Here is a 57413-nt window from a genome sequence, read left to right as displayed (position 1 = left end):
GAAAACACAGCAAGTAAAAAGAAGTTACGATCTGAGGCCTCTGTTAAAGAAAGCCTTTGGCACATTGACAATTATCCTTTTTGCCTCCACCTTGTACGCACAGGATGGTAATGCGGGCATTCAGGAGGCAACCACGCAAGTCAAAAGTTATTTTACCACCGGCACCACACTGATGTATGCCATTGGTGCTTTAGTCGGCTTAGTAGGTGCAATAAAAGTTTATAAAAAGTGGAACGACGGTGAGCATGACACCGGGAAGGTGGCATCCAGCTGGTTCGGTAGCTGCATTTTTCTGGTAGTAGTTGCTACTGTCCTCAAATCATTTTTCGGCGTTTAAAAGCATCATTATGGCACTGTATCAGATCAATAAAGGTATCAATAAGCCTATTGAATTTAAAGGACTAAAGGCGCAGTATATTGGCTACCTGGCGGCAGGCCTCGTGATTTTGCTCATTGGCTTTGCAGTAATGTACCTGGTTAGCATTCCGGTGACCATGTGCCTGATCATCATAGGTGCATTGGGAAGCTTGCTCTTTTACCAGGTCTTTAAACTCAGTCACAAATACGGACAATATGGCCTGATGAAGAGATCAGCTAAGCGATACCTGCCGCGTTATCTGCAATTCAAAACACGAAATGTATTCCTTCAATTAAAAAGAAGATCATGAAATCACACAGCAAAGCAGAACAGGTATTTCCTGTATATAAGGTGGAGCATGATTGTATGCTTTCAGCGCAGGGTGACCTGACCATTGGTTATGAAGTTTACCTGCCGGAAATTTTCACTATGTCCAATGACGAATACCACAGCTTTCATGAAGCCTGGATCAAAGCGTTAAAACTCTTGCCCAAAAATACTATCTTCCATAAGCAGGACTGGTTTTTAAGAGAGCAGTATAAGGCCATGTTTCAGGAGAATGGAGAAACGCAGGTAAAAACTTTCCTTTCGCATTCCAGTGAAAAGCACTTTCATGAGCGCCCATACTTGCATCATCATTGCCACATATTTCTGACCAAGAAGCCGGAAAAATTCAAACAGTATTCGAGCGCAGTAAGTACATTGATGCGCAAGCGAATCGTTCCTTCTCAAACCACATCTGAAGAGCTGTTTCGGGACTTTTTAGATAATGCTGGGCAGTTCGTCAAAGTTCTGGAAGACAGCGGATTGATTGCTTTGCGGCGTATCGATGACGACGGACTGGCCGGCACGCCTAAGACAGCCGGAATACTGGAACAGTATTGCTTTCTGCTCAACAAGAACAGCAACACTTTATTGAAGGATATTCACATCCAGGACGAGATCCGCATTGGTAATGATCATTGCCAGCTTTTTACATTAAGTGATGCAGAAGACCTGCCGCCACTTTGTGGCCCGAGGATTACATTCGATAAGTATAGCACAGACAAAACTAAATTCAGCACAGGATTCGCTTCGCCTGTTGGCACTTTATTAAGATGCAATCACGTGTACAACCAGTACATATTCATTGAGGACAGCCAGCAAACTTTAAAGAAGCTGGAAGCCAAAAAACTCCGCTTACAATCGTTATCTGCTTATTCTCGGGAAAATGCGATCAGCCGCGATGCTACCCACGAATTTTTGAATGAAGCAATTAGTCAGCAGCGGCTGCCGGTTAAAGCACACTTCAATGTGATGGCCTGGACAAGCGACCGCGCCGAACTCAAAGACCTGAAAAATAAAGTAAGTTCAGCTTTAGCTCAAATGGATGCGCAGCCTAAACAGGAAACTGACGGAGCGCCGCAAATATGGTGGTCAGGATTACCAGGTAATGAAGCTACATTCCCGATGAATGATACCTTTGATACCTTTGTTGAACAGGCGACTTGCTTTTTGAATCTCGAAACAAACTACCAGTCGAGCTTGAGTGCCTGCGGGCTCAGGCTGGGTGATCGTTTGTCAGGAAAACCTGTCCATGTGGACATCAGTGATGAACCGATGGAGAAGGGCATAACGACTAACCGGAATAAATTTATTTTAGGGCCTTCCGGCAGCGGTAAGTCCTTTTTCACCAATCATCTTTTACGAAGCTACTTTGAACAGGGCGCTCACATTGTATTGGTCGATGTCGGACATAGTTACCAGGGACTTTGTGAGTTCGTTGGAGGCTATTACTTTACTTATTCAGAAGACAATCCGATTAGCTTCAATCCCTTTTATATCGCTCAAGGAGACTACCTGGATACGGAAAAAAAGGAAAGCATTAAAGCCATGATCCTGGCATTGTGGAAGAAGGAAGATGAAGGGGTACAACGTTCAGAATACATTGCTATTTCCGATGCTTTGTACCACTATTATGAAAAGCTTAAGGTAAACCCTGATATTTTTCCTTGCTTCGATAGCTTCTATGATTTTCTTGCTGGAGAGTTTTATGAGACCATGAAACAATCAAAAGTCAAAGATGAGCGTTTTGATATTGATAACATGCTGTTCGTATTAAAGCCATATTACAAAGGTGGTGAGTACGCTTACCTGTTAAATGCAAGGGAAAACCTCGACTTATTGCACCGTCGTTTCATTGTTTTCGAATTAGATAATATCAAAGATCATCCCATTCTTTTTCCGGTAGTCACACTGATCATCATGGAAACCTTTGTGTCCAAAATGCGCAAACTGAGCAAGGCTACCCGGAAGATGATCCTGATCGAGGAAGCCTGGAAAGCCATTGCGCGTGAAGGCATGGCAGAGTACATCAAATACTTATTTAAAACGGTCCGTAAATATTTTGGCGAAGCCTTGGTGGTTACCCAGGATATTGAAGATATTATCAGTTCTCCGGTGGTTAAGCAGGCTATCATCAATAACAGCGACTGTAAAATTTTGCTTGATCAGCGCAAGTATCAGAATGACTTTCCGAAAATCCAGCAGCTTTTAGGCATCACGGATAAGGAAACGGCACTGATCATGAGCATGAATCGGAACAACGATGAAAAGCTGAAATACAAGGAGGTATTCATCAGCCTAAACGGACAATTATCAAAAGTCTACCGGACAGAGGTAAGCCGAGAGGAATACTGGACTTATACGACGGAATCAGCTGAAAAAGCTCGTGTCCAGGAATATGCTAAAAAGTATGGAAGTATTCAGCGAGGCATTGCGGCTATTGTTCAGGAAGAATTAGAAAAAGCAGCTTAATTAAATTATATCATTATGAAAGCATTAATTGTGTGCATCTGTATCCTCAGTTTTTACATATTGGGGTGTAACAGTAATCATCCCGAACATGATATTTCTGGTGTATATGTAAATAAATCTCAAAGTGAATACAGTATTGCGTTTGATACTCTTATTATATCAAAGAAAGCAGCCACTAACTACGAGGTTGAACGTAAAACCGGTTTCCAAAAAATAAGAAACGGCTCAACTATGTCAAAGGAATTCCAATCTGAAAAGTGGCCTGCTCAATTTGACCAGGAGAAAATGCTTTTATCAGAAACAGAGTTAGGCCGACAAATCTCTGTCGAACAGGATGGTAAGTCTATAAATCTTAAGAGAACATCATACTCGAAAATTAAGTAAAAGACAATTTTCGTGATACAGATTAAACTCTCAAAATGAGGGTAAGGGGGACTTTTTATGAAAAATTTTAAGGTAAGACCAGCGATATTGATCGCCCTGATAATGTTATTGTTCACAGCCCCAAAAGCTAATGCGCAGTTTGTGGTAGCAGAAGTGATCAAGCTTACTGTTAAAAAAGTGATCAAGGCCATTGACCTTAAAGTGCAGCGGATGCAGAACAAGACCATTTGGTTGCAGAATGCACAGAAAGTGTTAGAAAACGAGCTATCTAAAGTTAAACTTACGGAGATATCCGGCTGGACAGAAAACCAAAAGCAATTGTACAGCGGCTACTATACAGAGTTATGGAAGGTCAAATCCACCATTGCTTATTACCAGCGGATCAAAGATGTTACTTTGAAACAGGCCGCTTTGGTCGGTCAGTACAAGCGGGCTTGGGGACTGTTTCAAAAAGACAACCACTTCAGTCCGGAAGAGATCAATTACATGCAGAAGGTTTACAGCGGGATCTTAGACGCCAGCGTTCAGAACCTTGACCAGATCTTATTGGTTATCAATAGCTTCAAAACACAAATGTCCGATGCTGAACGGCTGGAACTCATTAATCATGCAAGCGACCAGTTGGATATAAATTACAACGACTTGCAGCAATTCAACAATCAAAACGTTCGGATCTGTTTACAACGAAGCCGTGACTTTGCAGATACGAAATCAATCAAGGAGTTGTATGGAATCAATTAACCAGTTAAAGCGCCGGGCTGATGATATCAGCCGGAAGAGCAAGGCATTGTTAGCCTATGCGCTGGTGACCGCCGCCGCTTCTTTATGGGTTTCACAAGCACATGCGCAGACCTTTGCTGAATGGTTTTCCCAAAAGAAAACTCAAAAGAAATACCTGCTTCAGCAAATAGCAGCTTTACAGGTTTACTCCGGCTATTTGAAGCAAGGTTACAAAATTGCTAACGGAGGTTTAGGTTATATCACCGGGTCATTAGAAGAAGAGTTCAGTTTGCACACGTCCTACTACATTAAGTTAAAATCCGTCAATGCAGTAGTAAAGAATCACCCGCAGGTAAATGATATTCTAACGTGGCAAAGAGATATTCTAAGATCAGTGAACGGTCTCGATCAGGTAACCTACCTGTCAACGAAGGAAAAGCATTACGTAGGTAGAGTCAAACAAGCGTTGCTTGCGGACTGCGATGAACAGATCACCGCGCTGCAAATTCTTCTTACAAACGGTAAACTGACCATGACTGATGATGAACGCATTAAACGATTGAACAGCATTCACCTGGCGATGCAGAGCAATTACCGGTTTATTGCCGACTTCGCAGGCAAGGTCAAGGTTTATGGACTTCAGAAGCAGCAAGAAAACACCAATCTGGAAACCAGCAAATACATATTTGGTATTCGATAACATCAAGGGTATGAAAAAGCACATTAAAGCATTCTTATTGACAGGATTTACTGTAGCAATTATCTCGCATACTCAGGTATGTAAGGCGCAGGGCCAGGAATTACAGCAGTTGTTATTGAACATAGAAAAGCTTACCCAGCTGAAGAGCATCCTTTCAGATATGAAGACGGGATATCAGATCTATCAAAAGGGCTACACCACGATATCATCGCTATCCCAAGGAAACTTCAGTCTGCATGATGTGTATCTAAACGGCTTGCTTCAGATCAGTCCGGCTGTCAAGAACTACGGCAGAGTTGCTGAGATTATCTCTCAGCAGGCCAATCTGCTTAGTGAATACAAAAAGGCATTTACACGCTTTAAACAAAGTGGATCGTTTTCCGCAGGCGAACTGGACTACATGGGTAAGGTGTATAGTGGTCTGGTAAAGCAAAGCCTTGACAATATTAATGAGCTAACTAATGTTCTGACCGCTTCTAAATTGAGGATGACCGATGACGAAAGGATCAGAGCGATAGACCGTATATATGCAAACTCGACGGATAAGCTTCAGTTTTTACGATACTTCAACCGCAACGGTGTTATGCTCAGTTTGCAGCGAACGAAGGAAACCGGCGATGCGATCTCATTAAAAAAGCTTTACGGGATAAATCACTAATTCAATTATTATGAAAAAGGCATCTTTTTTAACCGCATTCATTGCGGTAACGGGAATCTTTTTCCCTTTATTTTCCAGCGCGGCCGGACTTGCAGATAACATCCAGGGATTGCAGGGAACATTGAACGGCGTTTACAATGATATGCTGCCCATGTGCAGCGGTTTGATCGGCGTAGGCAGGGCAATCGCGGGATTCGGCGCATTGTGGTATATCGGCAGCCGCGTTTGGCGGCAAATTGCGGCGGCTGAACCTATAGATTTTTACCCGCTGATGCGCCCTTTTGCACTTGGCCTGGCAATCCTGTTGTTTCCCACGGTCATTGCGATCATCAACGGCATTATGCAGCCTACCGTAAACGCAACCGGCGGTATGGTACAGAACTCTGATGCTGCAATTGCAGCCTTGTTAAAAGCCAAGCAGGAAGCCGTTGAAAAGACAGATACCTGGCAAATGTATGTCGGTACAGATGGTGATGGAGATCGGGATAAATGGTATAAGTACACCCATCCTGATGATCCTACTGGAGCAAATGAAGGTGTATTAGCAAGCGTCGGCAATGATATGAAATTCGCTATGGCCAAGGCGTCTTACAATTTTCGCAATACAGTCAAACAGTGGATGAGTGAAGTATTACAGGTGCTTTACGAAGCCGCCGCATTATGTATCAACACCATTCGTACGTTTTACCTGATCATTCTGGCTATCCTCGGGCCAATAGTTTTCGGGCTCGCTGTTTTTGACGGTTTTCAAAGCACATTAACGGTCTGGCTGGCTAAATACATCAATGTATTCCTATGGTTACCGGTGGCAAATATATTCGGTGCCATTATCGGCAAAGTGCAGGAAAATATGCTTAAGCTGGATATTTCACAGGTACAGTCAGCCGGTGATACCTTTTTCAGTTCAACAGACACCGCATACCTGATCTTCCTGATCATCGGGATCATAGGCTACTTCACCGTTCCCAGCGTAGCCAATTACATTGTCAATACAGGTAGCGGCCATGGGTTGCTACAGAAAGTGAATGCACTGGTCATCAGCAGTTCCAATACCACTATGGCGGCTGGTTCTCAAACAGGCGAACGGATGGTCAACGGTGCAGTTAATTTGAGCAATGCACCGGGCGATTTTATGAGCGGCTGGAACAGTGCGGGCCAGGAATCAAAATCACAGCCAGCTAACCATCAGGCTGCTCGAATCAATGGTAATTAAGTAGTTCACGATAAATTTTAAAAGCTATGTTTACACACCTCAAAAATATTGAAACGGCCTTCCGGCATGTGAAGCTTTTTAGTTACTTCCTGATAGCCGCCTGTACGATCATCTCCTGTTTTGCACTTTATAAAAGTTACCAGGCAGCAGACCTGGCCGGCAGGCACATCTACGTATTAGCGAATGGTAAAGCTTTAGAAGCCTTTGCCGCAGACCGGAAAGATAATATCCCGGTAGAAGCACGGGATCACATCAAAATGTTCCACCACTACTTTTTCACACTTGACCCTGATGAAAAGGTCATCAATGCGAATATCGGAAAAGCATTGTACCTGGCCGATGAAAGCGCCAAAAATCAGTACAACGATCTCAAGGAAAAAAGCTACTATAACAACCTGATTTCTGGTAATATCAGCCAGCAGGTTGTGGTGGACAGTGTTCAACTCGACATCGATCAGTATCCTTATTACTTCAAATGCTTTGCTACGCAAAAGCTGATCCGCGCTACATCTACGATCAATCGCAGTCTCGTTACCCAGGGTTATCTCCGAAATGTGGCACGTTCAGATAATAACCCTCATGGATTCCTGATACAGCATTGGGAAACGTTAGCCAACAGGGATACCACTCTTCAACATCAATAGCCATGAAAACACGCAGTAATGATAACAGCTCATCCATCGCGATGAATGACAAAATAGCGCAAGCGTTCTCAGCCTTTATATTAAGCGCTCAAGCTAAAATAGCAACAGCAATCGCTGGGCGGTTCAATGCCTACAGCGCTCGTAAGCAAAAGCTCGTGCTATTGAGTATCATGGCCATCACAATAGCCATCCTTTTAGCCGGGCTATTTACCAACTCTTATACGATACCTGCCATTCATCAATCCTATAAACCTGCAACACATATCGGCATGGCATCCGACGTCAATTTCTCTGGAAGAAAGGATGCACAATTAAAAGATTCATTAACCAAAAAATGATTAGATCATGGAAGCAACACAGAAACCAGGCAATCCGCTTGCCCACGCTCCCGAATTTCTGAAAGAGCGTAAATTTTTAATGATGATACCGGTATTGATCTTTCCTTTTCTAACGATGGCCTTTTGGGCGTTGGGTGGCGGACGGAACAGTAGCCGTATGACCGGCGAACAAGCGGCGGTCAAAGGGCTGAATACTACTTTACCTCAAGCTCAATTTAAAAATGGTAGTGATCAGGATAAAATGGGTGTCTATCAAACATCTGCGAAGAACTTGGACAGTTCCGCTGCGGGCAGCGTAAGCCAAAACTTCGTTAGTTCGATGGGCTTTGCTGAACAGCAGGCTTCACAAGGTGAACTGCAAAACACCCCTTCTTTATCAGGCGAACTAACGTCGATTGATCCTAATGAAGCCAAAATTCAGGCCAAACTTGCACAGATCAATACGCAGCTCAATCAGTCTTCGTCACCGGTACAAACGGGCGGTTATCAGCCGCAGTCAAATTCGGGTACAGAGGTTAAGCGATTGCAAATGATGATGGCTGCTATGAACAGCGGCAACGGCGAAGATCCGGAAATGAAGCAGCTCAGCCGCATGCTTCAGCAGATCAATGATATTCAAAATCCCGGCAACTCCGATAACATCCTTCGCGCCCGCTCCCTGAAAAATCGTAACCGTGTCTATGCGGTAACTGCCGTAAGCGACGACACCGACGAATATGGTGAAGGGTCCAACGTTAGGTATGCGAGCAACAAAACTGCTCAGGGTGAAAATGCGGAAGGGAATACCATCCAGGCCGTCATTCACGAAGATCAAACGCTGGTTAGCGGTGCGGTAGTTAAACTGCGGCTGGTAGACGGGATTTATGTTAAAGGTAAAATGATTCCCAAAGGCAGCTTTGTTTATGGCACTTGTGCTTTGAATAACGAACGACTGGACATTAAGATCGCAAGCATACGCTACCTGAATAACATCTTGCCAGTCGCCTTGACCGTGTATGATCTGGATGGCCTCGAAGGCTTGTATGTACCCGGTTCCATCAGCCGTGATGCTGCTAAGAACGGGATGGGCAACGCCGTAAGTTCCATGCAGCTGATGACCATGGATCAGTCTTTAGGCGCACAAGCAGCCGGGGCAGGTATTGAAGCTGCCAAGGGGCTATTCGGCAGAAAAGTGAAACAGATCAAGGTTAAAGTTAAAGCCGGGTATGAAGTTCTGCTTAAAGACAGTAATGACCGGGATAATTAAGGAGGTGATATGAAAACACTAACAGTCATATTTTTCCTTGCGTTGATAGTGAAGATAGCGTTTGCGCAGGATACTGCTTATGTAAGCCAAGACAAAGCTACCGCATTATTTTTTCCAAGGCTGGTTAAAGTGCTCGGCAGCCAAAACAGCAAGTATGTGGTAACTGACAAAGGCAATGGGGTGCTGACGATCAAAGCGGTAACCTCAAATAGCAAATTTGGTACACTCCGTGTTCAGGATCAAAGCACCAAAAAGGTCTATAGCATTCCGGTAGCTTATTCTTATGGACGAGCAGGGCGACGGATTGATTATGGTACTACGCTTGTTCGTGCCGTTGTAAATAACGAGCCGGAAAATACCGAAGAGATTATCGCGCAGCAATTAGCATCAGGAAAACGTGCTAACGTCGCAACCCATGAGAAAACGGGCGGTATCAAGGCCTGGATCAACAAAGTTTCACTTGCGGGTAACCGGATCTATTTGCGGCTTGATCTGCGTAATCATTCAAACTTGCCTTACGGGATTGATTTTGTCCGTTTCTATATCCGTGACCGCAAAACCGTAGACCGAATGGCAACTCATGAACAAGAGATCGTGCCGCTTTACAGCACGTTACGAAATCGTACAGCCGTGACGAAAGACCATGAAGTTGCCAAGGTGTTTGCCTTTAAACGGTTTTCTCTCTCAGACGACGAGGCCTTATTCATCGAAGTTTACGAGCGTTCGGGTAACCGGCATCTTTATTTACAGATCAGGCAGGACGATCTGAACGACATCAAAGTCCTTCCTGTACCAACACGGGCTGCGCTGACGCTTGCCGCTAATTAACAATCATTTAATTAACCATTTAATTCATACAGTTATGAACACACAAAATTCAGAATTCCTGAAAAAAAGTCTTTTGAATCTCGGTTTTGGAGAAAAAGTAAATGCGGAACTTGACAAGGAAATGGAAGCTAAAACGCCGGAGTTCAGATTAGGCTTAAGCCACGAGTTCAATCAAAAGACCGTCGACTACACGCTCTATTTCAAAGCAGGCGACAACCAGGACATGTACTTTTTTAATAAGTACGATGCACACATCCGGCATGAAGACGCTGCAAAAGAGGTTAGCCAAACGTTCTTCATTAATAAAGGAAACGGCGTTACGGCTAAAGAAGCCTTTAACTTGATGGAGGGACGTTCTGTCCATAAACAGCTCACGAACCTGGAAAATCAAAAATACCAGGCCTGGCTAACCCTTGACAACCAAAACCTGACCGAAAGTGGTAATAAGAAAATCAAGCATTATCACGAAAATTATGGTTATGATATTGAAAAGGTGATCGCCGGAAAAGGTATCAAAGAGCTGGAAGACCCGAAAGCAAAAGATGATCTATATCGTTCTTTGAAAAAAGGAAATGCGCAGCAGATCACTGTTGCATCCGGCGATGGCGAGAAAAAGTATTTCATTGCAGCTAACCCGCAGTTCAAGACCGTTGATCTTTACGACCATCAGATGAAGAAGATCAAACGCGAAGAACTGTTAGGTACAAGCACCAAAGCAGCAAAAAGCTTAAAGTCTCGTGCGCAGTCCTCGGAGGAACTGCCAAAAAAAAAGCAGTCGCGTAAAAGCAAAATGAGTGTTTAATATAATAAGCAACAGGTCATTATTGGCCTGTTGCTGTTTACTTATAGATACTTTACGATGAAAACATTAGATGAAGCCCAAAAAGTATTGCTAAAGGTATCAGAGGAGCAATGGTTGAAACTGGTGGAAATGCTTACCTATGGTGTTTTAGAACTCAATGCCAGAAGTTTAAAAAAAGTGGAGATCATGTACAGCGTCGGCCATTACCCGGCAATGCATTTTCGATTAACGACCGTTTTAAATGATCCGGCTGACGGTAATCCTTCACAGCAAGTATCCGGGTTTCGGTTTGCCTTTGACCAGGATATTGATGATGACGTATATGTCGAGCCCCTTAGTTCAGACGGCTACTGGGAGGACTATTTAGAAAAAGAAGGCATCAACCATGTGTTTGTCAGTAACGAGGTCGGTATCAGAAAGCTCTATCGGTTTATTGATGATGAGCTTAAACTTTGGGATGATACGGCCGTTGATAAAACCGAAATACCCGAGCAGGACGTTTGGAGGGAACTAAAGAGCTATGTTGATTTGTAGTTAAACTGTCTTAGCTCCCGTTAAGCATGCTCTAAAAGAAAGTTGGCGTCAATATTAAGTTGGGTGTGAACTGCCTTTAAAAAAGGAACATCCGGCTTTTGCTTGCCGTTCATGATCAGAGAAAGCTTGGCATCGCTGACATCAAGCTTTTGAGCCAGGTCACGTTGCTTCAGCTTCATTTCAAACATACGCATCTCGATCATCCCTACGATAGTCGTAGGTGCCTCGATCACATACTTAGCCTGCTCGTAACTTTGTGCAGCCAGTGCCATAGAACGGATCTCTGCAAGCTCATCTTTGGAAACCTTATCGCTTCCCTTGGCCATCAGGCCATCTATCTTAGCCATTACATCTTTGTAATCGGCCTCATTTTTTATCTCTTTCATCAGTTCCGTTGATCAAAAAGATTCGTTGAATGTTCTGCCGCCTTTCTCCACAGGCGGTTTATGGTGCCCGTTCTCTCAGATCGTCGAGCAATCGATCCGGTCATATTCCTTATGTGTTCCTACAAAACGAATATAAACCGTTCTGATATCGAAGAAGATCATCGCTACAATGCGGTAACGATTTCCCCGGATATCAAAAACAAAACGGTCATTACCTACGGCGTCCACCGTATTGAACATGGACTTTACCTCGTGAAAGTTAGCCCAGTCCGCCTGGCTCACCAACCGATACCAGTTATTCAAAGCATCCTTAGCATCCGCGTGAATGTCAAAGAAGTCTCGTAAAGTACCATAGCTGATGACAACCATAATCGCGAGTTGTTTTACAAATCTAAAAAAAATTTAGAAATTCTAAAAACAGTAAATAATAGCTATGTCCCGTTACGTTGTTGCTGGTTGTAACTTGAGCCAATGATCGAACAGCAATTCTTCCGAGTCAACATAGGTCATGTCCAACGGTGCAAGTTCCGGGTAATCAATTGGGGTGGCTTCCAGGGCAGTGCGGTAGCTTCGGTCTATGGTGCAAGCTTCCAGTAAACGTGACGGTATCTGTGTTAAAGCGATCTCCGAAAGCCTGGCTTCAATTGCGGGAGTTAGTTTCCCATTAACCGGTTTGGTCATCATCCATTCCCAAGCCAGATCGTCTGTCAAGAAGGTTGGCATTCGCAGTTTGGAATTGTGTATTTGCTTCATCAATTCGTTAGCCTGGGTCACGCCAAACGCTACTGTATTGACCCACTTGCCTGTTTCAGGATCTAGCCACTCATTGTAGAGGCCGGGAAACCAAAAATATTCCTGCCCTTTTACTCCTACCTGATAAGGGTATTTGATCATTTCTTTAAGCGGCTGACCTTTCTTGCCGATCTTTGGTATATGACGGGATTCCACCAGGCCGGTAGAAAGTACCAGGCACCTGCGGGTTACGGCAGCATCAGCCCACATAGAGCGTTTGCCGTCTTCCTTGACGAACAGGTTCTCCGCTTTAAAATTCAATGTGGTGTACTTTGCACGAAATATATTAGCCTCAGCACGGGTCTTGATATAACCGGGTACATAACCCCATTCGGCTTGGACGATCTCAAAATCCCGCCCGTCTTCTGTTGGGATCAGGATAGCACATGGCGCATAATTAAATCCATTATGCACGCCTACATTTAAGAAATCGTAATTTTTAACCGGTTTTTCCAGGCCTTTTAGCTCGATGTATTCCGCTCTGGTAACGCGCTGTCCGTTATAATAACACATAGCTTAATTTTTTTTATTTCTGATAAATTCGGCAATTAACCTGCCAACCTCTTCGGCTTCTTCCTGACGGCCTTCCGGTATGGATGTCCAAAATTTTACTTCTTTATTGTCCCGTGCAACCGTTATCGTCAATGGCTTTTTACCATCCGTGAATTGAAGGCGAAATATTCGCCTGCTTCGGATCTCGACTTCAGTGACCTCAGCCGAGTTGCCTTTGTATTGAATTGCAAACGGTGGTTCTATTGCCCTCATCTTACCTAAAATTAAAAAGTTTTTTCCAATAATCTGAACAGCCGGTGGCATGCCGTATATAAAAAGTATTATACGAGATCGCTCATCGTATCGGCTTTTCAATCAAGTATTTATTATTTACTAAAAATAGCTGTGCAAAAATAATTCAAAAAAGCCTTGAATTGCTAATATTTTTAGCATTAGTTTTGTTGCATATCTGACGACGGTCATGGGGGCGTGAACTAACGCCGGATGCTGGCCGTAACAAACAAAATTTTTCAACCAACAGCAATGTAATAACTGTGAACTATCATGAGCGCCGACCGTCAAATTATCCACATGGACCAGGACGCATTTTTTGTGTCCGTCGAGGTAAGGAAAGACCCTCGTTTAGTGGGCAGACCGGTGATCATTGGCAGTTTATCTGACCGTGGAGTGGTTGCTTCATGTAGTTATGAAGCGCGAAAATTCGGTGTGCATTCTGCCATGCCTGCCCGGCTTGCCCGCAGGCTATGTCCGCAAGGCGTTTGGATACGTGGTAATATGGATGAATACTCAAAAGCATCCCACGAGATCACGGAGATCATCCAGGAACAGGTGCCACTTTTAGAAAAAGCCAGTATCGACGAACACTACATCGATATGACCGGCATGGATAAGCACTTCGGCACCCTCCGCTACGCCAAAGAATTACGGGCAAAAGTCATCAAAGAAACAGGTTTGCCGATCTCTTTCGGTTTATCGGTCAACAAAACGGTGTCCAAGATGGCGACGAACGAATGCAAGCCCAATGGAGAGCTAAGTGTCGCCCGTCCAGGTGTTCAGTCCTTTTTAAATCCGCTCTCGATTCGCAAAATTCCTGGTTTGGGTGAAAAGACGTTCATCAAACTGAGTGATATGGGTATCAAAAGTATTCATACGCTTTCCCAGGTGCACCCGGAATACATGACCAGTATTTTAGGAAAGAACGGAATATGGCTGTTACAGAAAGCGAAAGGGATCGACGAATCCCCGGTTGTACCTTATCACGAACAAAAAAGTATCGGTACACAATCCACGTTCAACAATGATAGCATCGATGTGCAGAATATTAATTACTTACTGACGTCCATGGTTATGGATCTCGCTTTTGAATTGCGGCAGACCAAAAAGCAGACCGCGTGTGTGACGGTGACTATTCGTTATTCAACATTCGAAACAGTTACCAAACAGGCCCGCATACCTTATACTGCATTGGACAGCGTGTTGATCGGCAAAACAAAAGAATTGTTTAAGCAGCTTTATCAAAAACGTTTACTGATTCGGCTGGTTGGCGTTCGCCTGTCTAACCTGGTTAGCGGCTTCGAACAGATCGACCTCTATTCGGAGTCAGAAGAGCAGTATAGCCTTTGCCAGGCGATGGATAAAATTCGGCGTCGCTTTGGCCCTGGTTCAATCAAATTGGCTTCAGTTATTGATCTAAACTTATAGGCTATGTATCTAAATGTCCATTCACAATATAGCCTCCGTTTTGGGACGATGTCGATCCCTACATTGGTAGAAGAAGCAGTAGCACGCGGTATTACGCAAATGGTTTTAACCGATATCAATAACTCTACAGGCGTAATGGAGTTCATGCGGGAATGCGATCAAAAAGGGATCAAACCCATCGGCGGCATCGAGTTCCGCAGGGACAAACAGCTGCTGTACATCGGCATTGCGCAGAACAAAGAAGGCATGCGTGAATTGAATGAGTTTTTAAGTGAGCATAATTTGGAAAAAAGGCCGCTGCCAGATAGTGCACCTATATTTCATAATGCTTTTATCATTTATCCGTATAGCTATACCGCAGCGTTAAAGGGAAATGAATACCTGGGAATTCGTTTTGACGAACTCAATAAGCTGTATGGTTGTGATCTGGCAGCGATCAAAGATAAGTTGGTTGCCTTACAGCCCGTCGTTGTACTGGATAAAGTAGGGTATCGGCTGCATGAGTACCTGCGAAGCATTGACCTAAACATGGTGCTTACCATGATTAAGCCTGAAGATAAGTGTAAACCGACTGATATGTTCCTGCCGCCAGGCCAGATGGAAGCGAAATTTTCCCGTTATGCTTTTATTCTGGACAACACCCGCAATCTGATGAACCGTTGCGTGATGGACTTTCCCAAGGGCCGGATCAATCTGAACCGGCGGACATTTACCGGCAGCAGGGAGAATGACCGCGAACTTTTGGAAAAACTCGCGATGAAGGGTTTGGAGTATCGCTACGGTAAAAGCAATAAAGTCGCCCTCAAAAAGGTCAAACATGAATTGAAGGTGATCGATGAACTGGACTTTTGCGCATATTTTCTGATTACCTGGGACATTATCCGTTATTCATCTTCACAGGGCTACTACCATGTTGGCAGGGGGTCAGGCGCAAACAGTATTGTTGCCTATTGTCTGAAGATAACAGATGTTGACCCAATTGAACTCAATTTGTATTTTGAAAGGTTTTTAAATGCGCAACGTACTTCGCCACCGGATTTTGATATCGACTATTCCTGGGATGAACGCGAAGACGTACAGGACTATCTTTTCAAACGATATGACAAGCACCATACCGCCCTGCTTGGCACTATGTCTACCTTCAAAGACCGCAGTATCATTCGGGAGATCGGTAAGGTCATGGGCCTGCCGAAAACAGAGATTGACAGCTTTACCGACCCGAGGCAGGAAGAAGCGAACCGAAAAAATCCAACATTTAAGAAAATAGCGGCTATTTATGAGTTGATGGCCGATATGCCGAATCAGCGTTCTATTCATGCCGGTGGTGTGCTCATCACAGAAGAGCCGATAACGTACTATACAGCGCTTGACCTCCCGCCAAAAGGTATGCCTACCGTGCAGTGGGATATGTATGAAGCTGAGAAGATCGGGTTTGATAAATACGATATTCTCAGTCAGCGGGGTATCGGGCATATTAAGATGGCCGTAAAACTGGTAGAAGAAAATCAGCAGCGCAAGATCGACATCCACCAGGTTAAGGTTTTTATGAAGGATGCAAAGGTCAACGCCCAGCTTAAAAGTGGAAATACCATTGGTTGCTTTTATATCGAATCACCGGCCATGCGGCAGTTGATCAGGAAACTTAATTGCGATAATTACCTGACCTTAGTTGCCGCTAGTTCCATCATTCGTCCTGGCGTTGCCAGTTCGGGTATGATGGGCGAATACATCAAATACCACCATGCACCTGATAGTGTGAAGTATTTGCATCCGGTAATGGAGGAACAACTGCGCGAAACTTATGGTGTCATGGTCTACCAGGAAGACGTGATCAAGATCTGTATTCATTTCGCTGGCATGGATGGAACCGATGCGGATATACTCAGACGTGGGATGAGCGGAAAATATCGTTCAAAAAAAGAGTTCGATCGTCTCGTCGAACGTTTTTTTGAAGAAGCAAAGAAACTGGGCCGACCTGACGATATCGTCGCTGAGGTCTGGCGGCAAGTCTCTTCATTTGCGGGGTACAGCTTTTCTAAGGCACACTCGGCCAGTTTTGCGGTAGAAAGCTATCAAAGCCTGTTTCTTAAGACTTATTATCCAAGAGAATTTATGGTCGCGGTACTCAACAATTACGGTGGCTTTTATACCCGTTCCTTATATATCCACGAGCTACGAAAAGCCGGAGCTATTGTCCATTTGCCTTGTGTCAATAATAGCGATAGTATTGTTAACATCAATGGCGTTGACGTTTACCTTGGGTTTGTAGGTGTTCATGGTTTGAATGACATCTTTATTAACCTTATACCGGAAGAGCGCAGGGAAAACGGCTTGTATCGAAGCCTGGAAGACTTGATCAAACGCACAGGCATTGGCCTGGAACAAGCGATTATCCTCATCCGTGTGGGTGCTCTGCGCTTTACGGGCAAAAGCAAAAAGGAACTCCTTTGGGATGTGCATCTGCTGTTGGGTGCCAAAATGAAAGCAAGTAATGAGGTGGAATTATTTGCTGTAGAGGCAAAAAGCTATAGCCTGCCGGTATTGGTAAATACTCAACTGGAAAATGCCTACCACGAACTGGAACTCTTAGGTTTTCCTTTAAGTATGTCGAATTTTGATTTGCTACAAACGGATTACCGGGGCGAGATTGGTGCAGATGACCTGATCAATCACCTTGGTCAGCTCGTCAAAATGGTCGGCCTTTATGTCTGTGAGAAAACGGTACGTACCAAGACCGGGAAGCTCATGTGGTTTGGATCGTTTCTCGATGAAGAAGGCAATTTTTTTGATACCGTACACTTTCCGAACACCACTAAAACCTACCCATTTCATGGCGCAGGCTGCTACCTTATTTATGGTAAAGTGGTCGAAGAATTTGGTTTCGCCAGTATTGAAGTGATAAAATTTGCTAAACTTCAAATATTGACCAATCCTGTAATTGATTAACGATATGGACAGATTTACAATAACAACGCAAATAGCAGGAAAGCAAGTAGAGATACAATTTGATTTAAAAAAAATGCCCGGTGAAACTGGACCAAGTTATATGATTTCTATCGACGGTTTGTTCAGCGGTTATATCACCAAGGACAAAGCCGGATGTTATGTCAAGATGTTGAACTCTGAAATTCTAGAGGACTATATGGCTGTAATTAATGAAAAACTCGGTAAGTCAATAGTAAAATTATCCCAATAGTAGGAATGTATAAAAAGTCCAAAGTTGTACTTGTCCGTCTAGATCATGATCAGCCGATTAGCGATTATTACTATTTTGCATGGTGATCACATTATATGACTTTATGCACATGAGTGAGACCGACCAATACGAGATCGTATGGAAGGGTACTTTCTTGGGCGACCGACACGACAACGGACTTTGGATACAGTGCTACAGTTTGGGCTCGTTCTATGTTGAGTTATTTTATGACCAACAGGCCAATCAAGTTCAACGCTTACGGCCATTTACAAGGGTTGAACAATTAGCCCCATATTTATAAATACATACATCAAAGGGGCTGCAAGCCCTTAATGCAAACTTTATGATGAATTTATCAAGCTTTGCGATCTTGCACCATTATTCAGTTTATGAAAAAAACAAGGATTCTAAGTACAGGTCTGGCCCTTGCAACATTGGGGCTGATATCCTGGGGATTTAAAGGTCACAAGGCCGTTGCTACTATTGCACAAAAACACCTAAACGCAAGTGTCGCTTATGTGGCATCGGCTTACTTAAAGGGAGAACAAATGGAAGATGTGAGCACTTGGGCAGATGAGAATCGCGATCCGAAAACCGCACCTTGGCACTACATCAACTTGCCTTTAGGACTTACGAGGGATGCTTTTGTCAAAGCCGTACAGGAAAGCGACAATAACGTTTACACCGCTATTTTAAAGACGGAAGCTACTTTGAAAGATGCTAATGCATCTACCGATGCGAAAAATGAGGCGATGAAGTATCTCATCCATTTGGTTGGCGACGCGCATCAACCGATGCACGTAAGCCGCAAGGAGGATAAAGGTGGCAATACTATTCAGTTGCGTTTCGAAAATAAGGGCACTAACCTGCATAGCCTTTGGGATAGCAAACTAATTGATAAGGAAGGGTTAAGCCAGGAAGATATTGTTAGCAGATATGATGTAGCCACACCAACTGAAATTAAAAAGTGGCAAAGCGATGGGCCGATAGAATGGCTATGGGAAAGCTACCAGATCACTACAGAACTATATGCGAACGCCAAACCAGGGCAAAATATTGACGATCTTTACTATCAGAGATACATTTCAGTAGTTCGTAAACGGATCGATCAGGCCGGTATCCGGTTAGCCGGAGAATTGAATCGCCTGTTAGCCGGTCAGAAAGTTAAACCGACCGTTAATAACGTTACTTCAGCTATGACCTCAGCGATACCAGCTGTTGTCAAATTGGAAGATGTTAAAAATAGCATAGGAAAATCTGTAGTAGTTACAGGAAAAGTTTTCAGTAGCAGGGATATTGGTAGCATGATTTTAGTAAATCTTGGCGCGGCTTATCCCAACCAGTTGCTGACCATCGCGCTAAAGGGCAAGGCTAAGGAATTCGGCAGCCAGCTTGAAAATAAGACGCTTACCGTAGAAGGCGAAGTGATCGATTACAAAGGTAAACCGGAGATCATCATAACCGATCCGACTAAGATCAAGTTTTAAAATGAACGAGCCGTTTAACATTTTGGTAAATTATCTCGGTACGGAATATGAATTGAAAGCACGTTTCGAGCCATGGGGTTATACTCATCGCATCGTCGCGCTGGTTGGTGAGAATACATTTGTTTTTGAACCGGATGAAGAAGGTGGTTATAGGGCGTTAGCAGATAAGCTTTCAACAAACACGTCCACTGATGCTGGATTATTGCAGGCTGTTTCTGACCAACTTGTCAAGCTTAGCAATTAATAATTTAGAAATACGTTTGTTCGGCAAAACTATTTTTTGCTTTCTTCAATATTGTCGCTACCTTCATTGCAGGGAGCAAGCTCCGCAGTTGTGAGTGACTGAAAGGCAAGGCAATAAATACAATAGACAAGTCAACAGCAAATTTTTTGTTAAACCGCTGGCAGGGTTGTCTTTAAACACTCTCGACAACTTAAAAGTCAAGCTGCTATTAACAAAAGTTGCTATGAAACTTGAGATCACTAAGATTTGCGCAGATTCTTTACGCGCATTTACCCAAAACAATTACGGAATTAAGCTTAAACCGACGCATGCACATGAATTGGTAGCAGCCTATTTTGGCTATAGTTCCCGCGCAGCGTTACTTGCAGATCAACAATGTCCGGTCAGTAACCTGAGCAGTGCGGATGTTCTTGTTCTTAACCCGTCGATTCCATTAATTGATCAACGCCTTAAAGATTTAGCAGATCTGCCACCAGGACTTCCGCCCGGCCACATCCTTGCTGAAGGAATTTACGCACCTATTGTAAACGATGAACTGTTTTCCGGTAAAATATGGCCTGGACTTCATGAGGCGGCAAGATCATTGGTAGAAGAACGTGCAGCGGAATTTAGGATGTTTGGAAATAATATTGGCGAAATGGATTGGATATCCGACATTGATATTAGAACAACTGATACAGGTGCAGCGATCAGCGTTGTTTTTGATTATCCGACTAACTCCGCAAAGGCTCAAAGGTATTCTAAGGTTGAGATCACACTACCCAGGATCGCGGGTATTATAGGCTTTGCAAAACAGGAAGTTAAACCAATTTTCTATTATGGGCATACGACCGATCCGGACTACCGGTTAAAATTTGGAATTGATTAACATTCGAAAAATCTAATCTTGAACAATCCCCTTACTGTGTTGTAAGGGGATTTTTTTTAGGTGTCACTTTCAAATTAACTGATTTATGGTATAGATCAGACGGGTTGTTTGATTGAAATAAAGCTTCTCTTGGCTGTCCCTTGCGGCCAGGCTTTACACTATATCTTTTCCATGAAAAGGATGCCGTTTCAATCCCTGACAGGTAAACTGTTATAAATCCCTTGCAATAAGATCCGCTACTGCATTTTTGCCCGCGCTGCAAAAGCATTCGCCATCCGACAAAACTGCATCAAATTCCTATTAAGAGCATCTTTCAGGACTTCACTCGTTTACCCGCTCCATTTCATTACGCCGGGAAAAGCTTCGCTTGCCTTCACTCTGCACTTAAAAGACTGCTAAATATCTGATGCTTTTAAGATGCTATTTTCCAAAGAAAACGGACAAAAGCGGCGTCAAGATCGGTCAGCCCGGTCGTACGAACGCATAATGTCCTTCGCTATGCTGCGGCCACCCTTCGGGACTTATAGTTCTCCCGCCCAGCCTTTACGACCGCCTTTTTGACTTTCTTTTTTACCGTTTTTTCTTTTGAAAAATAGCTTTTAAGGGAAGTCTTCGGGAAAAGAGGGAAACGAAAAATAAATTTTTAACCCTTTAAAATCTTTTAAGATGAAAACAGCAGAAAAAAATGCGAACAGTGTACAAGGTGCAGCAGCAAAAGCAAACGAAGCGAACAGAACCCAAAACCGCCCAAGTCTGACAGGCAAAGAAGCTAAAGAACATGCAAACACTACAGATGAAAAGCCCGCCGAAAATTCACAAGCTGCGGAAGCTGCGCCTGCCCAGGCTGCGACCAGTGGCACCGCTACAGTGGATAACCAACCCGTTAACCCTGCAAACTTACCAGCAACCGAAGAAGTGAAAGACGAAGTGCAAACTGAGCCCATTAAAACAGAAGAAGTAAGATTTGAGCCTAAAAAGTTTGCGCTCAATTTAGAACAGACTCTAAAATCGGTAAATGACCTGCACCGCTTGTCTATTCAGCGTTTAGCGCTTATAGCCCGTATCAAGACCTTAGAGGATTTTGAGGTACAACTACAGGAAGAAAATGACGAACTGGAAAGCAACCCTTACCAAGGCTGCAAACTCATTATTCAGGATGATAAACGCCGTGAATTCGTGACCAACACGCCAAACCTTATCCGCATGGTGGCACAGTTCATTTTTGATGCCTGCCATGAAAAACTGGCCGACATTGAGGCAAACATTGTTTTTCCGAACGCCTGAACAAGTATTGCTCCCGGTGTATAGCCGGGGGCATTTTTAAACCTCATTAAAACAGCAACTCCCATGTACGAGCAATTTATAGAACTGACCGACCAGATTTTTTGGGAAGGTTACGCCGAACAGTTGGCGCAGGAGAACCCCTCACAGTTTCAAATGGAATTCAGCGATTTTTTGAACACCTATCAATTTTAGGACAATGGAAGACAAGATTTTTTTATTGGTGAAAGTGACCATCCAAACCACACACCCTAGCATACACGATGCTATCACGGAACTGCAAACCAGCACCGTTGAAGTAGTGAGCACGACAAATGTAGAAGTGTTACAAACCGAAATCATCCCATTAAATACAAAAACCTCTAAAAATTAAAGCAATGGCACATCAGATAAATTTCAATCAAAGAACAGGCAAACACAGCTTTATGAGTGTAAAGGAAAAAGCCTGGCACGGTTTAGGGCAGATTATTGACCGTTACCCGACCAGCAGCGAAGCAATACAGCATGCAGGTTTGGACTATATCGTAGAAAAACGCCCTTTGTTCACGTATGACACCGCTAACCACTTAGGCGAAGGCAGCGACGATATTGTAATACCTGAAATTTCAATACCTAATTTTTTTGCCACCGTCAGGGCAGACACCGAGCAGGTTTTAGGGGTGGTTGGCAATGATTATGAAGTAGTACAAAACCGTGATGCTTTTTCATTCTTTGACGCAATCGTCGGAGGGGGCGATGGTATTTTATACGAGACCGCAGGCGCATTAGGAAACGGCGAAAGGGTGTTTATTACTGCCAAGCTGCCCGATTATATCCGTGTTGGCGTGAAGGATTGGATAGAGCAATACCTTTTTTTAACCACTTCACACGATGGTTTAGGTAGTATAACCGCAGCATTTACTCCAATTAGGATCGTTTGCAACAACACGCTTAACGCAGCCATGCGTAACCATTCAGGAGCAATTAAGATACGGCATACCGCATCTGCTGCCGAACGATTGAAGCAAGCTCATACGCTCATGGGCATCAGCCGTGAGTTGAGCCATGAAATGGAAGGCTTGTTTAATCAGTGGGCAAAAGTCCGCATTACTGACAGTGAAATAAAAAAGCTGATACAAATCGCTATGGCGCCTAATAAAGAGGTTTTAGGACATTTAGCGGATGGCAAGTTTGATCAGCTATCAACCCACTATACAAACATTGTTGACAGCGTTTATGAATACGCTTTAGGCAGCCCAACCCAACAAATTGACACGACCGCAGGAACAGTGTTCGGCGCGTATAATGCGGTAACGGGTTATTTCCAAAACGTACGCAGTTTCAAAAGCGAGGAAGCAAAATTTAAATCGATCATGGACGGCACGGCTAAACAAAGGGCGCAAACCGCTTTCAACCTTTGCCGTGACTTTGCTGCTCATGGCGGTGAAGCTTTAATTTACAACTAAGTAACGAATAAGGGGGAGCAATCCCCCTTGTTTTCAAAAATTGCCGGACGGCGGGCTTTCGCCCGCCCGTTTGAGGACGCCCCCTGTTTTCGGGTCATTGATGATTTTGGTGAAAACAGGGGGTGGTACATCGCCTATGACTTGTTAATCTCCGACGCGGGTATCTCCACCGCATATCTCATCGACTCCGCGTAAAACTTTTCAGTACGCTCCCTGGGCTCGCCTTTGACCAAAAATCTTCGATCTTTTAACATGAAATGAAATTCAGCTCCGTCAAAAATAAAGATCTTAGTTTGCAGGAAATTTTCTGCTTCTTCAAGATTATCAAAATCGGTACGGCATACAAAAAAGCCGCCTGGTGAATGATAAAAGACTGAATATGTGGTTGCAGCCATAGTGAAGGTTTTAGGCTAAGATCGGATTTTTTATTAGTTTGCCGCATTCTTAGCCGAACTTACGGCTAATTGTGATAAGGTTTCCTCTAAAAAACTCTTGCCGCTTTAAAATTTCATGAGGAAAAGCATGGGCAAAAAAATATATATTTGAGATCAACAAAGCTGCATTCGCAGCTTATTGTGATAAGGTTCCTCTAAAAAACTCTTGCCGCTTTAAAATTTCATGAGGAAAAGCATGGGCAAAAAAATATATATTTGAGATCAACAAAGCTGCATTCGCAGCTTATTGTGATAAGGTTTAGGTAAAGGTCTTCAGCAGCGAGTGCATGGAGACCTTTTTTCTTAAAGCTCTAACCCTTCCTGAAAAATAATCTGCATGTAAATCAAAATAATTTTTATTTAAGTAATTGCTTAAATACTTATATTCGTATCTTGATTTCAAGTTATGAATACATGTAGCAGGATTTTTGCTGATGAAGCACAGATCAACAATTGTAAGGAGGTACTCCAAACGAAACAATCAGTTTTCACGGAGCTGACTCAGGTGTTATCATTAACCGCTAATGAGGCACGGCTAAAAATATTATTCCTGCTCCATTTGGAAAATGAGCTTTGTCCATGTGACCTCAGTGATATATTAGGGATGACCATTCCTGCGGTCTCACAGCATTTACGCAAGCTGAAAGACGGAGGCATCATCAAGTTCCGAAAAAGCGGTCAGACGATTTTCTATTCGCTTACCAACGCAGCAGGATTGCTTCCGCTATTTAATTTATTACGAGCACCTTTAAAAGAATCAGTATGATAAGCGCCAATGTAAATAAGAGTTGGGTACCCGGAGTGATTGCAGCGTTTGCAGCATCGTTATGTTGTATCACTCCTGTTATAGCCTTTTTAGGAGGCATCAGCAGTATAGCCTCGTCTTTTGCCTGGATAGAACCGGCGCGACCGTACCTTATCGGTTTAACCGTCGTAGTATTCGCATTTGCCTGGTATCAGCAATTAAGTAAGAAGGCCAAAACAGTTGAATGTGATTGTGAGGCAAAACCTGCATCGTTCTGGCAATCCAAAAAGTTCTTGCTTATTGTTACTATACTTTCCGCTGTCCTGATTGCCTTTCCATATTATTCGTCGTTCCTGTACGGTTCGCCAAAGCAATCGGCGGTACCGTTGAGCCAGCAAAGTAACATCCAATGGGCCAAGTTTACAGTTAAAGGAATGGGCTGCGCTGATTGCACAAGGCATATTGATGGCGAGTTATCCAAGATACCCGGCGTTATGAAGGCAACCACATCATTTGAGAAGGCCACGACAACGGTTGGATACGATCCAAAGAAAACCTCGGCAGATAGCCTGAAAAAGAAAATTGACCAGATCGGTTACCGCGCAACCATCACACAAACAAAATAACATGGTTAAAGAAATTCAATTACAATCGGTACTGACGTGTCCTCAATGCGGGCACAAAAAAGAAGAAACAATGCCCACCGATGCTTGCCAGTACTTCTATGAATGTGAAAACTGCCATGCATACCTAAAGCCGGTTGCCGGAGACTGCTGTGTATTCTGTAGCTATGGGACCGTTAAATGTCCGCCCATGCAACAAGGTTCATCTTGTTGCGGTTAAAATCCGTAAAAAATAAGTTTCCTCTGCGTTCTTTGTGAACAAGCCTGGGTGCTATCTACAGATTTGGCAGCTTAGGTTTCAGACTATTTGTTCTATTACCTTTTCCGTCCTTTTAGTGTGTTGAATGCTCAATTGCGTTGGGGCCATGATAGCTGCGCGTTATAATACAACGTTGCTTTTGCCTGCAAGTCAACAAAGTGAGCAATCCCTTTTTCTTTGTACAACGTTAATGTTTCCAGCGTTTTGTAAACCACTTTAAGTAACCGTCTTGCAACAGCCATGATAGCTTTCTGCGCTTTCATTCGTTTACGGAGTTTATCGAATAACGCATGCCAATAAGAATCCTTCATGCGGACAGCCGCCCATGCTGCACTAACCATTGCTGTGCGTAGGTACGTGTTACCTTTTTTGACGCCGGTAGCTTTTCGCTTACCAGCACTTTCATTGTTACCTGGTGCGATTCCGCACCAGGCGGTAAAATGATCAGCAGAAGGGAAACGAGTCATGTCCTTGCCTGCCTCACTTAATATGATCTGAGCTGACTTCACGGCTATGCCGCTTATGCTATCTAAACATTCTACCGCTTGTGCGTAGTGCCGGCTGATAATATTATCTATCAAAGCGTCTAACCTGACTATTTGCTTCTGTACGTGATCATAGTCTTGAAGCAGCATCTGTAGTTGAATCAAATGATGTTCCTGCAAGGTGCCTTCCAGCGCCATAGTCAGGCGATCCCTCTTTTGTTTGATCTGACCCCTCGAACAGTTCAGTAATACTTCCTTGTCTGTAATACCTTTGGCAAGAAGGCGAATGATGTCCATTGCTGTTTTGGTATGGATTGTGCTGATAACTGACCGGAGTTTAATGTTATTGCTTTCCAATATCTTCAAAAGCCGGTTTTGTGTCTTAGTCTGCTGCCACGTATAAAACAACCGGCTGCGGCAGTAATCACGTAAAATACGCTGATCGCAATCCGGCATAAAACTCGCACGAACCAAACCATGTAATAACAGTGTGCAGAGCCATCGGGCATCTTTTCGATCTGTCTTGCGTTTGGGAATTTGTTTAATGTGAACCGGGTTTGCAACAGTAACATTGATACCTGCTTCGGTAAGGATGGAATATAAACTCATCCAGTAAATACCCGTGCTTTCCATGAGGCAGTGCTCCACTTCGTTCCGAATCAGCCAATCTCTAATATCTTTAAGCTCACACGTAAAAGTGCCAAACTCTTTTAGCTCCTGACCGCCGCCATCTTTAGATGAAATAAACCCGACGATCTTGTCTTTGTGCATGTCCAGTCCGCAAGCCTTTTCCAGTTGCGGCATGATATGAACATCTGTGTTTGTTTCCTTTCTCATAAGTATCCTCTTTTTTAGAAGCTACCTTTTTATGAGCCTGGATGTTTTTTCAAATCATATCACTTAGGTTGAAAGCCCCTGCAGCGAGTGCGAAGGGGCTTTTATTTTATATCTTTCGGCAATGATAGGTATCTGCAAACTTTGCCTTAAGGAGAAAGAACTGATCAAACGCTCCCACATCTTTCCGAACTTTATGTATCGGGGCATTCCTAACGAAAAAGGCCAGATCCATGTGGTAAACTCCGATTACCCGTACCAGCGCAAAACTGTACAGTCAGGTGCTCATGAACGTTACATTCTTTGCGCCACCTGTGATAATGAAGTTTTAGGAAGCCTGGAGCGATATGCCAGTAATGCCCTTTATCGTCAGCCTTATCTAAAAGAAAGCAAAGATTTTAAACACTTGCACCTCAAAGCTGATATAGGTGCTGTTGAATGCCTGAATGTCAATTACCATAAATTTAAGCTTTTCCTATTATCGCTGCTTTGGCGTGCTAGTATTGCGGACGATGGATTGTTTGTCAACTTTAAGTTACCGCCCGATGCCGCGGAATTTGTAAGAAGAGCCATATACGAAGATGATGTGGTCGACGAAACGGTATTTCCCTGCATTCTGTTAACATGTGACACGGCGAAGGTGCAAACTGATTATGTGGGTGTTGATGCCTCTAAACAAGGTATCGTGAAATTCTATATCAATGAATTTGCTTATACCTTTTACCTTGATCCTAAAAGGATCGATGACGAGGTGATGTTTTTTACCATTAAGATGGATCAGCCGATGCGGATCATGAAAGTTTCCAAAAGGACATGGTATCAGATACGATTCTCGATTGCGGCGGCACTGGCGAATGCAGCACGAAAGAACCGTTAAAATTATATTTATCGTCGTATGATATTGCCACACGTTTAACAAAAATTAACATTTACATGAATTGATCGATTGGGAAAGCTCGACTTTATGACTTAAGTTTGTAGCCCATGAAGTATGTGGCGATCCTTTTTAGTTTTTACCTGACCTTGCTGGCAGTTTTGCCTTGCAGGGATAGTGATGACTTTGGGGATCTCGTCAAAACACATACAGTTGTAACCAAAAGTCATTCCGCAGATGAAAAGGCTGGTAAGGAAACCTGTACTCCCTTTTGTACGTGTGCCTGCTGTTCGACCGTCAGGACCATCACACCTTACCACCCTGTTATAGGCATTTTTATGCAGGAGGTTCAACAAACTTTTGGTGAGCCTGATGTCCCTGCCTTACTTACGCAGAGCGTATCTGTCTGGCAGCCGCCTCAAATAGCTTAATACGAATCTTATTTATTTACTCCGTTACGGTTAGCAACCATGCTATGCTGTAAAGGCTCGTTCGTATTAATCTAATAATCCATGTTTGATAAAATCATTGCGTTCTCGATCGGCAATAAGCTGGTCATAGGAGCTTTTATAATATTACTGGTAGCCGCAGGCGTTTTTTCACTAAGCCGGTTACCTATTGATGCGCAGCCTGACATCACTAATAATCAGGTACAGATCATCACACAGGCACCCACCCTGGGTGCTCAGGAAGTGGAGCAATATATCACGGCGCCCATCGAACTGGCTATCGCCAATGTACCAAAAGTCATTGAAAAGCGGTCTATTTCTCGTTCCGGCTTGTCGGTGATCACCGTCGTATTTGAAGATAATGCCGACATCTATTGGGCACGTCAGCAGATCAGCGAGGGGTTAAAAGAAGCTGAGAGCCAAATTCCTAAAGATACAGGTGAACCCACGTTAGCACCGATCACTACCGGCCTCGGCGAGATCTATCAGTACGTCATTCATACTAAACCAGGCTATGAAGGCAAGTACTCCGCAACTGATTTACGCATGATGCAGGACTGGATCGTCCGAAGGCAACTGGCAGGAACACCGGGGATCGCCGAGATCAGCGGCTGGGGCGGCTATGTCAAGCAGTACGAAATTGCCATTGATAATGAACGGCTGAACAGCCTGGATATTACCATTAGCGATATCTACACGGCACTGGAAAAAAACAACCAGAATACTGGCGGCTCCTACATCGAGCAGCGCAGCAGTGCTTATTTTATCAGAGGATTGGGACAGGTCAAATCCCTGGACGATATTGAACATATCGTGGTCAAGAACCGCGAGGACGCCCCGGTGGTGATCGGCGATATCGCCAAAGTGCAGTTCGGCAGCGCGAACCGTTATGGAGCCGTAACGCGTAACGGGCAGGGTGAAGTCGTAGCAGGCGTTGCCCTCATGCTGAAAGGCGAAAACTTCAACGAGGTCATTAAGCGTGTCAAAGAGCGTATGGCACAGGTGCAAAAGTCCTTGCCTGAAGGCGTGGTCATTGAACCTTTTATTGACCGTACCGAGCTGGTCGGCAGGGCTATCGGCACCGTCGAACGCAACCTGATTGAAGGAGGACTGATCGTTGTGTTTATCCTTGTGTTGCTCTTAGGGAATCTACGTGCAGGGTTGGTTGTGGCGTCGGTGATACCATTGGCAATGTTGTTCGCTGTTACCATGATGTACCTTTTTGGCGTTTCCGGCAACCTGATGAGCCTGGGTGCAATTGACTTCGGGCTGATCGTCGACGGGGCCGTCATCATCGTGGAAGCGATCGTTCACCGGATTACTGAATCTAACCGCTTCCGGGGCGTTGAGGCATTGAATCAAAAAGAAATGGATGGCGAAGTTTACGAGGCCGCCTCGCAGATCCGTCACAGTGCTGCTTTCGGTGAAATTATCATCCTGATCGTTTACCTGCCGCTGTTTGCGCTGGTGGGTATCGAAGGCAAGATGTTCCGGCCCATGGCGGAAACGGTAGCCTTCGCCATTTTGGGTGCTTTTATTCTGTCTTTGACCTATGTACCGATGGCCAGTGCTTTGTTTTTGAGCAAGAAAACACGTCACAAGCGAAATATTTCAGACCGTATTATCGACGCATTGCACCGCGTTTATACCCCGGCGCTGAATGCGGTTTTGAAAGCCAGGAAGCTCACTGTCTTTCTTTCTGCCGTATTGTTAGCCGTTGCCTTCTGGGCGTTCGCTAAGATGGGTGGTGAGTTTATCCCTACGCTGGAAGAGGGTGACCTAACGGTAGAGATCGCTATGATGCAGGGAACTTCGCTCAGCCAGGTGGTGGAAACTTTCAGCAAAGCGGAAAAGCTATTGAAAAGCAAGTACCCGGAGATCAAACAAGCCGTAACGCGCATCGGCAGCGCCGAAGTACCCACTGACCCGATGCCGTTTGAGCGCGGGGATATGATGCTTTCAATGAAACCCAAAGACGAGTGGACTTCGGCAGGTGACCGCACGGAAATGATGGAAAAGATCGAGCAGACCTTAAAAAACATTCCCGGTATCAATGTGGAAGTCACCCAGCCTATGCAGATGCGCTTTAACGAACTGATGACCGGTATCCGTCAGGATGTGGCCATCAAGATCTTCGGGGATGATCTGGACGTGCTCTCTGCACAAGCGGATAAAACAGCCAAACTGATCACCAGCGTCAAAGGCGTCAGTGAACCGATCGTCGAAAAGGTTAGCGGGCTGCCGCAGGTTGCTGTTACCTACGACCGCCATAAGATAGCCCAGTACGGGCTGAATATCGAGGATGTCAATACCGCGTTAAGCACTGCTTTTGCAGGCCGTGTGGCTGGCGTGGTGTTCGAGGGCGAAAAGCGCTTTGAGATCGTGCTTCGTCTGAGCCGGGAACTGCGGGCCGATATCACCAATATCGAAAACCTGTACATTCCGCTGCCAAGCGGCAGTAAAGTGCCGCTGAGCCAGGTGGCCTCGATCCAAATTGAAGATGCTCCTTCGCAGATTAGCCGCGAGGATGGTAAGCGCAGGATCTATGTTGGCTTTAACGTGAGAGGCCGTGACGTAGAAAGTACGGTTAAGGAAATTCAGCAGCTATTGAGCCAGAAACTGAAAATGCCTGCCGGATATTATACGACCTATGGCGGTCAGTTTCAAAACCTTCAGGAAGCGAAAGGCCGTTTGGGAATTGCTGTTCCGGTAGCACTGCTGCTGATCCTCATTCTGCTGTTTTTTACGTTCCGTTCAATCCGCGAAACGCTCCTGATCTTCTCTGCGGTGCCGTTATCGGCGGTGGGCGGCGTAGCGGCTTTATACCTCAGAGGTATGCCATTCAGTATCAGTGCAGGCGTTGGCTTCATCGCACTCTTCGGTGTTGCCGTACTTAATGGTATCGTACTGATCGGGTATTTTAACCAGCTCCAGGCCGAAGGCATTTCGGATATCGTGGAACGTGTCAAAAAAGGTACACAGGTTAGGTTAAGGCCGGTCATCATGACGGCATCAGTTGCTTCGCTCGGCTTTTTGCCGATGGCGATATCTACTACAGCCGGTGCCGAGGTACAAAGACCACTGGCAACCGTAGTGATCGGCGGGCTGATCTCCGCCACGTTGCTCACGTTACTGGTACTGCCCGTACTTTATATTCTTTTTACAAAAAACCATCCACCGAAACCGGATAAGGCTATGCCATTGTCACCCAAAATAGTAACCATCTTCGTGCTGCTGGCAGGCAGCTTGTTTGCTACACAGACTATACAGGCGCAGGATACTAAGCCGCTTACTTTAATGGAAAGTATCCAAACTGCTATCCGGAATAACCCGAACCTAAGGAGGTCAACCCTCGAAATAAGCCAGAACAGGGCTTTGCAGGGTACAGCCTTTGATCCCGCCAAAACGGACATCACGCTGACGCAAGACCCTACTTCGGGCGGCAACATTGATAACAGCTTAGGCATCACGCAGAGCTTTGCTTTCCCGACCGTTTACAGCGCACAGGGCAGGGTGCTGAAAGCGCAAACCGCCCTGAGCGAAAAAGCGAAGGCCCTTACGGAAAGGGAACTCGTGAAGCAAGTCACACTGGCTTACTACCAGCTTCGGTATGCGCAAAATAAGTTACGGCAACTGGGCAGCCAGGACAGTCTGTATAAGCGGTTCTCCGAGCGGGCAGCGCTGCGCTATAAAACCGGGGAAACCTCCTACCTCGAACAGCTATCAGCGGTAAATGCCTACAGGGAGATCGGGGTGTCCAAAAAGCAGGCGGAAGCGGATGTGTTAATCGCCAGGCAGGAACTGAGGCAACTGCTCAATATTAATGAGCTGCCACAGGTAACGGAAAGCACGTTGGAAAAGCTGAGGTTTGCGCCACAAGATAGCCTCAGCACTGATGGCCATCCGCAGCTAGCCTATTACCAGCAGCGCAGCACGCTGGCTGACGCACAGCTTCAGGCCGAAAAAAGCAAGTATTTGCCGGACCTGACATTGGGTTACCGGCAGCAGCTCCTGGTCGGTGCATTCAATCCGGCAGGCATCAACCGTAATTATTTCCCCGGCACCCGTATCGGTGGTTTTGAGATCGGTGTGGCCGTTCCGCTTTTCTTCGGGGCGCAGAAAAGCCGGGTAAAAGCTGCACAGGTCGGCCAGCAGATCGCTCAGGCCGAGCAGCAGAATGCGACCCTTGTACTGACGAAGCAATATAGCCAGGGCTTGCAGCAATTAGCCAAGTTTGACGAGGCGCTTCGCTACTATGAAGAAGCGGGATTGAAGCAGGCAGCCGAGCAAATCCGTATCGCCCAGTTTGCCTACAGCAAAGGCGAGATCGGTTACGTCGAGTTCATTCAGAACATGACGCAGGCCATGAACACCAGGCTGAGTTATCTGTCTGCGTTACGCGACTATAACCAGGCCGTTATTGAACTCAATTATTTGACCTCCAGCGAAAAATTATAATGAATACATTGATAATTAAAAAATTTCAACTTGGCTTGGCTGCGATGTTTGCTGCATTGCTAATGTTCACGTCTTGCTCGCAGCAGCCGAAAACCGGGGACAACGAAGAAGCCAAAAGCGAAAAGCCAAAAGCTGCACCCGAAGGCGTTACACTGACGCAAAGCCAGCTCGACGCCGTTGGTATCCGCCTGGGCAGTATCGAACAAAAAAATCTAAAGTCAGTGGTAAAAGCCAGCGGCCAGCTTGAAGTACCGCCGCAAAACAAAGCCGAGGTAACGCTGCTGATGGGCGGCGTTGTCAATCAGGTGTTTGTTCTGGAGGGGCAGCATGTTTCTAAAGGGCAGAAACTGGCCACCATTGAAAACAACCAGCTCATACAGTTGCAGCAGGATTATATGGCGGCGTTATCCAGCCTGTCTTATGCGGCCAAGGAGTACGAGCGCCAGCGGGAATTGAATGAAGCCAATGCAGGCACCGGTAAGATCTACCAGCAGTCGCAAACTGCCTTACAAAACGAGCAGGCCAAAGTTTCTGCGCTCAGCCGCCAGCTCCGGCAGGTGGGCGTTAGCCCGGAAAGTGCCGCCCATGGCAGGTTTATCACGCAGATACCCGTATACGCGCCTATCAGCGGCACTATAGGTAAGATCGTGATCCAGACCGGCTCCTACGCGGAACCAGCCAGGCCGCTAATGAACATTATTGATAACTCGAAAGTGCATTGTGACTTGGTGGTCTATGAAAAGGACCTGTTTAAAGTAAAGGCGGGCCAGCAGGTAAGCTTTATCCTCACCAATCAAAACAATCGCGAGATCACCGGGAAAATTTACGGCGTAAACCAGTCCTTTGAAAACGAAAGCAAGGCCATTATTGCACACGCAGTGATCGAGCAGGCGGCCAAAAATAACCTTATCCAGGGTATGTATGTATCGGCATTGATCGACGTGGGCAAGCAGGAGGCTACAGCCGTTCCAACTGAGGCTGTTATCAAAACCGGTGGCAAGGAATATATTTATTATCTGGTTAGGGTCGCTGAACGTTCTGGCGCAAAAGAAAAATCAGAAACGGACGAAGAAGATACATCCGGTAAATCTTATGTTTTTGAAAAAGCAGAGGTAGTGACCGGCGTAAGCGATTTAGGGTATACTGAAATTAGATTGGTGAAGGCCTTGCCAAAAGATATCAAGATCGTCACCAAAGGTGCCTTTTACATTCTTTCCTCTGAGAACGCTACCGGCGACGAGGAGGAATAATCTAACAAAAGAGAACAGATGCGAATAGTGATCATGATATTGCAATTTGTGGCCGGAATGTCCCTCCTGGTGCTGGTGCATGAGCTGGGGCACTTTTTAGCCGCAAAGGCATTTGGTATACGGGTCAGGAAGTTTTACCTGTTTTTTGATGCCTGGGGGTTGAGATTGTTCCGGTTTCATTTTAAAGGAACAGAATATGGGATAGGCTGGCTGCCGCTGGGCGGCTATGTGAAAATGGCAGGGATGCTAAGTAACCATGAAGATGAGGAAGGTCATGAAGGTACTTTTGCGCACCGCAGGTACCATAACAAGCCGGTATGGCAGCGGATCATTGTGATGCTCAGCGGCATTCTCATGAATGTCTTGCTGGCGGTTGTCGTATTTACCGGCCTGACGCTAAGATACGGTAAAGGGTCTGTTGCCACGCTTGGACAGGAATACCGGATCGAACCGGGTAAATTGGGTAAACTCGCTGGCCTTGAGGCAGGCGATCAGCTGGTCGCTGTTGACGATGAACCCCTGGTGGATGAAGAAGAACTGACAAGCAGCCGCCTGATACGCGGCAAAACAGTCCTATCCGTAATACGGTCAAAAGGCAAAGAGCGGGTACATTTGCATATCGCCGTTCCACCGCAAGTGATGCAGACGATCGCTGATGAAGGCATGACCGATTTCTTTTCGGTCAATGCAGACTATAAAGCGGATTCCGTGCTAACCAATCTTAATTTGTACGGCACCAAAGAATTCAAGCATACCGGAATTTTCACGATCAACGGGGATTCAATACATTCCTATGAGGAATTCCAGGTCCGTTTACAAGAGAATAAGCAGCGTGAATTGTATGTCACGGTCATTCATGATGGTAAGACGATGCGGCTCCGGGCGCACCGGGACAAGGACGGTCATATCGGCTTTAGTCTGAACAGTAAAAAGCCTGCTTACCGGCGCGGGCCTGTTTCGGTAGCGGGGTCCATCGCAACCGGTACAACACGTACCTTGACTTCTATATCGGATAATGTAAAGGGGTTCGGGCAGATGCTTTCGGGCGAGGTCAAGATGAAAGAAGCGCTGAACGGGCCGGTTAAAATTGCGACCATGTTTGGCGAACACCTCGAATGGAAGCGCTTTTGGAGCCTGATTGCCTTGCTTTCGATCGGCATTGGCTTTATCAATGTGCTGCCAATACCATCACTTGATGGCGGCCAAATTTTCCTGGTAGCCATTGAAGGCCTTCGGGGCAGCCCTTTTAAGCCGGAGACTTTGCAGCGCATACAGATCACCGGCTTTTTGATCCTGATGGTGATCGTGGTTTTAGTTTTTTATAATGATATCCGCAGTCTGGTGTAGGCCGCAAGAGCATAGCAAACAAATTTGTAGACATTCACTTAATTTAAGATAATGGAAAACGAGCAATACCAGGTTGATGGTAAAGAACATACCGGAAAGCCTTCTGAAAACCGGCCGATCGCAGTGAATAATGAGCGGGCACACCAAGCCGACCAGCACGCCGCAAAGGAGCATGATCATGACGAGGAAGATGAGACGCTGAACCTGACGGAAGCGCCCGAGGAATCGGAAAGCTGGCTGAGCCACTGGCCGCTGCTAACCGCTCTTTTGATCCTGGTCGTGATGCTGACGCTGGAATATGGATTCAAGTGGCAGCCACCGTTTCCGGTGAATCTGATCGTTTTTTTAATTGCCTTCGGACTGTCCGGCTATAACGTACTGGGCATGGCCTGGCGCAAGGCAAAGCACTTTGACTTCTTTAATGAGTTTTTCTTGATGAGCGTGGCTACCATTGGGGCTTTCGGCATTGGGTCGTACAGCGAGGGCGTCGCCGTTATGGTGTTTTATTCTATTGGTGAGTGGTTTCAGGATGCAGCGGTGAACCGCGCGAAAAAAAGCATCAAGGCACTGTTGGATATCCGGCCGGATAAGGTAACGGTGATGCGTGAGGGAAAGCCTATAGAGGTTGATCCGAAAAGCGTACAAGTGGATGAGATCATCCAGGTGAAAGCTGGTGAAAAGGTCGCCTTGGATGGCGAGCTTTCTTCGGATTCGGCCAGCTTCAATACCGCAGCACTGACGGGTGAGAGTAAGCCGGACACGAAGCGCAAGGGCGAAAAGGTACTAGCGGGTATGATCAACCTGGATAAGGTCAGCGAGGTTCAGGTTAAAGCTTTGTTCAAAGACAGCAAACTGAGTCAAATATTGGAAATGGTGCAGGATGCCACCGCGCGTAAGTCGCAGACCCAGCTCTTCATCAGCCGTTTTGCCAAAATATATACGCCAATAGTCTTTGCTTTGGCCTTACTGGTATGTTTTGCACCTTACTTCTTTGTCGACAGTTATAACTTTCATCAGTGGTTCTATAGGTCACTGGTTTTCCTGGTGATCAGCTGCCCTTGCGCGCTGGTAGTGTCAATACCGCTGGGCTACTTTGGCGGTATCGGGCTGGCCTCACGAAATGGGATATTGTTTAAAGGTTCTAACTTTTTAGATGTCATGACGAAGATCGATACGGTCATCATGGATAAAACGGGAACCCTGACCAAAGGCGTATTTAAGGTGCAGGAAGTGAAAGCCGAAGGATTGAGTAATGATGAATTAGTGTGTATGGCAGCGGCTATTGAAGCCAATTCGACTCATCCTATTGCCAAAGCGGTGGTCGCTTATGCTGGCGATAAGGCCAAAGCTATCCAGGCAGAAAATGTCGAAGAGATCTCCGGCCATGGCTTGAAAGGCACGATAAACGGTAAAGTGGTGCTGGCTGGCAACGCGAAGCTTTTAAAGAAATTTAATATTGCTTATCCTGGTGAAGTGGATGGTTTGGTTGATACCGTTGTCGTACTGGCTGTGGATAACCAATATACGGGTTACATCACCATTGCAGACGAAATTAAAGAGGACGCAAAAGTTGCCATCGAGCGGATGCACAACCTCAAGCTGCAAACCGTCATGTTATCCGGAGACAAGCAAGCCGTCGTGGATAAAGTAGCTAAGTCGCTAAGCATAGATAAAGCATATGGCGACCTGTTACCAGACGGAAAAGTGGAAAAAGTACAGGGCTTTAAGGATGCTGGCAGCCGTATTGCTTTCGTAGGTGACGGCGTGAATGATGCGCCAGTCGTTGCGTTGGCTGATGCCGGTATTGCTATGGGCGGCCTGGGTAGTGACGCTACTATTGAAACCGCAGATATTGTCATTCAGAATGACCAGCCTTCTAAAATCACCACAGCTATCAATGTCGGTAAAATAACGAGCCGTGTTGTTTGGCAGAATATTACGATTGCCATGCTTGTGAAGGTGGTCGTCCTCGTATTGGGTGCAGGAGGGGTCGCCAACCTTTGGGAAGCAGTAATTGCCGATGTAGGCGTCGCCCTGCTGGCAATTCTGAACGCAGTAAGAATACAGCGAATGAAGTTGTAAGAAATAGGTTTTGCTTAAAGATGAAGCTGACTCAGCTTCATCTTTAAGCACTTAACGGGTGTAATTACTTCTGCATTCCTGCCATAGCATTACCGCCCTGTTTCAACACCAGTTCACTATAGATCAGATAGGCGCCGGTTGCAGCAATGGTCTCGCCAGCACTTAGCCCGTTCACAATTTCAATTGTCCGTTCATTTTCTATGCCGGTTTTTACCATGCGTGGTTCAAACGTATTCTTCGCTGTTTGTACGAAAACCATACTGCCCTTCGCGTCACGAACCAGTGCATTTAAAGGAACAACCAATGCCTGTTGTCCTGTAGAGGGCATAGCTATTTGCACCTGCATGCCTGGCTGCAGCTTAAGCCCGGGGTTTTGAATAGTTGCCCGTATAACCGAAAGTTGCGTGCCAGCCTGTAGTTCCGGATTGATAAAGGAAACTTTAGCGGTAAGCGGCTGGTCTTCGCTTCCGGGGAGCAAGACTTTGATTTGCTGTCCCATTTTTACTTTACCGGCTTCTTCGGGATAGAGTTCGCCTTCCACCCATAGCTGATCCAGGCCTTCCAGGCTATACAGGGCAGTACCTTCTGCGACATATTGCCCCTCCGTCGCCTTTATTGCTGTAACGATACCACCAGCCGTGGCATACATGGTGATTCTTGCATGAACCTGGTGCGTCTTTTTGAGCTGTCGTATCTGTGCAGGCTTTAGTCCGTATAATGCCAGTTTTTTGCCTGCGGATTCAAGAAATGAACCAAACCGTTCGTTTTCATTTCCCATAGCTTTATACTGGTCCCAAGCCAAAAGAAATTCGTTTTCAAGCGTTAATAACTCCTCGCTGTACAGCTCATATAAGGGCTGACCCTGATTGATCCTAATACCGGTCTGTTTGACGAATAGTTTCTCAATTCTTCCTGCTGCACGTGCGCTGATAACCTCGTTTTGTGTAGTGTTGGCAGCCAGCCTCCCATTGATCAGTTGGCTTTGTCCCGAATAGCCTTTCCCAACTGTCATCATGGTAATATTTGCCAGTTCCAATTGGGCAGGGCTGAATTTTAAGGAATGAGCTTTGGTTTCATTATGCGCAACCGGAACGAGGGTCATCCCGCAGATCGGGCAGTCGCCCGGATGGTCCTTTATGACTTGCGGATGCATCGGGCAGGTATATTGCTGTTTAACTGCCGCATGTTCCGGGGCATGACCGCTGGCTATTTCCTGCCGATCACCTTGCTGCTGCTGGCAGGCGGTGAAAACGGCTGCAAGAAAGAACCCTGTTATTAATAATTTTTTCATTCCTTGTTTTCTTCTTTCGTTTCGATAAAACTTTCACTATCCACCAGGAACTGCGCGTTAGCAGCAACCTCATCGTTGGCTGCTAGTCCCCTTCGTATCTGTACCCAATTCAATACCTCTGCACCACCAGTGACCGGCACAGGTGAAAGTGCATGATTTTTTCTGACAAAAGCCACCCGACGTGTACCAAGGTCGAGCAAAGCCGATGATGGTATCCATAGACCAGGAATTGGCTTGCCCTCAACAGACGCTTTGATCAACTGACCGATGCGAAGGTTACGGGAACTGTTGTTTAAACTGATCCTGACTTTGGTAAAGGTTGATCCCTGATCGTAAAAAGGCTGAATGAGTTCGATGCGACCTTGTGTTTTTTTCCCGTCATCCGCAATCACCATGACCCTGGCGTTTTTGTTAAAGCTGGCAGCCTGCGACGTGGAAATATTGATTTCTGCCCAAAGTTCGCTTGGGTTAATAATGTTAAACAAAGTTTGACCTGCACTGACGTATCCGCCTTCCTGTAAGAGACCTGTTCCAGGCTGAGCAGTATTGATGGCAGCAGCACTTGTCGTGCCGCTGCTCATACCTCCACCGGAAGTGCCCATACCGCCACTGTTGTTCATGCCATCGTCTTCAGCCGTTGCCGCTGCGGCAGGCTGGTTCATGGCCCGGGGGGCTGGAGCAGACGCCCCCACCAAATAACCGGTATAAGGGCTGTATAACGGAAAACGATAGTATTCCCGTCCGGTTCGCATTAGGGTGTTGACCTGCTGGCTGGTTACGCCAAGTAATTTCAGCTTCTGAACGGCACCACTGATCAGCGATTGATTGTCTTTGTCTGTTTTCAGAATGTACAAAAGTTCCCGCTGGGCAGTCACAAGCTCCGGACTGTATATCTCAGCGACAAGCTGGCCTTTGCTTACCGGCTGATATTGATATTTCAGGTACAGTTTTTCTATTCTGCCTCCAAAGCGGGCTGCTACCACATTTTGCCTGCGGGTATCATAAGTGATCACACCCGGTGCAATGAGAGAGTCCTGCATCGTTTTTTCTTCCGGACTGATTATGTCAATATTAGACACCACGGTACCGTTAGGCGATTTGATCAACGAAGCCAGATCAGCAGGAACCTGTAAGGTATCTTTCTCGCTGCCAGATTTTTTGACTAAATCCATACCGCATATGGGGCAGCTGCCAGGATGGTCACTTACAACCTGGGGATGCATGGGGCAAGTATATTGCGCCGATTGGCTTTGCTGACCTTTCTGTTTCTTGGACTGATGGTTACAACTCACAAATATGAAGGCCAGTGTAGCGAGTAGAAGAAACGTCCAGCTAATTCTTTTCAATCTCTTTTTCATAATCTGCGGTCATCAAGTAATAAGCCTGTAATTCATCCAGATAATTCATCCGGTTCATATTGTAAGTCTCCCAAGAGGTCATAACCTGAGGCAGAGCAAGTGTGTTTTCTTCATAGGCGATCCTGTTGGCATCAAAGCTTTTTTGCAGGGCAGGTAGAATTTTTTGCTCGAAATTTTTTAAACGGCGTTGCATAGTCGTAATATCTGTTAACATGGAAGCAACCATGTTTTCTGTTTCAATCAGCATAGCCTGCCGCTCGTTTCTCATTGCCTCAATGCTGTATTGCATCGATTTAACCCCTGATTTGTACATTTTGGAAGACCAGGGCGCAATCGGTATGGATACCATCGCCATCGCCGTAAATTGTGTCGGCATCATCGGCGCTCTATTGAACATATTATCCAGGCGCAACCGGAAATCCGGTTTAGCTTCTGCTTTCATTGCGTCGATGTTCAAGTTCATCGAACTGATATTTTTATCCATTTGCCGCACAACGCTTTTTGCAGAACTTAGATAAGCTGTATCAGCAACAGCTACAGGGATAAATTTCAGTTGGTAAGCCGTGTCGATGGCAAATGCTGAACTGGCCGGACGGTTCATCAGGGTATTCAACTGATACATCTTTTTTCGCATATCCGCTTCTGTCATCAACTGCATGTTCTGTACTTCGGCAAGCCTGCCCTCGGCACTGTATACACTGCTCAATGTAGCTTTATTATACGGATAACGGATCTTTGCCAACTTATTCAGCGTGGTTAGGATGCGCTCATTTTCTTTCAGTACGCTCATTTTTTTACTGGCCACCAGCCAACCATAGTATAGTTTCTTCGCCTGTGTGCGAACGTCATTTAACGCTACGTTCCGGCCTTCCAGTTCAACAGCGGCTAAAGAATTTTCGTACGCTTGTTTTCGTCTGAGTTTGGCAGGATTGGTGATATCCTGTTCGGCGGAGAGCATCCATGCCCCCTTATCAGTTTCATCCATGACTTTTGTACCGGGGTACGGCGTCATCCAGGTGCCCGCACCTATCATCGGGGCCATCTGTGCCGTGGACCCCTGCGATTTGGCCACCTGGCTTTGAGCCCGGCTTGTATACGCCCGCAGGTTAGCGTTTTGCTGATCTATTCGGGCTATAATGGAATCCAGGGATAATATGTTCTGGCTGAAAGCAGCGGGTGCGCTCAGCAGAGATACGAAAACCAGAATGCTTTTTTTAATGCTTGACATCGTATACCTCCAATTTTCCAAACTTTTTTAGTTCGTATTCTTTTGTCATTAAAAATATCAGTGGTGTGACCAGCAAAATATGGGTGGAAGAGGTCAGTACGCCGCCGATCATTGGTAATACAATAGGTTGCATCACGTCGCTGCCAACACCGGTAGACCAAAGCACAGGAATTAGGCCGAACAGGGCTACACTTACGGTCATGATTTTGGGTCGCAGCCGTTTAGCTGCACCATGAATCACATATTCACGCAAATCGTCCCTGGTGATACTGTCTTTGGAGTTTCCTTTAACTTCCACCAGTTGCCGCATGGCATCATTGAGATAAATGACCATGACCACACCGGTTTCCACTGCTATGCCAAACAATGCGATGAACCCTACGGCCACTGCAATCGATAGGTTTACGCCATAGAAGTAAACCATGAATACCCCGCCAATGAGGGCGAATGGTATGGTGATCAGACTCAAAAAGGCTTCGCGGGCGGATTTGAAAGCGAGGTACAAGGCCAGAAAGATGATGATCAGTACCACAGGCAGGATGAGCAGCAGGGTTTTCTGCCCGCGGATCAGGTTCTCATACTGTCCGCTCCATTCAATATAATAACCTTTGGACAGGCTCAGGGATGCATTCAGTCTTTTAATTGCTTCATCGACCGTATTACCCAGGTCCCGTCCCCGGACGTTAAACATAACCGCCCCCCTGAGCAGCGCATTTTCAGAATTGATCATGGGCGGCCCATCCTCAAAGCGAATGTCAGCTACTTCGGAAAGTGGGATACTACCCATTGTGGCTGTTTGTACCGGAATGCGCTTAAAGCTTTCCAGGCTGTTGCGAAAGTCCTGGGCCAGCCTTACATTGACTGAGAAACGCCTGCGCCCTTCTACTGTCGTGGCTACCGGTGCGCCGCCAATGGCAGATTCTACAACTGTATTCACGTCGTCTACAGAAAGCCCGAACCGGCCCAATGCTTCGCGCTTGATATCCATCGTCAGATATTTCCCGCCCGTAACAGGCTCTACGTATAAGTCATTGACCCCTGGAATACCTTTCAGCAATGAACTAACCTTTTCGGAGGCTGCACTGATGGTGTCCAGATTTTGTCCATAGACTTTTACGCCTACGTCGGTGCGTATACCGGTAGAAAGCATGTTGATCCGGTTGATGATAGGCTGCGTCCAGCCATTAACCACGCCGGGAATTTGCAGCTTGCGGTCCAATTCTTCGATAATCTTCTTTTTTGTCATTCCGGGCCGCCACTGGTCTTTCGGTTTCAGCATAATGATCGTCTCAATCATACTAATAGGGGAATTATCCGTTGCGGTACTGGCTCGTCCTGCCTTACCAAGGACCTTGGCTACTTCGGGCTGCATGCTAATGATCTTGTCCTGCACCTGCAGAATTCTCTTGGCCTCTGTATTAGAAATATCAGGCAGGGTCACCGGCATAAACAATACGGATTGTTCGTCAAGTGGCGGAAAGAACTCACGCCCCATATTCAATAGCAGCGGAATGCTGATAAGCAGGGCAAGGACATTAATTCCTAAAGTTATTTTCCGGTTGCGCATACAGGCCCGGATTACCGGCTCGTACACGCGCTCCAATAATCGGTTGATAGGGTTGTGAGTGTCATCCTTAAACCTTCCCTTCATAAAAAAGGAGATGGTGACCGGTGCCAATGTGACGACGAGCAGGGCATCTATAATCAGGATGAACGTTTTCGTATAAGCCAGCGGGTGAAAGAGTTTTCCTTCCTGACCGGTTAGCAAAAAAACCGGCAAAAACGAGGCAATGATGATAATGGTAGAGTAAAATACACCACGCGATACCTGCTTGCAAGACCTTTCTATAATTTCAAGGCGCTCAGCGTTGCTGAGCCTGACATAATCATTAGTCCCTTTTTTAAAATTCGGCCACATCAGTTCTTATCTGTTTTTAGGTTTGCTTCTTTATTTAATTCTGCCTGCCTGACCGCGAGATTTTTATATGCATTCTCGGCCATGATAATACCGTTGTCGACAATAACGCCGATCGCCAGGGCGATTCCGGTCAGGGACATGATATTGGAACTGATATTCAGGGCATTCAATACGATAAAGCTGGCTGCAATGGTAATCGGAATCTGAATAATGATACTGACAGCGCTTCTCCAGTGTAGCAAGAAGATAATCACCACCAGTGAAACAACAATCATTTCTTCTATCAGCGTATGCTTTATCGAGTTTACCGATTCTTCAATCAGGCCGCTCCGGTCATAAACTATATTGAATTTCACGCCCTTTGGAAGGCCCTTGGCGACATCTTGCATTTTGGCTTTCACGTTGCGAATCACTTCGTCCGCATTTTCTCCGTACCGCATTACGACAATACCGCCTACTGCTTCTCCCTGGCCGTTCAGGTCAAATATGCCCAGCCTGGTTTCTCCGGTCATTTGTACAGTTCCAATATCACCGACCGTTACAGGTATGGAATTCCGTGAGGCAATGGGCAGGCGGCTGATTTGATCAATGGAATTCAGGTAGCCACTGGTTTTGATAATATAGCCGACATCACCCATTTCCAGTTTTCTGCCGCCAGCTTCGTTATTATTGCTACGAACAGCACGGATAACCTCCGGTAGGGATACTTTATAATAGTTAAGTTTGTTGGGGTTTACATTGACCTGGTATTGTTTCTGGAATCCGCCAAAAGAGGCGATCTCACTTACGCCCGGAACATTTTGGAGTCCAAATTTGACGTACCAATCCTGGATGGCACGCTGTTCCCCCAAATCGATCCCTGGCGCATCGAGCGTATACCACAGAATATGACCAACACCTGTACCATCAGGACCAAGTGTCGGCGTTACACCTTGCGGTAGTAACCGCGATGCGTAGTTAAGTTTTTCAAGCACCCTTTCCCTTGCCCAGTAAACATCTGTATTGTCATTGAAGATAATGTACACAAAGCTCATCCCGAACATGGAGGTGCCGCGTACATATTTCACCTGCGGTAAGCCTTGTAGATTGGTAACCAACGGATAAGTTACCTGATCTTCTATGATCTGCGGACTGCGCCCCATCCATTCAGTAAATACGATCACCTGGTTTTCGGACAAGTCAGGTATCGCATCAATTTTATTCTGTTTGACCGAGTATACACCCCAGCCAAACAGAATTAATGCCACCAGCAAGACCAGAAACCGGTTCCTCATCGAAAAGGAAATCAGTTGATCTATCATATAATTAGTGCATATGGTTCATGGAATTACTTTGTTTACCCGGCGCTTTGGACGTTTCTTTTTTCACCAGATTCATGCCGCATTTGGGGCATTTACCCGGCTTAGCAGCAATGACGTCGGTATCCATTGGGCACGTATACTGTACCTTAGCAGTATCGGCCTTCTGTGTTTTTGCTTTTTTCTGAGCAGGTAATTGTTGAGCGGCAAATAAATTTGAAGCAGAAACGGTTAACGACAGGGCAATTACAAATAGCTTTCTCATTGTTGAAGAATTATTAAAAATTATTAAAAGGGTTTGAAATCATTGGGTGCGATAAGCCAAAGCCATCCCTGCAGAACATAAAGCAGCATGGTTGCTGTAGCCGACATGGCATACAAGCATTTTCAGGAAATCGCAGGCGTGAGGGAACTTCTCGAATCAGAAAGATTTGAGAAGTCGAAAAGGTGGGGAATTAAATACGGAATGTTCGATTAAGCAGGTAAACAGGTTTACCAATTCCTATCGGGGGACTTTGGCTTACCGGATAAACCACTGCGAGCGAATGCACATCTACAGACTTCAGATTAGTAGATCTGGCGGGTAGAACGACCGGAAACAGGGCAGCAAACTGAAAGCTGAAACTAGCAACCCGCTGTTCCTTTCCAATTTTGAATTCATGCTGTTTGTCCTTGCAGCATTTGTTTTTCAGTGCTTTGCTCTTCAGCATTCCACAGTTTTCACAGTGATCGCTTCGCTGCTGGTTCAGGCTCATTCCCTGTAACTCACCCATGCAGTAATGCAGGGTCAGGCTGGTGCCCGAAGAGACACCGGCATACAGCAGGATCAAGAAGATGGCTATGAACCTTTTCATTTATACAAAAGTAATGATAATCAATTGACCGGGCAAAAGAATTGCTACTTTGCCTTTGTTTTACCAGCCCTGTTTTTTATAAAATTTTTCAATCGCGTCCCCAATTAAATTAACGGTCAGCTGGTCCAGGTCGCCACTGGCTAAACTCCAGGAATTATCGCCATTGTTGATGATGGCGGTTTGTTTTCCGTTTAGTTCAAAGTCGTAGGTTTCACTGGAATGCACAACCTGCACGGCTTGCACATCATTGCCTGATTGATATTCAATTTGAAATGTCTGATCGTCTTTCATTTTTGTAGATTAAGTTTTGACCTTCAGTAAGCTTGCATTAATTGCTACAACAACCGTGCTAACCGTCATCAATACTGCACCTATCGCAGGGCTAAGCAAAATTCCCTGATCGTAAAGCACACCGGCAGCAAGCGGTATCGTTACCACGTTATAACCTGTTGCCCAGGACAGGTTTTGTATCATTTTTCGGTAAGTGGCTTTGCCAAAAAGGATCAATTTAACAATGTCTTTAGGATTGCTGTTTACCAATACGATTCCGGCTGTCTCTGCTGCAATATCGCTGCCTGAGCCAACAGCAATGCCAATATCGGCCTGCGCCAGCGCGGGCGCGTCATTCACACCATCGCCGGTCATCGCTACAAATTCGCCTTTTTGCTGGAGGTCTTTGATTTTTTCCAATTTTTGGTGCGGCAACACTTCCGCAAAGAAGCCATCCATCCGGAGTTGTTCACTCACGCTTTCCGCGACCTGTTTGTTATCACCCGTCAGCAATAACGACTTAATCCCATTCTCATGCAATGTTGCAATCGCATCTGCTGACTCGGGTCTGACGGTGTCTGCCAGCGCGATAAAGCCCGCCATCTGGTCGTCAATCAACACAAAAACGACAGTCTCGTTACCTGCCTGATTGTAATTTGCCGGAAGCTGTACCTTGTTTTCTTCCAGGTAGCCGGGACTGACTACCATAATGCGCTTTTGTTCTACTATGGCTTCAACGCCTCTACCTGTGATCGCTTTAAAGTCACTTGCTAATGGCAGTTTCAACTTTCTTTTAGTCGCTTCGGCTGTAATACCAGTGGCTATCGGATGTTCGGAATTGCTTTCCAATGCTCCGGCTAATCGAATGATTTCGTCTTCATTCTGGCCGTCACCCGCTACAATTCGTGACACTTCAAATTTTCCTTTCGTCAGCGTTCCAGTCTTGTCAAACACAATGGAAGTGATCTTCCGGGCGTTTTCGAATGCCGTTCTGTTTTTGATCAGCAGTCCATGCTGGGCAGACAAGGAAGTGGATTTTGCTACCACCAGCGGCACCGCCAGGCCAAGTGCATGGGGGCAGCATATGACAATGACCGTTACCATGCGTTCCATTGCAAATGCCAGGTCACGGCCCAGGCTGATCCAGACCACAAATGTTGCTATACCGGCTAACAGCGCAATAAGCGTCAGCCACCTGGCCGCTTTATCGGCTAACAGTTGCGTATTCGATTTGGCTTCCTGTGCACTTCGCACTAGGTCAACAACTTTAAACAGGTAGGAATCTTTACCGCTGTGGGTGACGCGTATTTTTAAGGAGCCATTCCCGTTCACGGAACCCGCGATCACCTTTTGCCCTTTGGTTTTTTGTACCGGCGCTGATTCACCGGTCAGCATGGACTCATTTAAATAGCTGTCGCCTTCTTCCACTAGACCGTCAGCAGCGATCTTTTCGCCTGGCTTAATAAGGATCAGGTCGTTTTCTTTCAGCGTATCCGTTTTGACATCCATGATATGCTCGCCGTGTACCAGGTGTGCATCGGAAGGCATTAACTGTACCAGCAGTTCTAACTCCCGTGACGCGCCTGCCACTGACTTCATCTCGATCCAGTGCCCAAGCAGCATGATCAGGATCAGTGTAGCGAGTTCCCAAAAGAAGTCCATGCCTTTCAAGCCGAAAACAGTGGCGGCACTGTAAACATAGGCGACCGTGATGGCAAATCCGATGAGAGTCATCATGCCGGGATTTTTAGCTTTCATTTCTGAAAACCACCCGGTTAAGAACGGCCAGCCGCCGTAAACAAATACAATGCTGGAAAGTACGAAAAGTATATACTGACTGCCGGAAAAGCTGAGCTGCCAATGCAGCCAATGTTGGATCATCGGTGATAGCAGTAATATGGGTATCGTTAGCACCAGTACGACATAGAAACGCTTTCGAAAATCCGCGATCATGGCGTAGTGGTCATGGCCTGCATGACCCATGTGCTGATCGCTGCCGTGATCGGCGTTATGGTGCTTGTCATGCTGATGACCGGTCATTTCCGGCATTTCGTGATGCTGGTGCTCATGCTGATGTTCCATATTTTTTTTATTTTTAATACGTTAATGTTAAGCCTCCGCCAAATCCCATGTCGCTGTCATAGTGGGTTGAAAGTGCAAAATACTTGTTTACAATGTACCGAAAGCCCGCTGCATATTCCTTGTCGGTATTGATCATAAAGTTCATACGCAATCTGGAGGTCAGGGGAATATCCTCACGCCCCAACTGGAAACGCAATTTTCCATTACCGTCAATCCGTGCGTCAGCTACAACAAGCATCGGTAAAGTATAGGCTAAACCGGCCACTACGGTATGGCGATTTTCCTTGTTGCTGATCTGTCCGAACATGTTCCGGTAGTCGCTGCCAAAAATATTTTTTTCATCCGGGTCGAATTGTTTGTAGTGATAGTCAAAGCCGACGTAAGGGAATAACCATTGATTACGCCCTATATACCGGCCTATCATGGTCTCGCTTTCATAACCCATTTTGGCGTCCAGGCCCAGGTGCCAAGTTGATATGGCATTCCAGCGGGTATTACTTAACATCACCTGCCCGTCACTACCGTTACTTTCCAAACCGATCCTGCCCATTAGATGCGGCATCCGGTCATCCCAGAATAACTTACGCTGGGCAAGTTTTGGGTCAGGCACCTCTGGGTTGGGCGGAGAATTTTCATAGCTGAATATACGGCCCATCCCGCTCATCATATGATAAAGGATATGGCAGTGAAAAAACCAATCACCGCTTTCTGTGGCAGCAAACTCTATAGTGTCTCTCTCCATAGGCATAATATCCAGTACATTTTTCAAAGGCGCATGGTCGCCCTGGCCGTTCAGTACGCGGAAATCATGCCCGTGCAGGTGCATGGGGTGACGCATCATGCTATTGTTATACAAGATGATGCGCAGGTTTTCCCCTTTTTTAATCAGGATCTTGTCTGACTCAGAAACAGTTTTGTTATCCAGCGTCCAGACATACCGGTTCATATTACCCGTAAGGTCAAACTTCAATTCCCGGACAGGGCCCTGGGGCAGGGTAGTTTTATTAGGATCCCGTAACATGGTATAATTAAGGGTAACGATATCAGCGCTCTCCGGAGCCATGTTCATCCCCGACATGCTTTTGTCATTGCCCATCTGCATTGCAGGCATACTGGTTTTGCTTTCCGGCGCTTCAGGCTTCTCCGGACCGGTGATTTCAGGATACATCACCGTATTCATATCCATGATCTGATTTTGCATCTGCATCCCGTCCATTTGAACCATGTTGCCATGCATATCCATCATATCATTCATCATTTTCATTCCAGCGAAGTACTTCAGCTTAGGCATTTTGCCTGCATAGACCTTCTGCCCGCTACCGAGCCAGAGAGAAGCTGATTTGGTACGGTCCTCCGGTGTGACCAGGAATTCATAACTCTTATCATCCGGGATGGTAACCACGACGTCGTAAGTTTCAGACACGGCAATAATCAGGCGGTCGACCTCGACAGGTTCCACATCATTGCCGTCTGTGGCCACTACTGTCATTTTGCCACCTGCATACTTTAGCCAGAAATAAGATGACGCTCCGCCATTGGCAATGCGTAAGCGAACTTTCTGACCGGCTTTGAACTGCGGCTGCTCCAACTGGTTTTTACCGTTGATCAGGAATTTGTCATAGTAAACATCGCTTACGTCCATGGCATTCATACGCTTCCATTCATTGGTAACCTTGGTTTTAAAATTACCACTGCCAATAGCTTCGGCGTAGCTTTGCGTTGTTCCCTTTTTAATGGAAAACCAGTCAGTTGCTGCATGCAAACTTCGGTTAACTTCTTCCGGCTTCATGTTCGTCCATTCGCTCAGCACCACCGGTAAAGTAGGAATATCCCATTCCTGCCTTTTATTCATAATGAATGCACCATACATACCAATCTGTTCCTGTAAACCACTGTGGCTATGATACCAGTGGGTGCCATGTTGAATGATCGGGAACCTGTACAGATATGTTGCGCCCGGTTTAATGGGCATCTGTGTCAGGTTGGGCACACCATCATACCGGTTAGGGAGAAAAAGACCGTGCCAGTGTAAAGCTGTTTCTTCCTTCAGCTTATTATGTACGTAGATCTCCGCAGTATCACCCTCAGTAAAGGTGAGCGTCGGCATTGGAATGCTGCCGTTTACCGCGATCGCCCGCTTGGGTTTACCGCCGTAGGTAACCGTTGTATCTGTGACATAAAGGTCATATCTTACGGTGCGGGGCAGCCGCGTGCGGGAAGTTATTTTGATAGGCCCTAAATTGGCTTTGGCCTTTCTGATGTTTTGAGCCAGCGCATCACCGGCATAGGGATCATCCATTTTCATTCCACCCATCGTCTCGGCGGAATCATTTTTATCAGTCATCGGCATTGCCATGCTTTTCGATGCTTCGGCAGGCGAAGGCTGCTTCTGGTCATCCATTTTCATATCCCTCATGTCAGCAGTTTTGAAAACAGGGCTTATTTGAGCAGGTGTTTGCCTTGAAGCGTCTTTTTTATTTGCCCCGGATTTCTCTTTAACTAATTTCATTCCGCACTTCGGGCAGTTGCCTGGCTTGGAAGCGTGGATTTCGGGATGCATCGGACAAGTATAGGTTACCGGATCATTCTTTTGCAGGGATGCCGGCATTGACATCGGCATCTGTGAAAAAGCCAAAATGCTGACCAGGTTCATGCAAAAAATTAAAAATATTCTCCTCATCTTTATAGTGTTATCTGTGATTCGATAGCGTAACCGGTACCGGGTCAGTTTTGGACGATCGACCCGGTATCGAAATTACTTCTCGTCAGCTTCATTTACATTTTTCAGCCAGTCCTGGATAACCGTCGATTCCTGGGCAGATAATTCAGCACTGTGGTGGATCAGCAGGTATGATTTTAAGGGCATTGACTTTTCCTCCAGACTGTTGCCGATCGACCGTAGTTTGCTGCGTTTCTTACGGGATGAGTATGTTCCAAACTCATTAAAGTTAAGTTCATCTTTTCCTTCGCTGATGTGCCGGTCGAGCATATACCTTACTGGCTGAATATTGGCATACCATGGGTAACGTGTATTGTTGCTGTGGCAATCGTAACAGGAATTCTTTAACAATGCAGTTACGTTCGGCGGGACAGAATAGACCCTGGAGATATCGTTAGGCTGCGGAGCGCTGGTTGTATTCCAGTGTCGGGGTATTAGCTGAGCAATAATCAGCAAAATACCAATGCCAAGCAGCGTTACTTTAATGAAGCGTCTCATAGCGCTATTTTAATTCGTCCTTAATTGATCCGCAGGTCAGCATTTTTTTGCCGAGGTACGGGTTCTTGATCTCTTTGGTTTCACTTAACCAGTTCGCCCCCTTATTATTATTGTACATTGGGCAATGGTCCACAAATAGCGTTTGCCCGGCACCGAATAGCTTCGCAAGATCGATCATATCCTGGCTGAGCATATCAAAATGCTCACGCTGGTGTTCAAGCTTGTCTGCGCTTTTGCCAATGTGCTCCGCCATTTCTTTGGCATCATCGGCAATGTCCTGGAAAGACTTTTTCTGGCCGGCAGTTAGCAAGTTCAGATCAAATTTGACGAAATCATCAGCCAGCGCTTTACCTGCTGCGGCAGCATCTTTGGAATTGTCATTGGCAAGACCGTTTTTGAGCTGAAGATAATTGCCGATCATCTCTTTTACATTAGCAGCTACCTTAGGATCCACGCCAGCCTTAACCGGCGCATTGGTATTTGTCTTTGAGTCAGGCGTTGCTACGGTAGCTTTCGCGGCAGACTGTGTTTGAGGATTGTTGTTACACGCTATAAAAGCAATAGATACTGCTGCAAACGCAGCAGCTACAGTAATTCTTTTCATTACAATTGGCATTAAAGCTGTGTATACCTGCTGATTAAAGGGCATACACAGCATAGGTGAATTTGTTGGGATTTGTTTTATTTGCCTAAGGTCTCAGTTACTTTACCACAGGTTAGCATCTGGTTTCCGAAATAAGGATTTTTGATGGCCTGCTCGGCTGACAGCCAATAACTTTTTTTCATCGGGCAATAAGCATAATAGAGCGGCTGTTCGGTCAGCTTAACTGCTTTTGCCAGTTTATAGAAATTTTGGGAAAGGCTGGCGAAGTGCTCCCGCTGATGGGCGATGTCTTTACTTTCAGAAATATGACGCGCATCAAATGCCAGCTTTTCCTGGAGTGGCATAAATGCGTTCATGTCGGCGGAAGTCATGGACTTCATGTCTACCGCGTTTAGGGCCTTCAGAAGATCAGCAGATTTCGCATTAGCGCTCTGGCTATCGCCATTGATTAAGGCATTTTTGATATCCAGATAAGGAGCTAAAATGTTTCCTAACGATGATTTAGTTTCTTGTGCAAATACGGATGAAGTAAATGTTGCGACAATGGCAACAAGGAAAAATAGACGTTTCATAAAATTTGATTTTTTCATTAATAAATATCATAGCTTGCCCATGCAAACCGTAGAAATGCTAATGACCGGCGACCTGCATCATGCAGGAAGCCTTAAAAATCAAATCTGAAAACTTTGGATTAAAACACGTAAGTCGGCAGTAGGAGGTCTCTGCCGTGTTGTTAGCAGGCATTGTTGCTTTATTCTTGTAGAATAAAGCGGCGGAACTGCCGTAAAGCCCCAAAGCGGAAGTAGTGCCGCAGCCAACTGAACGTCGAGCTTTAAGGCCTGCGGTATGATCTTGGCAACTGCATTAAAGTTGCTAACAGCGCCCTGACAGCAAGGGTCTTCCTTACCCGAAATATGAATTACGCCATGCTGTGACTTTTTATTTGCGACTGTATGATGGTCCAGATGACTATGAATGCTCCTATTATGTTCAGAGCGCTCATGGGACATGTGTAAAGCACAAGCCAGTCCTACTGCTGTATTGAGCAGAAAGGTAATCAGCAGGAAAAATGCTTTTACTTTCATACAAAGCAAAACTAGTTATATTTACTTTATCTAATTTATAAAATTTCGGTAAGTTTTTATATTTTGTTGCTTTTTAGTCAGGCAACTGCTCTCGCAATTTTTTGCATGATAGAATGGTCATCTCCAAACTTGCACAGCGCATCACAATGCTGTCGGAGTTCCGAGAAACAGATGTACTTCATTTGAACTTGGCCTTTTTTGATAGAAGGCCTTGACAACTGCATGACTACATCTTTTTCGCGATTATCAGGTACGACCAGATAAAACACTTCTTCATTATTTACCAAGCTGTAGCTCAGGTCTGTAAGACGTAGTATACCCGAATAGATACTGGTGCTTTTTTCTACTTCAAATGCGGCAACTACCTGCCCCGTTCCTTTTTTAAACCATAAAACATCAATGAGTTTTACGGTGTTGAGCACTTCTTTTTCAAGCGGCAGATCAGGGAAATCCTTAACGGAGATAAATGAAAACTTATTACCATTCCAGGATTTCGAGCGGTCGTTGGATGCTGCAATTACATCATAACCAAGCGCATTACCGATTTTGAGTAAATGATATTGCATTTCATTATGTAATTGTTCATCCTCTGTTTCTTTCCTCTTTTCCTGATGCCGCTTTTCAATCAGTTTTTCCAAACGGTTTCTTTCTGTTTCTGATAGGTATTCGTCTTTGCCTAACAGGAGCTTCTGCATGCCGATTTCAAATAAAAGCCCCGCAAAAGCTCCTGTATCAAGTGATAGTTCGTTACAGTACTTTTTATTCATATCCATGATCACCTCACGAATTTTTAAGTACTCACTCCAACTGCCCAATTTCTTTTTGTCTTTGAACAGGTAATTGAAGCCATTAATAATAGCTGTATTAAACGGCGGTATTAGTGTCGGGTGCAGGAAGTACAATATACTGGCCACTGCTGGCCCCAAACCCTTGATTTTCAAAGAATCTAAATGTAAAATTTCTTTGATGAGTTGTTCCTCATTTTTGGCATTCAGGCAGTTTTCCAGAAACTGGCCAAAGGCTACTTTATTCTCCTGATTTTCATAAATATCAGGTATGCGTAGCTTCGGCTTCCAATAAAAAGGATGGGATGCTCCTTCAAACACTTGCTTTTGTTCAGTAATACAGGTGAGTACAAACTCTAAAGATGTGCCTTTGAAGTCATTACCAAACCGTTTATTTTTGATATCATCAATAACCTGGAACACACCTCTGCGTATCGATCTGAATGCTTTCAGGCGTTCCTCGTTATTGATAAACCAGGTATTGTAAACAGATTCCCTGTCGTTTTTATATTGGTTGATGATGGATTGTAAATGATCATTCATATTCTCAAAGTATGAGCTAATATAATGTAATCTTTTACCTGCAGCACTTTTTAACAAAGAGAAACTTAAATAACCAGATGGCACATTTCTTCATCGCTTTCATTGTATCGTTGAGATCACCTTATTTTTCCATCCTGGCAAGGATACGTTTCATTTCTGCTATTTCTTTTTCCTGCGCATCAATGATGCTTTTGGCAAGCCTTTGGACTTCCGGGTCTTTCAAATGAGCCTTTTTGCTGACCATGATCGCAATGGAATGATGTGGGATCATGCCTTTCATATACTGTTGATCTCCGATAGCAGTTTGCGTTCGGACACCTGCGAGAGCCAGGATAAACACTGCAATGGCAGAGGTGGCAATGATTAAATTAATTTTCTTGTTTTGATACATCATTCGCATCATCCCTAGCATAACCAGCGCCATAGCCGAAACCATCAGCATAGTCATGTAAAATCGGGTCATATTAATGTACACATGGTCGAACTCGTCAACATTCAAATACATAATAGCATACATGATGAAGAATGAAACGACCAGCATCAATGCAAATTTTTGATAATTTCCTTTTTCCATTGTAATAACGTTAAGTGAATACTTCTTATTTAAAAAGCTACCTGCCCTGCATCAGCGCAGGGCAAGTAGCTGAACCAAGGTTATTTAAACAGCAGTTGCCATTTGTTCGCAAACTTCGGCACATTTCCGACAGGCTTCTGCACAGGCCTGGCAATGCTCCATATGATGCTTGCCGCATTCTTCAGCACAGGCATTACACACGTCAGCGCATACACGGCAAAGATGGGCACTGTAACCGCTGCCCAAACTCATAACTTCTGCAGCGGCTCTGCAAATAGCCGCACATTCCAGGTCGAGCTGGATACATTTTGCCATCATTTTTACATCCTCTTCCTGCAGGCAGGACGTAGCACAATAGTTGCAAGCTACTGCACACGCTACACAAGCATCGATACATTCCCGGGACTTTTGATATGACATAATTGAAATGTTTTATAGTTAGATAATGATTTATTACTTGTTACCGCGGGCTAACAGCCAGTCCTGAAATTGGCCTATCTCTTTCATCTGAGCATCAATAATATTTGTAGCCATCGTTTTCATACTTTGTTCCTGGCCGTGGATGAGTTCAAGGCGCGAGTTTTCGATAGCGCTTTGGTGATGACCAATCATCAGGATGGCAAAATCATGATCAATGTCTCCGTTGATAATTTGTAGGTCAGCTTGCTTTCCGGATTTTTTCATGTTGTCCATCAGCATCATATCGAAATCCGGATCGTTGCCGTGAGGGGGGTGTGATTTGAGAAAAGCAGAAAGCTGCGTGATTTCTGCCTGCTGGCTGGAAATTATGCTCTGCGCCATTTGCTTCATCGTCGCATCACTGCCGCTTTTCAGCTCCAGGTTAGCCATATCAATAGCCCCCTGGTGGTGCATGCGCATCATCATCGCGAAATCATTGTCCGGATCTTTGGTCATCTTCATCGTGTCCAATTTCGCCATCATCTGATGCATAATACCCATCATCTGATTCTGGTCATGACCCTGTATTTTGATTTTATCATCATCTTTGCTACATGCACTCATCACAGCCACTATTGCTGACAGCGTGATTAATTTTAAAAAGTTTTTCATCGTTTGTTTTTTTAGTTACCTCTTATATTGTTTATTGATGTGCTTTCATCCATTGTTCCATCTCACGGATTTCCTGCGTTTGTTCCGGTATAGATTGCTGCGCCATGGATTTTAGTTTCGCGCTTTTACTGTAGGTCACAATACTTTTAGCCATCATGATACCATCTTTGTGGTGCTTGGTCATCATGTCCGCAAATTCATGATCGATAGAACTCATGGACATATTACCCGGTTTCATCATTTCCATCATATTATCACTCATTGCTTTACCAGCTCCTGATTGCTTGTTAGCTGGATCGTAGTTTTTAGTGCTGTTTTGCAACTTTGCAATCAACTGATTGAGCTGTGCAACCTCTTTCGTCTGTTTGGTCAGTATTTTTTGAGCCATTTTTTTCATGGAAGCATCCTTTCCCTGCTGTAGCTCGATCCTGGCCATGTCGATAGCTCCCTGGTGGTGGGCTTTGAGCATGGAAGCAAAATCATAATCAACATTTCCTTTCATTTGCTGAGCATGCATTTGCTTCATCATCTTGTTCATAGATTCCATTAATGGATCGCTTTGGATGGCTGCAGGTGCAGTGATGATTAGTGCTCCATGATCAAATGGGCTAATGGTGTTTTGAGTAGTAAATCCTGCTACGCCTAGCGCAAGCATGGGAATCATTAACATGGTTGTTTTCATAGATTATTTATTAATGGTGATTAAATAAAATTTAATAGAGTATAGTGATACCGCCGCCAAATCCGTACTGGTTATCATAGCTGGCTGAAAGCGCAAAAAATTTGGAGAGCACATAACGTGTATCAGCTTGCCATTCACTGTCTGTGTTGTAGGATGCGCCGAGATAAAGTCGGCTTGTTAACGGAATGTCTTCACGGCTCACGGTAAAGCGTAATCTGCCTTTATGGCTGATCCGTGCATCAGTTTGGATGAACATGGGCAATAAGTATCTTAAACCGACGACCGCCACATTGCTGCCGTCTTTAATAAAACGGCCACCTTTCTCATTTTTTTCAAATTCAGCACCTACGTACGCTGCAAAATATTGACCGTTATCAAGATACCGCTGAAAGCGAGGGTCGATTTCATAACGCCCATCATAACTGAACCGGTAGTTGGCATTGAATTCATAACGCGTATTGGAGATAAATAATGAACCGATACTTGTTTGTGAGTGGAATGATGCTTGAAACCATGTGTAGAATTGCCGGTCATCGTTGATGACCGGATTTCGCGGTTGATATTTCGCAACTTCAGTGTTACTCGGATTGTCTTCATACCGAACAACACGCGCCATGCCTGACATCATGTGATAAAGCGTGTGGCAGTGGAAAAACCAGTCATGCGAATCATCGGCAAGAAACTCAATCGTCTGCACCTGCATGGGTTCAATACTTACCGTATGTTTTAGTGGTGATGATGTCCCCTTATTGTTTAGTACCCTAAAGAAGTGCCCGTGCAAGTGCATGGGATGCTCCATCATGGTCGTATTATGAAATACGAAGCGAACAATCTCTCCCTTACGAATCAGTAAGCGGTCGGCTTCGGAAAGGGCTTTGTTATTAATGAGCCAGGTATAACGAATCATACTACCCGTAAGATATAGGTGATATGTCCGGACCGTATGCCTTCCGTCGAAAGCAGTTGTACTATTGGCTTCCAACTGATCATAACTTAAAATTTTTCCATCGCCGCCTAATCCAAGGAGCAAAGAGCCTCCCGGTCCCATTGGCGTACCTCTTCCGTCGTCCGGCATATTCATACTCATACCCTTCATGTTCATGCCGCCCATTTGCATATCATCCATACCAGACTTGCTGCTTTCGTTCTTGGCCATATTCATGCCTTGATGGTTCTGCATACTCATACCCGTATCGGCTTTTGTCTTCATCTCCATCTGTGGCATTTTAGCGCCAGGTTGGGTATCCTTGTTCATTCCCTTCATATCCATGCCTTTCATACTCATTGGCACGTCGCTGGTGCTGAAGGACAAACCATCATTTTTGACTTTTGCGTTGGGGACCCTGTTCATAGGCATTTTCATCTGGGTCATCATGCGGTTAAAAGTGTGAGCGAACTTATAATAGTTCACTTTTGGTATGTCTGTCGCTTTGACCTCTTTTCCGGCTCCTAGCCAGGCAGAAACCTTCCCGGAGATATCCTGGTAAGTCGCCCTAAATTCATACTTGCCCGTAGACGGTATTTTGATGAGTACATCATAAGTTTCTGCTGTGCCAATCAGAATCTTGTCTACCGTAAC

The 57413-nt window shown here is 45.3% G+C and carries 59 protein-coding genes (2 of these 59 running past the window's edge); 33 read left to right on the top strand and 26 right to left on the bottom strand.

The annotated features are described in order from the left end of the window. The 14 genes in view from ABD960_RS12770 to ABD960_RS12705 are tightly spaced (at most 57 nt apart) and all read left to right on the top strand, a layout consistent with a single transcriptional unit that may run on beyond the window. On the top strand, nucleotides 1–337 hold the 3' portion of the coding sequence (locus ABD960_RS12770; RefSeq protein WP_345331545.1) for a DUF4134 domain-containing protein. Its footprint begins 2 nt before the window's first position; only the last 337 of its 339 coding nucleotides appear in the window; its start codon straddles the left edge of the window (only 1 of its three bases is visible, at nucleotide 1); it ends in the stop codon at nucleotides 335–337. A gap of 10 nt (nucleotides 338–347) precedes the next feature. Continuing rightward, nucleotides 348–668, top strand: a complete 321-nt coding sequence (locus ABD960_RS12765; protein ID WP_345331544.1) for a DUF4133 domain-containing protein — start codon at nucleotides 348–350, stop codon at nucleotides 666–668. After that, nucleotides 665–3154: a TraG family conjugative transposon ATPase gene (locus ABD960_RS12760; RefSeq protein WP_345331543.1), complete on the top strand. Its 2490-nt coding sequence runs from the start codon at nucleotides 665–667 to the stop codon at nucleotides 3152–3154. The genes ABD960_RS12765 and ABD960_RS12760 overlap by 4 nt, the downstream gene beginning before the upstream one ends. Before the next feature lie 15 nt (nucleotides 3155–3169). Then, nucleotides 3170–3538, top strand: a complete 369-nt coding sequence (locus ABD960_RS12755) for a hypothetical protein (RefSeq protein WP_345331542.1) — start codon at nucleotides 3170–3172, stop codon at nucleotides 3536–3538. A gap of 57 nt (nucleotides 3539–3595) precedes the next feature. After that, a complete protein-coding gene (locus tag ABD960_RS12750; protein ID WP_345331541.1) occupies nucleotides 3596–4279 on the top strand; it encodes a conjugal transfer protein TraI in 684 nt (227 codons plus the stop codon). Then, complete coding sequence (locus ABD960_RS12745) at nucleotides 4266–4958, top strand: hypothetical protein (protein WP_345331540.1); 693 nt, start codon at nucleotides 4266–4268, stop codon at nucleotides 4956–4958. Before ABD960_RS12750 ends, ABD960_RS12745 begins: the two co-directional genes overlap by 14 nt. A 10-nt stretch (nucleotides 4959–4968) precedes the next feature. Beyond that, nucleotides 4969–5616, top strand: coding sequence for a TerB family tellurite resistance protein (locus ABD960_RS12740; protein ID WP_345331539.1), 648 nt, complete (start codon nucleotides 4969–4971; stop codon nucleotides 5614–5616). Nucleotides 5617–5626: 10 nt separating this feature from the next. After that, complete coding sequence (gene traJ, locus ABD960_RS12735; protein ID WP_345331538.1) at nucleotides 5627–6829, top strand: conjugative transposon protein TraJ; 1203 nt, start codon at nucleotides 5627–5629, stop codon at nucleotides 6827–6829. 26 nt (nucleotides 6830–6855) lie between these two features. Next, entirely contained in the window at nucleotides 6856–7473 is a 618-nt protein-coding gene (traK, locus tag ABD960_RS12730) for a conjugative transposon protein TraK (RefSeq protein ID WP_345331537.1), read from the top strand. A gap of 2 nt (nucleotides 7474–7475) precedes the next feature. Then, nucleotides 7476–7811, top strand: a complete 336-nt coding sequence (locus tag ABD960_RS12725; protein WP_345331536.1) for a hypothetical protein — start codon at nucleotides 7476–7478, stop codon at nucleotides 7809–7811. 7 nt (nucleotides 7812–7818) lie between these two features. Beyond that, entirely contained in the window at nucleotides 7819–9057 is a 1239-nt protein-coding gene (gene traM / locus ABD960_RS12720) for a conjugative transposon protein TraM (protein WP_345331535.1), read from the top strand. 9 nt (nucleotides 9058–9066) lie between these two features. Beyond that, nucleotides 9067–9885, top strand: a complete 819-nt coding sequence (locus ABD960_RS12715) for a DUF4138 domain-containing protein (protein ID WP_345331534.1) — start codon at nucleotides 9067–9069, stop codon at nucleotides 9883–9885. Between the two features lie 34 nt (nucleotides 9886–9919). After that, nucleotides 9920–10687, top strand: coding sequence for a hypothetical protein (locus ABD960_RS12710; protein WP_345331533.1), 768 nt, complete (start codon nucleotides 9920–9922; stop codon nucleotides 10685–10687). A 57-nt stretch (nucleotides 10688–10744) separates the two neighbouring features. Continuing rightward, nucleotides 10745–11221: a hypothetical protein gene (locus ABD960_RS12705; protein ID WP_345331532.1), complete on the top strand. Its 477-nt coding sequence runs from the start codon at nucleotides 10745–10747 to the stop codon at nucleotides 11219–11221. A 20-nt stretch (nucleotides 11222–11241) separates the two neighbouring features. On the opposite strand, the gene ABD960_RS12700 is transcribed toward ABD960_RS12705, so the two are convergent. The 4 genes from ABD960_RS12700 to ABD960_RS12685 form a co-directional block, all read right to left on the bottom strand. Next, nucleotides 11242–11607, bottom strand: coding sequence for a helix-turn-helix domain-containing protein (locus ABD960_RS12700; protein WP_345331531.1), 366 nt, complete (start codon nucleotides 11605–11607; stop codon nucleotides 11242–11244). 75 nt (nucleotides 11608–11682) lie between these two features. After that, the gene (locus ABD960_RS12695; protein ID WP_345331530.1) at nucleotides 11683–11976 is read right to left on the bottom strand and encodes a type II toxin-antitoxin system HigB family toxin; all 294 of its coding nucleotides are present in this window, start codon (nucleotides 11974–11976) and stop codon (nucleotides 11683–11685) included. Between the two features lie 72 nt (nucleotides 11977–12048). Continuing rightward, nucleotides 12049–12912, bottom strand: a complete 864-nt coding sequence (locus ABD960_RS12690) for an SOS response-associated peptidase family protein (protein ID WP_345331529.1) — start codon at nucleotides 12910–12912, stop codon at nucleotides 12049–12051. A gap of 3 nt (nucleotides 12913–12915) precedes the next feature. Further along, the gene (locus ABD960_RS12685; RefSeq protein ID WP_345331528.1) at nucleotides 12916–13164 is read right to left on the bottom strand and encodes a hypothetical protein; all 249 of its coding nucleotides are present in this window, start codon (nucleotides 13162–13164) and stop codon (nucleotides 12916–12918) included. Nucleotides 13165–13455: 291 nt separating this feature from the next. Here ABD960_RS12685 and dinB point away from each other — a divergent pair, with 291 nt between their 5' ends. The 10 genes from dinB to ABD960_RS12635 all read left to right on the top strand — a co-directional run bounded on the left by dinB (nucleotide 13456) and on the right by ABD960_RS12635 (nucleotide 23134). Next, complete coding sequence (gene dinB / locus ABD960_RS12680; RefSeq protein ID WP_345331527.1) at nucleotides 13456–14613, top strand: DNA polymerase IV; 1158 nt, start codon at nucleotides 13456–13458, stop codon at nucleotides 14611–14613. Nucleotides 14614–14616: 3 nt separating this feature from the next. Further along, entirely contained in the window at nucleotides 14617–17559 is a 2943-nt protein-coding gene (locus ABD960_RS12675; RefSeq protein WP_345331526.1) for a DNA polymerase III subunit alpha, read from the top strand. A gap of 4 nt (nucleotides 17560–17563) precedes the next feature. Continuing rightward, nucleotides 17564–17809, top strand: coding sequence for a hypothetical protein (locus tag ABD960_RS12670; RefSeq protein ID WP_345331525.1), 246 nt, complete (start codon nucleotides 17564–17566; stop codon nucleotides 17807–17809). A 389-nt stretch (nucleotides 17810–18198) separates the two neighbouring features. Next, a complete protein-coding gene (locus ABD960_RS12665; protein WP_345331524.1) occupies nucleotides 18199–19296 on the top strand; it encodes a S1/P1 nuclease in 1098 nt (365 codons plus the stop codon). A gap of 1 nt (nucleotide 19297) precedes the next feature. Continuing rightward, nucleotides 19298–19540 carry a hypothetical protein gene (locus tag ABD960_RS12660; protein WP_345331523.1) on the top strand — a complete coding sequence of 81 codons (243 nt, stop codon included), beginning with the start codon at nucleotides 19298–19300 and terminating at the stop codon, nucleotides 19538–19540. A 94-nt stretch (nucleotides 19541–19634) separates the two neighbouring features. Beyond that, the gene (locus ABD960_RS12655; protein ID WP_345331522.1) at nucleotides 19635–20408 is read left to right on the top strand and encodes a hypothetical protein; all 774 of its coding nucleotides are present in this window, start codon (nucleotides 19635–19637) and stop codon (nucleotides 20406–20408) included. Between the two features lie 666 nt (nucleotides 20409–21074). Further along, nucleotides 21075–21692: a hypothetical protein gene (locus tag ABD960_RS12650; protein ID WP_345331521.1), complete on the top strand. Its 618-nt coding sequence runs from the start codon at nucleotides 21075–21077 to the stop codon at nucleotides 21690–21692. A gap of 63 nt (nucleotides 21693–21755) precedes the next feature. Continuing rightward, nucleotides 21756–21884: a hypothetical protein gene (locus ABD960_RS12645; RefSeq protein WP_345331520.1), complete on the top strand. Its 129-nt coding sequence runs from the start codon at nucleotides 21756–21758 to the stop codon at nucleotides 21882–21884. A gap of 4 nt (nucleotides 21885–21888) precedes the next feature. Then, nucleotides 21889–22062, top strand: coding sequence for a hypothetical protein (locus ABD960_RS12640; RefSeq protein ID WP_345331519.1), 174 nt, complete (start codon nucleotides 21889–21891; stop codon nucleotides 22060–22062). A gap of 4 nt (nucleotides 22063–22066) precedes the next feature. Further along, complete coding sequence (locus tag ABD960_RS12635) at nucleotides 22067–23134, top strand: DUF932 domain-containing protein (RefSeq protein ID WP_345331518.1); 1068 nt, start codon at nucleotides 22067–22069, stop codon at nucleotides 23132–23134. Between the two features lie 134 nt (nucleotides 23135–23268). On the opposite strand, the gene ABD960_RS12630 is transcribed toward ABD960_RS12635, so the two are convergent. Then, nucleotides 23269–23529 carry a hypothetical protein gene (locus tag ABD960_RS12630; RefSeq protein WP_345331517.1) on the bottom strand — a complete coding sequence of 87 codons (261 nt, stop codon included), beginning with the start codon at nucleotides 23527–23529 and terminating at the stop codon, nucleotides 23269–23271. Between the two features lie 445 nt (nucleotides 23530–23974). On the opposite strand from ABD960_RS12630, the gene ABD960_RS12625 reads away from it, so the two are divergent. Genes ABD960_RS12625 through ABD960_RS12615 form a run of 3 tightly spaced genes read left to right on the top strand, consistent with a single transcriptional unit; the run spans nucleotide 23975 to nucleotide 25156 of the window. Next, the gene (locus tag ABD960_RS12625; protein WP_345331516.1) at nucleotides 23975–24334 is read left to right on the top strand and encodes an ArsR/SmtB family transcription factor; all 360 of its coding nucleotides are present in this window, start codon (nucleotides 23975–23977) and stop codon (nucleotides 24332–24334) included. Then, nucleotides 24331–24939, top strand: a complete 609-nt coding sequence (merTP, locus tag ABD960_RS12620) for a mercuric transport protein MerTP (protein WP_345331515.1) — start codon at nucleotides 24331–24333, stop codon at nucleotides 24937–24939. Before ABD960_RS12625 ends, merTP begins: the two co-directional genes overlap by 4 nt. Before the next feature lies 1 nt (nucleotide 24940). Further along, nucleotides 24941–25156 (top strand): GDCCVxC domain-containing (seleno)protein, encoded by a 216-nt coding sequence (locus tag ABD960_RS12615; protein ID WP_345331514.1) that lies wholly within the window; start codon nucleotides 24941–24943, stop codon nucleotides 25154–25156. A 128-nt stretch (nucleotides 25157–25284) separates the two neighbouring features. Here ABD960_RS12615 and ABD960_RS12610 read toward each other — a convergent pair whose 3' ends face one another. Continuing rightward, entirely contained in the window at nucleotides 25285–26517 is a 1233-nt protein-coding gene (locus tag ABD960_RS12610; RefSeq protein ID WP_345331513.1) for an IS110 family RNA-guided transposase, read from the bottom strand. A 121-nt stretch (nucleotides 26518–26638) separates the two neighbouring features. Here ABD960_RS12610 and ABD960_RS12605 point away from each other — a divergent pair, with 121 nt between their 5' ends. The 6 genes from ABD960_RS12605 to ABD960_RS12580 all read left to right on the top strand — a co-directional run bounded on the left by ABD960_RS12605 (nucleotide 26639) and on the right by ABD960_RS12580 (nucleotide 36974). After that, a complete protein-coding gene (locus ABD960_RS12605; RefSeq protein WP_345331512.1) occupies nucleotides 26639–27391 on the top strand; it encodes a hypothetical protein in 753 nt (250 codons plus the stop codon). A 107-nt stretch (nucleotides 27392–27498) separates the two neighbouring features. Beyond that, a complete protein-coding gene (locus ABD960_RS12600; protein WP_345331511.1) occupies nucleotides 27499–27819 on the top strand; it encodes a DUF6660 family protein in 321 nt (106 codons plus the stop codon). An 81-nt stretch (nucleotides 27820–27900) separates the two neighbouring features. After that, nucleotides 27901–32295, top strand: coding sequence for a CusA/CzcA family heavy metal efflux RND transporter (locus ABD960_RS12595; RefSeq protein ID WP_345331510.1), 4395 nt, complete (start codon nucleotides 27901–27903; stop codon nucleotides 32293–32295). Further along, a complete protein-coding gene (locus ABD960_RS12590; RefSeq protein WP_345331509.1) occupies nucleotides 32295–33545 on the top strand; it encodes an efflux RND transporter periplasmic adaptor subunit in 1251 nt (416 codons plus the stop codon). Before ABD960_RS12595 ends, ABD960_RS12590 begins: the two co-directional genes overlap by 1 nt. Before the next feature lie 18 nt (nucleotides 33546–33563). Next, nucleotides 33564–34892: an RIP metalloprotease RseP gene (gene rseP, locus ABD960_RS12585; protein ID WP_345331508.1), complete on the top strand. Its 1329-nt coding sequence runs from the start codon at nucleotides 33564–33566 to the stop codon at nucleotides 34890–34892. A 51-nt stretch (nucleotides 34893–34943) separates the two neighbouring features. Further along, the gene (locus ABD960_RS12580) at nucleotides 34944–36974 is read left to right on the top strand and encodes a heavy metal translocating P-type ATPase (protein ID WP_345331507.1); all 2031 of its coding nucleotides are present in this window, start codon (nucleotides 34944–34946) and stop codon (nucleotides 36972–36974) included. Nucleotides 36975–37038: 64 nt separating this feature from the next. Here the strand turns inward: ABD960_RS12580 and ABD960_RS12575 are convergent, their stop codons facing one another. The 20 genes from ABD960_RS12575 to ABD960_RS12480 form a co-directional block, all read right to left on the bottom strand. Further along, nucleotides 37039–38265 (bottom strand): efflux RND transporter periplasmic adaptor subunit, encoded by a 1227-nt coding sequence (locus ABD960_RS12575; protein WP_345331506.1) that lies wholly within the window; start codon nucleotides 38263–38265, stop codon nucleotides 37039–37041. Continuing rightward, the gene (locus ABD960_RS12570) at nucleotides 38262–39623 is read right to left on the bottom strand and encodes a heavy metal-binding domain-containing protein (RefSeq protein WP_345331505.1); all 1362 of its coding nucleotides are present in this window, start codon (nucleotides 39621–39623) and stop codon (nucleotides 38262–38264) included. Before ABD960_RS12570 ends, ABD960_RS12575 begins: the two co-directional genes overlap by 4 nt. Beyond that, nucleotides 39598–40851, bottom strand: coding sequence for a TolC family protein (locus ABD960_RS12565; protein WP_169611338.1), 1254 nt, complete (start codon nucleotides 40849–40851; stop codon nucleotides 39598–39600). The genes ABD960_RS12570 and ABD960_RS12565 overlap by 26 nt, the downstream gene beginning before the upstream one ends. After that, nucleotides 40838–42769, bottom strand: coding sequence for an efflux RND transporter permease subunit (locus ABD960_RS12560; RefSeq protein WP_345331504.1), 1932 nt, complete (start codon nucleotides 42767–42769; stop codon nucleotides 40838–40840). The genes ABD960_RS12565 and ABD960_RS12560 overlap by 14 nt, the downstream gene beginning before the upstream one ends. Beyond that, the gene (locus tag ABD960_RS12555) at nucleotides 42769–44070 is read right to left on the bottom strand and encodes an efflux RND transporter permease subunit (RefSeq protein WP_345331503.1); all 1302 of its coding nucleotides are present in this window, start codon (nucleotides 44068–44070) and stop codon (nucleotides 42769–42771) included. The genes ABD960_RS12560 and ABD960_RS12555 overlap by 1 nt, the downstream gene beginning before the upstream one ends. A gap of 4 nt (nucleotides 44071–44074) precedes the next feature. After that, entirely contained in the window at nucleotides 44075–44332 is a 258-nt protein-coding gene (locus tag ABD960_RS12550) for a heavy metal-binding domain-containing protein (RefSeq protein ID WP_345331502.1), read from the bottom strand. Between the two features lie 190 nt (nucleotides 44333–44522). Beyond that, nucleotides 44523–44921 carry an HYC_CC_PP family protein gene (locus ABD960_RS12545; RefSeq protein ID WP_345331501.1) on the bottom strand — a complete coding sequence of 133 codons (399 nt, stop codon included), beginning with the start codon at nucleotides 44919–44921 and terminating at the stop codon, nucleotides 44523–44525. A gap of 60 nt (nucleotides 44922–44981) precedes the next feature. Next, nucleotides 44982–45212 (bottom strand): cupredoxin domain-containing protein, encoded by a 231-nt coding sequence (locus ABD960_RS12540; protein ID WP_345331500.1) that lies wholly within the window; start codon nucleotides 45210–45212, stop codon nucleotides 44982–44984. A 9-nt stretch (nucleotides 45213–45221) separates the two neighbouring features. Further along, nucleotides 45222–47273, bottom strand: coding sequence for a copper-translocating P-type ATPase (locus ABD960_RS12535; RefSeq protein WP_345331499.1), 2052 nt, complete (start codon nucleotides 47271–47273; stop codon nucleotides 45222–45224). Nucleotides 47274–47286: 13 nt separating this feature from the next. Then, complete coding sequence (locus ABD960_RS12530) at nucleotides 47287–49953, bottom strand: multicopper oxidase domain-containing protein (protein WP_345331498.1); 2667 nt, start codon at nucleotides 49951–49953, stop codon at nucleotides 47287–47289. Between the two features lie 75 nt (nucleotides 49954–50028). Then, nucleotides 50029–50490 (bottom strand): heme-binding domain-containing protein, encoded by a 462-nt coding sequence (locus ABD960_RS12525; protein WP_345331497.1) that lies wholly within the window; start codon nucleotides 50488–50490, stop codon nucleotides 50029–50031. A 4-nt stretch (nucleotides 50491–50494) separates the two neighbouring features. Then, complete coding sequence (locus tag ABD960_RS12520; protein ID WP_345331496.1) at nucleotides 50495–51094, bottom strand: DUF3347 domain-containing protein; 600 nt, start codon at nucleotides 51092–51094, stop codon at nucleotides 50495–50497. A gap of 77 nt (nucleotides 51095–51171) precedes the next feature. Then, the gene (locus tag ABD960_RS12515) at nucleotides 51172–51684 is read right to left on the bottom strand and encodes a DUF3347 domain-containing protein (RefSeq protein WP_345331495.1); all 513 of its coding nucleotides are present in this window, start codon (nucleotides 51682–51684) and stop codon (nucleotides 51172–51174) included. Nucleotides 51685–51765: 81 nt separating this feature from the next. Then, the gene (locus ABD960_RS12510; protein ID WP_345331494.1) at nucleotides 51766–52179 is read right to left on the bottom strand and encodes a hypothetical protein; all 414 of its coding nucleotides are present in this window, start codon (nucleotides 52177–52179) and stop codon (nucleotides 51766–51768) included. A gap of 77 nt (nucleotides 52180–52256) precedes the next feature. Continuing rightward, complete coding sequence (locus tag ABD960_RS12505) at nucleotides 52257–53591, bottom strand: hypothetical protein (RefSeq protein ID WP_345331493.1); 1335 nt, start codon at nucleotides 53589–53591, stop codon at nucleotides 52257–52259. Nucleotides 53592–53628: 37 nt separating this feature from the next. Beyond that, nucleotides 53629–54081: a DUF305 domain-containing protein gene (locus tag ABD960_RS12500; RefSeq protein ID WP_345331492.1), complete on the bottom strand. Its 453-nt coding sequence runs from the start codon at nucleotides 54079–54081 to the stop codon at nucleotides 53629–53631. A gap of 84 nt (nucleotides 54082–54165) precedes the next feature. Next, nucleotides 54166–54501, bottom strand: coding sequence for a four-helix bundle copper-binding protein (locus tag ABD960_RS12495; RefSeq protein ID WP_345331491.1), 336 nt, complete (start codon nucleotides 54499–54501; stop codon nucleotides 54166–54168). Nucleotides 54502–54534: 33 nt separating this feature from the next. Then, a complete protein-coding gene (locus tag ABD960_RS12490) occupies nucleotides 54535–55152 on the bottom strand; it encodes a DUF305 domain-containing protein (protein WP_345331490.1) in 618 nt (205 codons plus the stop codon). A gap of 31 nt (nucleotides 55153–55183) precedes the next feature. Beyond that, entirely contained in the window at nucleotides 55184–55834 is a 651-nt protein-coding gene (locus ABD960_RS12485) for a DUF305 domain-containing protein (protein WP_169611325.1), read from the bottom strand. A gap of 31 nt (nucleotides 55835–55865) precedes the next feature. Then, on the bottom strand, nucleotides 55866–57413 hold the 3' portion of the coding sequence (locus ABD960_RS12480) for a multicopper oxidase domain-containing protein (protein ID WP_345331489.1). Its footprint extends 1206 nt past the window's final position; 1548 of the gene's 2754 nt are visible here — the last part of the coding sequence; its start codon lies off the right edge, out of view; its stop codon occupies nucleotides 55866–55868.

It is taken from the genome of Mucilaginibacter defluvii (genome assembly GCF_039543225.1).
In the GTDB taxonomy this organism is placed as follows: domain Bacteria; phylum Bacteroidota; class Bacteroidia; order Sphingobacteriales; family Sphingobacteriaceae; genus Mucilaginibacter; species Mucilaginibacter defluvii.
The sequence above is the reverse complement of the archived record's forward strand: the minus strand, read 5'-3'. Positions and strand labels throughout refer to the sequence as shown.

What these genes read in the sequence shown, in the direction of transcription:
- merTP (WP_345331515.1), top strand. Translation starts at nt 24,331, where the DNA reads ATGATAAGCGCCAATGTAAATAAGAGTTGGGTACCCGGAGTGATTGCA.
- ABD960_RS12630 (WP_345331517.1), bottom strand. Translation starts at nt 23,529, where the DNA reads ATGGCTGCAACCACATATTCAGTCTTTTATCATTCACCAGGCGGCTTT.
- ABD960_RS12565 (WP_169611338.1), bottom strand. Translation starts at nt 40,851, where the DNA reads ATGTCAAGCATTAAAAAAAGCATTCTGGTTTTCGTATCTCTGCTGAGC.
- ABD960_RS12740 (WP_345331539.1), top strand. Translation starts at nt 4,969, where the DNA reads ATGAAAAAGCACATTAAAGCATTCTTATTGACAGGATTTACTGTAGCA.
- ABD960_RS12705 (WP_345331532.1), top strand. Translation starts at nt 10,745, where the DNA reads ATGAAAACATTAGATGAAGCCCAAAAAGTATTGCTAAAGGTATCAGAG.
- ABD960_RS12710 (WP_345331533.1), top strand. Translation starts at nt 9,920, where the DNA reads ATGAACACACAAAATTCAGAATTCCTGAAAAAAAGTCTTTTGAATCTC.
- ABD960_RS12510 (WP_345331494.1), bottom strand. Translation starts at nt 52,179, where the DNA reads ATGAAAGTAAAAGCATTTTTCCTGCTGATTACCTTTCTGCTCAATACA.
- ABD960_RS12760 (WP_345331543.1), top strand. Translation starts at nt 665, where the DNA reads ATGAAATCACACAGCAAAGCAGAACAGGTATTTCCTGTATATAAGGTG.
- ABD960_RS12700 (WP_345331531.1), bottom strand. Translation starts at nt 11,607, where the DNA reads ATGAAAGAGATAAAAAATGAGGCCGATTACAAAGATGTAATGGCTAAG.
- ABD960_RS12755 (WP_345331542.1), top strand. Translation starts at nt 3,170, where the DNA reads ATGAAAGCATTAATTGTGTGCATCTGTATCCTCAGTTTTTACATATTG.
- traM (WP_345331535.1), top strand. Translation starts at nt 7,819, where the DNA reads ATGGAAGCAACACAGAAACCAGGCAATCCGCTTGCCCACGCTCCCGAA.
- ABD960_RS12685 (WP_345331528.1), bottom strand. Translation starts at nt 13,164, where the DNA reads ATGAGGGCAATAGAACCACCGTTTGCAATTCAATACAAAGGCAACTCG.
- ABD960_RS12650 (WP_345331521.1), top strand. Translation starts at nt 21,075, where the DNA reads ATGAAAACAGCAGAAAAAAATGCGAACAGTGTACAAGGTGCAGCAGCA.
- ABD960_RS12675 (WP_345331526.1), top strand. Translation starts at nt 14,617, where the DNA reads ATGTATCTAAATGTCCATTCACAATATAGCCTCCGTTTTGGGACGATG.
- rseP (WP_345331508.1), top strand. Translation starts at nt 33,564, where the DNA reads ATGCGAATAGTGATCATGATATTGCAATTTGTGGCCGGAATGTCCCTC.
- ABD960_RS12535 (WP_345331499.1), bottom strand. Translation starts at nt 47,273, where the DNA reads ATGGAACATCAGCATGAGCACCAGCATCACGAAATGCCGGAAATGACC.
- ABD960_RS12600 (WP_345331511.1), top strand. Translation starts at nt 27,499, where the DNA reads ATGAAGTATGTGGCGATCCTTTTTAGTTTTTACCTGACCTTGCTGGCA.
- ABD960_RS12640 (WP_345331519.1), top strand. Translation starts at nt 21,889, where the DNA reads ATGGAAGACAAGATTTTTTTATTGGTGAAAGTGACCATCCAAACCACA.
- traJ (WP_345331538.1), top strand. Translation starts at nt 5,627, where the DNA reads ATGAAAAAGGCATCTTTTTTAACCGCATTCATTGCGGTAACGGGAATC.
- traK (WP_345331537.1), top strand. Translation starts at nt 6,856, where the DNA reads ATGTTTACACACCTCAAAAATATTGAAACGGCCTTCCGGCATGTGAAG.
- ABD960_RS12610 (WP_345331513.1), bottom strand. Translation starts at nt 26,517, where the DNA reads ATGAGAAAGGAAACAAACACAGATGTTCATATCATGCCGCAACTGGAA.
- ABD960_RS12490 (WP_345331490.1), bottom strand. Translation starts at nt 55,152, where the DNA reads ATGAAAAACTTTTTAAAATTAATCACGCTGTCAGCAATAGTGGCTGTG.
- ABD960_RS12495 (WP_345331491.1), bottom strand. Translation starts at nt 54,501, where the DNA reads ATGTCATATCAAAAGTCCCGGGAATGTATCGATGCTTGTGTAGCGTGT.
- ABD960_RS12560 (WP_345331504.1), bottom strand. Translation starts at nt 42,769, where the DNA reads ATGTGGCCGAATTTTAAAAAAGGGACTAATGATTATGTCAGGCTCAGC.
- ABD960_RS12570 (WP_345331505.1), bottom strand. Translation starts at nt 39,623, where the DNA reads ATGAAAAAGAGATTGAAAAGAATTAGCTGGACGTTTCTTCTACTCGCT.
- ABD960_RS12725 (WP_345331536.1), top strand. Translation starts at nt 7,476, where the DNA reads ATGAAAACACGCAGTAATGATAACAGCTCATCCATCGCGATGAATGAC.
- ABD960_RS12765 (WP_345331544.1), top strand. Translation starts at nt 348, where the DNA reads ATGGCACTGTATCAGATCAATAAAGGTATCAATAAGCCTATTGAATTT.
- ABD960_RS12665 (WP_345331524.1), top strand. Translation starts at nt 18,199, where the DNA reads ATGAAAAAAACAAGGATTCTAAGTACAGGTCTGGCCCTTGCAACATTG.
- ABD960_RS12530 (WP_345331498.1), bottom strand. Translation starts at nt 49,953, where the DNA reads ATGAGGAGAATATTTTTAATTTTTTGCATGAACCTGGTCAGCATTTTG.
- ABD960_RS12550 (WP_345331502.1), bottom strand. Translation starts at nt 44,332, where the DNA reads ATGAGAAAGCTATTTGTAATTGCCCTGTCGTTAACCGTTTCTGCTTCA.
- ABD960_RS12595 (WP_345331510.1), top strand. Translation starts at nt 27,901, where the DNA reads ATGTTTGATAAAATCATTGCGTTCTCGATCGGCAATAAGCTGGTCATA.
- ABD960_RS12575 (WP_345331506.1), bottom strand. Translation starts at nt 38,265, where the DNA reads ATGAAAAAATTATTAATAACAGGGTTCTTTCTTGCAGCCGTTTTCACC.
- ABD960_RS12580 (WP_345331507.1), top strand. Translation starts at nt 34,944, where the DNA reads ATGGAAAACGAGCAATACCAGGTTGATGGTAAAGAACATACCGGAAAG.
- ABD960_RS12745 (WP_345331540.1), top strand. Translation starts at nt 4,266, where the DNA reads ATGGAATCAATTAACCAGTTAAAGCGCCGGGCTGATGATATCAGCCGG.
- ABD960_RS12615 (WP_345331514.1), top strand. Translation starts at nt 24,941, where the DNA reads ATGGTTAAAGAAATTCAATTACAATCGGTACTGACGTGTCCTCAATGC.
- ABD960_RS12695 (WP_345331530.1), bottom strand. Translation starts at nt 11,976, where the DNA reads ATGGTTGTCATCAGCTATGGTACTTTACGAGACTTCTTTGACATTCAC.
- ABD960_RS12660 (WP_345331523.1), top strand. Translation starts at nt 19,298, where the DNA reads ATGAACGAGCCGTTTAACATTTTGGTAAATTATCTCGGTACGGAATAT.
- ABD960_RS12605 (WP_345331512.1), top strand. Translation starts at nt 26,639, where the DNA reads ATGATAGGTATCTGCAAACTTTGCCTTAAGGAGAAAGAACTGATCAAA.
- ABD960_RS12625 (WP_345331516.1), top strand. Translation starts at nt 23,975, where the DNA reads ATGAATACATGTAGCAGGATTTTTGCTGATGAAGCACAGATCAACAAT.
- ABD960_RS12750 (WP_345331541.1), top strand. Translation starts at nt 3,596, where the DNA reads ATGAAAAATTTTAAGGTAAGACCAGCGATATTGATCGCCCTGATAATG.
- ABD960_RS12635 (WP_345331518.1), top strand. Translation starts at nt 22,067, where the DNA reads ATGGCACATCAGATAAATTTCAATCAAAGAACAGGCAAACACAGCTTT.
- ABD960_RS12555 (WP_345331503.1), bottom strand. Translation starts at nt 44,070, where the DNA reads ATGATAGATCAACTGATTTCCTTTTCGATGAGGAACCGGTTTCTGGTC.
- ABD960_RS12485 (WP_169611325.1), bottom strand. Translation starts at nt 55,834, where the DNA reads ATGAAAACAACCATGTTAATGATTCCCATGCTTGCGCTAGGCGTAGCA.
- ABD960_RS12690 (WP_345331529.1), bottom strand. Translation starts at nt 12,912, where the DNA reads ATGTGTTATTATAACGGACAGCGCGTTACCAGAGCGGAATACATCGAG.
- ABD960_RS12545 (WP_345331501.1), bottom strand. Translation starts at nt 44,921, where the DNA reads ATGAAAAGGTTCATAGCCATCTTCTTGATCCTGCTGTATGCCGGTGTC.
- ABD960_RS12670 (WP_345331525.1), top strand. Translation starts at nt 17,564, where the DNA reads ATGGACAGATTTACAATAACAACGCAAATAGCAGGAAAGCAAGTAGAG.
- ABD960_RS12645 (WP_345331520.1), top strand. Translation starts at nt 21,756, where the DNA reads ATGTACGAGCAATTTATAGAACTGACCGACCAGATTTTTTGGGAAGGT.
- ABD960_RS12500 (WP_345331492.1), bottom strand. Translation starts at nt 54,081, where the DNA reads ATGGAAAAAGGAAATTATCAAAAATTTGCATTGATGCTGGTCGTTTCA.
- ABD960_RS12590 (WP_345331509.1), top strand. Translation starts at nt 32,295, where the DNA reads ATGAATACATTGATAATTAAAAAATTTCAACTTGGCTTGGCTGCGATG.
- dinB (WP_345331527.1), top strand. Translation starts at nt 13,456, where the DNA reads ATGAGCGCCGACCGTCAAATTATCCACATGGACCAGGACGCATTTTTT.
- ABD960_RS12525 (WP_345331497.1), bottom strand. Translation starts at nt 50,490, where the DNA reads ATGAGACGCTTCATTAAAGTAACGCTGCTTGGCATTGGTATTTTGCTG.
- ABD960_RS12515 (WP_345331495.1), bottom strand. Translation starts at nt 51,684, where the DNA reads ATGAAAAAATCAAATTTTATGAAACGTCTATTTTTCCTTGTTGCCATT.
- ABD960_RS12520 (WP_345331496.1), bottom strand. Translation starts at nt 51,094, where the DNA reads ATGAAAAGAATTACTGTAGCTGCTGCGTTTGCAGCAGTATCTATTGCT.
- ABD960_RS12715 (WP_345331534.1), top strand. Translation starts at nt 9,067, where the DNA reads ATGAAAACACTAACAGTCATATTTTTCCTTGCGTTGATAGTGAAGATA.
- ABD960_RS12540 (WP_345331500.1), bottom strand. Translation starts at nt 45,212, where the DNA reads ATGAAAGACGATCAGACATTTCAAATTGAATATCAATCAGGCAATGAT.